The sequence below is a fragment of the Pseudonocardia oceanicola genome, from assembly GCF_047200735.1.
Classification (GTDB): Bacteria; Actinomycetota; Actinomycetes; order Mycobacteriales; family Pseudonocardiaceae; genus Pseudonocardia.
This window is the reverse complement of the sequence record NZ_JBJZON010000025.1, coordinates 1-56,405: the sequence shown is the minus strand read 5'-3', so window position 1 is coordinate 56,405 and position 56,405 is coordinate 1. Positions and strand designations below refer to the sequence as shown.

54 protein-coding genes and 3 pseudogenes are annotated in these 56,405 nt (G+C 73.2%); 32 read left to right on the top strand and 25 right to left on the bottom strand.

The genetic code is table 11. From position 1 onward, the window contains the following. Positions 1-86 precede the first annotated feature (86 nt). Positions 87-1,427, bottom strand: a complete 1,341-nt coding sequence (locus ACL02T_RS27695; RefSeq protein WP_412833721.1) for an amidohydrolase family protein — start codon at positions 1,425-1,427, stop codon at positions 87-89. Then, positions 1,424-2,596: a CoA transferase gene (locus ACL02T_RS27690; protein ID WP_412833720.1), complete on the bottom strand. Its 1,173-nt coding sequence runs from the start codon at positions 2,594-2,596 to the stop codon at positions 1,424-1,426. Before ACL02T_RS27690 ends, ACL02T_RS27695 begins: the two co-directional genes overlap by 4 nt. A 45-nt stretch (positions 2,597-2,641) precedes the next feature. On the opposite strand from ACL02T_RS27690, the gene ACL02T_RS27685 reads away from it, so the two are divergent. After that, positions 2,642-3,694, top strand: coding sequence for an enoyl-CoA hydratase/isomerase family protein (locus ACL02T_RS27685; RefSeq protein WP_412833719.1), 1,053 nt, complete (start codon positions 2,642-2,644; stop codon positions 3,692-3,694). A gap of 225 nt (positions 3,695-3,919) precedes the next feature. Here ACL02T_RS27685 and ACL02T_RS27680 read toward each other — a convergent pair whose 3' ends face one another. After that, complete coding sequence (locus ACL02T_RS27680) at positions 3,920-3,988, bottom strand: hypothetical protein (protein WP_412833778.1); 69 nt, start codon at positions 3,986-3,988, stop codon at positions 3,920-3,922. A 19-nt stretch (positions 3,989-4,007) separates the two neighbouring features. Here ACL02T_RS27680 and ACL02T_RS27675 point away from each other — a divergent pair, with 19 nt between their 5' ends. Continuing rightward, a complete protein-coding gene (locus ACL02T_RS27675; RefSeq protein WP_412833718.1) occupies positions 4,008-4,544 on the top strand; it encodes a hypothetical protein in 537 nt (178 codons plus the stop codon). A gap of 128 nt (positions 4,545-4,672) precedes the next feature. On the opposite strand, the gene ACL02T_RS27670 is transcribed toward ACL02T_RS27675, so the two are convergent. The 4 genes from ACL02T_RS27670 to ACL02T_RS27655 are packed head-to-tail and all read right to left on the bottom strand — an operon-like array spanning position 4,673 to position 6,974. Continuing rightward, complete coding sequence (locus tag ACL02T_RS27670) at positions 4,673-5,143, bottom strand: nuclear transport factor 2 family protein (protein ID WP_412833717.1); 471 nt, start codon at positions 5,141-5,143, stop codon at positions 4,673-4,675. A 52-nt stretch (positions 5,144-5,195) separates the two neighbouring features. After that, the gene (locus ACL02T_RS27665) at positions 5,196-5,648 is read right to left on the bottom strand and encodes a transposase (RefSeq protein WP_412833716.1); all 453 of its coding nucleotides are present in this window, start codon (positions 5,646-5,648) and stop codon (positions 5,196-5,198) included. Between the two features lie 7 nt (positions 5,649-5,655). Continuing rightward, on the bottom strand, positions 5,656-6,072 hold the full coding sequence (locus ACL02T_RS27660; RefSeq protein WP_412833715.1) for a hypothetical protein: 417 nt from the start codon (positions 6,070-6,072) through the stop codon (positions 5,656-5,658). Then, complete coding sequence (locus ACL02T_RS27655; protein WP_412833714.1) at positions 6,069-6,974, bottom strand: alpha/beta fold hydrolase; 906 nt, start codon at positions 6,972-6,974, stop codon at positions 6,069-6,071. The genes ACL02T_RS27660 and ACL02T_RS27655 overlap by 4 nt, the downstream gene beginning before the upstream one ends. Before the next feature lie 181 nt (positions 6,975-7,155). Between ACL02T_RS27655 and ACL02T_RS27650 the strand changes: the two genes are divergently transcribed. Further along, positions 7,156-7,806, top strand: a complete 651-nt coding sequence (locus ACL02T_RS27650) for an enoyl-CoA hydratase-related protein (RefSeq protein WP_412833713.1) — start codon at positions 7,156-7,158, stop codon at positions 7,804-7,806. Between the two features lie 208 nt (positions 7,807-8,014). Next, positions 8,015-8,992 (top strand): NAD(P)H-dependent flavin oxidoreductase, encoded by a 978-nt coding sequence (locus tag ACL02T_RS27645; protein ID WP_412833712.1) that lies wholly within the window; start codon positions 8,015-8,017, stop codon positions 8,990-8,992. A gap of 57 nt (positions 8,993-9,049) precedes the next feature. Here the strand turns inward: ACL02T_RS27645 and ACL02T_RS27640 are convergent. Then, positions 9,050-9,424: pseudogene (locus ACL02T_RS27640) on the bottom strand (acetyl-CoA C-acetyltransferase); the annotation flags it as partial. A 204-nt stretch (positions 9,425-9,628) separates the two neighbouring features. On the opposite strand from ACL02T_RS27640, the gene ACL02T_RS27635 reads away from it, so the two are divergent. The 3 genes from ACL02T_RS27635 to ACL02T_RS27625 are packed head-to-tail and all read left to right on the top strand — an operon-like array spanning position 9,629 to position 10,863. After that, positions 9,629-9,751: a hypothetical protein gene (locus ACL02T_RS27635; protein ID WP_412833711.1), complete on the top strand. Its 123-nt coding sequence runs from the start codon at positions 9,629-9,631 to the stop codon at positions 9,749-9,751. 31 nt (positions 9,752-9,782) lie between these two features. Then, positions 9,783-10,007 carry an esterase/lipase family protein gene (locus tag ACL02T_RS27630; protein ID WP_412833710.1) on the top strand — a complete coding sequence of 75 codons (225 nt, stop codon included), beginning with the start codon at positions 9,783-9,785 and terminating at the stop codon, positions 10,005-10,007. Then, positions 9,928-10,863: an alpha/beta fold hydrolase gene (locus ACL02T_RS27625; protein WP_412833709.1), complete on the top strand. Its 936-nt coding sequence runs from the start codon at positions 9,928-9,930 to the stop codon at positions 10,861-10,863. Before ACL02T_RS27630 ends, ACL02T_RS27625 begins: the two co-directional genes overlap by 80 nt. A 21-nt stretch (positions 10,864-10,884) precedes the next feature. Here the strand turns inward: ACL02T_RS27625 and ACL02T_RS27620 are convergent, their stop codons facing one another. From ACL02T_RS27620 to ACL02T_RS27610, 3 genes are read right to left on the bottom strand one after another with little or no spacing between them, the layout of a single operon-like run. Further along, complete coding sequence (locus ACL02T_RS27620) at positions 10,885-12,420, bottom strand: tyrosine-protein phosphatase (RefSeq protein ID WP_412833708.1); 1,536 nt, start codon at positions 12,418-12,420, stop codon at positions 10,885-10,887. Beyond that, positions 12,417-13,202 carry a phosphonate ABC transporter ATP-binding protein gene (gene phnC, locus ACL02T_RS27615; protein ID WP_412833707.1) on the bottom strand — a complete coding sequence of 262 codons (786 nt, stop codon included), beginning with the start codon at positions 13,200-13,202 and terminating at the stop codon, positions 12,417-12,419. Before phnC ends, ACL02T_RS27620 begins: the two co-directional genes overlap by 4 nt. Next, positions 13,199-13,996, bottom strand: a complete 798-nt coding sequence (locus tag ACL02T_RS27610) for a phosphate/phosphite/phosphonate ABC transporter substrate-binding protein (protein ID WP_412833777.1) — start codon at positions 13,994-13,996, stop codon at positions 13,199-13,201. The genes phnC and ACL02T_RS27610 overlap by 4 nt, the downstream gene beginning before the upstream one ends. Before the next feature lie 18 nt (positions 13,997-14,014). Here ACL02T_RS27610 and ACL02T_RS27605 point away from each other — a divergent pair, with 18 nt between their 5' ends. Then, positions 14,015-14,734 (top strand): GntR family transcriptional regulator, encoded by a 720-nt coding sequence (locus ACL02T_RS27605; protein ID WP_412833706.1) that lies wholly within the window; start codon positions 14,015-14,017, stop codon positions 14,732-14,734. A 153-nt stretch (positions 14,735-14,887) separates the two neighbouring features. On the opposite strand, the gene ACL02T_RS27600 is transcribed toward ACL02T_RS27605, so the two are convergent. After that, positions 14,888-15,910, bottom strand: coding sequence for a TIGR03617 family F420-dependent LLM class oxidoreductase (locus ACL02T_RS27600; RefSeq protein WP_412833705.1), 1,023 nt, complete (start codon positions 15,908-15,910; stop codon positions 14,888-14,890). A 208-nt stretch (positions 15,911-16,118) separates the two neighbouring features. Then, positions 16,119-16,262 carry a hypothetical protein gene (locus tag ACL02T_RS27595; protein ID WP_412833704.1) on the bottom strand — a complete coding sequence of 48 codons (144 nt, stop codon included), beginning with the start codon at positions 16,260-16,262 and terminating at the stop codon, positions 16,119-16,121. Positions 16,263-16,462: 200 nt separating this feature from the next. On the opposite strand from ACL02T_RS27595, the gene ACL02T_RS27590 reads away from it, so the two are divergent. The 9 genes from ACL02T_RS27590 to ACL02T_RS27550 all read left to right on the top strand — a co-directional run bounded on the left by ACL02T_RS27590 (position 16,463) and on the right by ACL02T_RS27550 (position 28,011). Next, complete coding sequence (locus tag ACL02T_RS27590) at positions 16,463-17,638, top strand: acyl-CoA dehydrogenase family protein (RefSeq protein ID WP_412833703.1); 1,176 nt, start codon at positions 16,463-16,465, stop codon at positions 17,636-17,638. Positions 17,639-17,710: 72 nt separating this feature from the next. Continuing rightward, on the top strand, positions 17,711-19,309 hold the full coding sequence (locus ACL02T_RS27585) for an AMP-binding protein (RefSeq protein WP_412833702.1): 1,599 nt from the start codon (positions 17,711-17,713) through the stop codon (positions 19,307-19,309). After that, entirely contained in the window at positions 19,306-20,904 is a 1,599-nt protein-coding gene (locus ACL02T_RS27580; protein WP_412833701.1) for an acyl-CoA carboxylase subunit beta, read from the top strand. The genes ACL02T_RS27585 and ACL02T_RS27580 overlap by 4 nt, the downstream gene beginning before the upstream one ends. Before the next feature lie 8 nt (positions 20,905-20,912). Beyond that, complete coding sequence (locus ACL02T_RS27575; protein ID WP_412833700.1) at positions 20,913-22,934, top strand: ATP-binding protein; 2,022 nt, start codon at positions 20,913-20,915, stop codon at positions 22,932-22,934. Then, positions 22,931-24,508, top strand: a complete 1,578-nt coding sequence (locus tag ACL02T_RS27570; RefSeq protein ID WP_412833699.1) for a class I adenylate-forming enzyme family protein — start codon at positions 22,931-22,933, stop codon at positions 24,506-24,508. The genes ACL02T_RS27575 and ACL02T_RS27570 overlap by 4 nt, the downstream gene beginning before the upstream one ends. Next, positions 24,505-25,308 (top strand): enoyl-CoA hydratase/isomerase family protein, encoded by an 804-nt coding sequence (locus tag ACL02T_RS27565; protein WP_412833698.1) that lies wholly within the window; start codon positions 24,505-24,507, stop codon positions 25,306-25,308. The genes ACL02T_RS27570 and ACL02T_RS27565 overlap by 4 nt, the downstream gene beginning before the upstream one ends. Beyond that, positions 25,305-25,460, top strand: coding sequence for a hypothetical protein (locus ACL02T_RS27560; protein WP_412833697.1), 156 nt, complete (start codon positions 25,305-25,307; stop codon positions 25,458-25,460). The genes ACL02T_RS27565 and ACL02T_RS27560 overlap by 4 nt, the downstream gene beginning before the upstream one ends. A gap of 2 nt (positions 25,461-25,462) precedes the next feature. Continuing rightward, the gene (locus ACL02T_RS27555; protein ID WP_412833696.1) at positions 25,463-26,260 is read left to right on the top strand and encodes a TIGR03084 family metal-binding protein; all 798 of its coding nucleotides are present in this window, start codon (positions 25,463-25,465) and stop codon (positions 26,258-26,260) included. Beyond that, positions 26,257-28,011 carry an acyclic terpene utilization AtuA family protein gene (locus ACL02T_RS27550; protein WP_412833695.1) on the top strand — a complete coding sequence of 585 codons (1,755 nt, stop codon included), beginning with the start codon at positions 26,257-26,259 and terminating at the stop codon, positions 28,009-28,011. Before ACL02T_RS27555 ends, ACL02T_RS27550 begins: the two co-directional genes overlap by 4 nt. A 1-nt stretch (position 28,012) precedes the next feature. Here the strand turns inward: ACL02T_RS27550 and ACL02T_RS27545 are convergent, their stop codons facing one another. The 3 genes from ACL02T_RS27545 to ACL02T_RS27535 form a co-directional block, all read right to left on the bottom strand. Then, positions 28,013-28,627: a TetR/AcrR family transcriptional regulator gene (locus tag ACL02T_RS27545; protein ID WP_412833694.1), complete on the bottom strand. Its 615-nt coding sequence runs from the start codon at positions 28,625-28,627 to the stop codon at positions 28,013-28,015. A gap of 250 nt (positions 28,628-28,877) precedes the next feature. Beyond that, positions 28,878-29,420, bottom strand: coding sequence for a hypothetical protein (locus ACL02T_RS27540; protein ID WP_412833693.1), 543 nt, complete (start codon positions 29,418-29,420; stop codon positions 28,878-28,880). 252 nt (positions 29,421-29,672) lie between these two features. Beyond that, positions 29,673-30,500 carry a LuxR C-terminal-related transcriptional regulator gene (locus ACL02T_RS27535; protein ID WP_412833692.1) on the bottom strand — a complete coding sequence of 276 codons (828 nt, stop codon included), beginning with the start codon at positions 30,498-30,500 and terminating at the stop codon, positions 29,673-29,675. A gap of 124 nt (positions 30,501-30,624) precedes the next feature. Here ACL02T_RS27535 and ACL02T_RS27530 point away from each other — a divergent pair, with 124 nt between their 5' ends. The 8 genes from ACL02T_RS27530 to ACL02T_RS27495 all read left to right on the top strand — a co-directional run bounded on the left by ACL02T_RS27530 (position 30,625) and on the right by ACL02T_RS27495 (position 41,305). After that, positions 30,625-32,322 carry an AMP-binding protein gene (locus ACL02T_RS27530; RefSeq protein ID WP_412833691.1) on the top strand — a complete coding sequence of 566 codons (1,698 nt, stop codon included), beginning with the start codon at positions 30,625-30,627 and terminating at the stop codon, positions 32,320-32,322. A 327-nt stretch (positions 32,323-32,649) separates the two neighbouring features. Further along, on the top strand, positions 32,650-32,913 hold the full coding sequence (locus tag ACL02T_RS27525; protein WP_412833776.1) for an OB-fold domain-containing protein: 264 nt from the start codon (positions 32,650-32,652) through the stop codon (positions 32,911-32,913). A gap of 240 nt (positions 32,914-33,153) precedes the next feature. Continuing rightward, positions 33,154-34,221 carry an LLM class flavin-dependent oxidoreductase gene (locus ACL02T_RS27520; RefSeq protein WP_412833690.1) on the top strand — a complete coding sequence of 356 codons (1,068 nt, stop codon included), beginning with the start codon at positions 33,154-33,156 and terminating at the stop codon, positions 34,219-34,221. A 33-nt stretch (positions 34,222-34,254) separates the two neighbouring features. Then, on the top strand, positions 34,255-35,148 hold the full coding sequence (locus ACL02T_RS27515) for an alpha/beta hydrolase (RefSeq protein WP_412833689.1): 894 nt from the start codon (positions 34,255-34,257) through the stop codon (positions 35,146-35,148). A 302-nt stretch (positions 35,149-35,450) separates the two neighbouring features. Continuing rightward, the gene (locus ACL02T_RS27510) at positions 35,451-36,596 is read left to right on the top strand and encodes a helix-turn-helix transcriptional regulator (RefSeq protein WP_412833688.1); all 1,146 of its coding nucleotides are present in this window, start codon (positions 35,451-35,453) and stop codon (positions 36,594-36,596) included. A gap of 101 nt (positions 36,597-36,697) precedes the next feature. Beyond that, positions 36,698-38,470 carry a PEP-utilizing enzyme gene (locus ACL02T_RS27505; RefSeq protein WP_412833687.1) on the top strand — a complete coding sequence of 591 codons (1,773 nt, stop codon included), beginning with the start codon at positions 36,698-36,700 and terminating at the stop codon, positions 38,468-38,470. A 69-nt stretch (positions 38,471-38,539) separates the two neighbouring features. Next, complete coding sequence (locus tag ACL02T_RS27500) at positions 38,540-39,751, top strand: cytochrome P450 (protein WP_412833686.1); 1,212 nt, start codon at positions 38,540-38,542, stop codon at positions 39,749-39,751. Between the two features lie 3 nt (positions 39,752-39,754). Next, a complete protein-coding gene (locus tag ACL02T_RS27495; protein ID WP_412833685.1) occupies positions 39,755-41,305 on the top strand; it encodes an AMP-binding protein in 1,551 nt (516 codons plus the stop codon). A gap of 6 nt (positions 41,306-41,311) precedes the next feature. Here the strand turns inward: ACL02T_RS27495 and ACL02T_RS27490 are convergent, their stop codons facing one another. Further along, complete coding sequence (locus tag ACL02T_RS27490; protein WP_412833684.1) at positions 41,312-42,952, bottom strand: AMP-binding protein; 1,641 nt, start codon at positions 42,950-42,952, stop codon at positions 41,312-41,314. A 106-nt stretch (positions 42,953-43,058) separates the two neighbouring features. Between ACL02T_RS27490 and ACL02T_RS27485 the strand changes: the two genes are divergently transcribed. Continuing rightward, on the top strand, positions 43,059-43,523 hold the full coding sequence (locus ACL02T_RS27485) for an AMP-binding protein (protein WP_412833683.1): 465 nt from the start codon (positions 43,059-43,061) through the stop codon (positions 43,521-43,523). A 341-nt stretch (positions 43,524-43,864) separates the two neighbouring features. Here the strand turns inward: ACL02T_RS27485 and ACL02T_RS27480 are convergent, their stop codons facing one another. From ACL02T_RS27480 to ACL02T_RS27450, 7 genes and pseudogenes are all read right to left on the bottom strand, one after another. Continuing rightward, on the bottom strand, positions 43,865-44,167 hold the full coding sequence (locus ACL02T_RS27480; RefSeq protein WP_412833682.1) for an FAS1-like dehydratase domain-containing protein: 303 nt from the start codon (positions 44,165-44,167) through the stop codon (positions 43,865-43,867). Positions 44,168-44,261: 94 nt separating this feature from the next. After that, positions 44,262-45,872 (bottom strand): PEP/pyruvate-binding domain-containing protein, encoded by a 1,611-nt coding sequence (locus ACL02T_RS27475; RefSeq protein ID WP_412833681.1) that lies wholly within the window; start codon positions 45,870-45,872, stop codon positions 44,262-44,264. 29 nt (positions 45,873-45,901) lie between these two features. Then, positions 45,902-47,572, bottom strand: a complete 1,671-nt coding sequence (locus tag ACL02T_RS27470; RefSeq protein WP_412833680.1) for an AMP-binding protein — start codon at positions 47,570-47,572, stop codon at positions 45,902-45,904. Between the two features lie 237 nt (positions 47,573-47,809). Then, positions 47,810-48,886, bottom strand: a complete 1,077-nt coding sequence (locus ACL02T_RS27465; RefSeq protein WP_412833679.1) for an alcohol dehydrogenase catalytic domain-containing protein — start codon at positions 48,884-48,886, stop codon at positions 47,810-47,812. Positions 48,887-48,915: 29 nt separating this feature from the next. Next, positions 48,916-49,239 (bottom strand): annotated as a pseudogene (locus ACL02T_RS27460) (aldehyde dehydrogenase family protein); the annotation flags it as partial. Then, positions 49,221-49,523, bottom strand: coding sequence for an aldehyde dehydrogenase family protein (locus ACL02T_RS27455; protein ID WP_412833775.1), 303 nt, complete (start codon positions 49,521-49,523; stop codon positions 49,221-49,223). The gene ACL02T_RS27455 and the pseudogene ACL02T_RS27460, both read right to left, overlap by 19 nt. Positions 49,524-49,581: 58 nt before the next feature. After that, positions 49,582-49,953: pseudogene (locus tag ACL02T_RS27450) on the bottom strand (aldehyde dehydrogenase family protein); the annotation flags it as partial. A gap of 105 nt (positions 49,954-50,058) precedes the next feature. Between ACL02T_RS27450 and ACL02T_RS27445 the strand changes: the two are divergent. From ACL02T_RS27445 to ACL02T_RS27425, 5 genes are all read left to right on the top strand, one after another. Then, on the top strand, positions 50,059-50,694 hold the full coding sequence (locus tag ACL02T_RS27445) for a hypothetical protein (RefSeq protein WP_412833678.1): 636 nt from the start codon (positions 50,059-50,061) through the stop codon (positions 50,692-50,694). Then, positions 50,691-50,879: a ferredoxin gene (locus ACL02T_RS27440; protein ID WP_412833677.1), complete on the top strand. Its 189-nt coding sequence runs from the start codon at positions 50,691-50,693 to the stop codon at positions 50,877-50,879. The genes ACL02T_RS27445 and ACL02T_RS27440 overlap by 4 nt, the downstream gene beginning before the upstream one ends. A gap of 10 nt (positions 50,880-50,889) precedes the next feature. Continuing rightward, a complete protein-coding gene (locus ACL02T_RS27435; RefSeq protein WP_412833676.1) occupies positions 50,890-51,495 on the top strand; it encodes a MarR family transcriptional regulator in 606 nt (201 codons plus the stop codon). Positions 51,496-51,632: 137 nt separating this feature from the next. Next, the gene (locus tag ACL02T_RS27430) at positions 51,633-52,820 is read left to right on the top strand and encodes an acyl-CoA dehydrogenase family protein (RefSeq protein WP_412833675.1); all 1,188 of its coding nucleotides are present in this window, start codon (positions 51,633-51,635) and stop codon (positions 52,818-52,820) included. Next, entirely contained in the window at positions 52,817-54,760 is a 1,944-nt protein-coding gene (locus ACL02T_RS27425; protein WP_412833674.1) for an AMP-binding protein, read from the top strand. The genes ACL02T_RS27430 and ACL02T_RS27425 overlap by 4 nt, the downstream gene beginning before the upstream one ends. Positions 54,761-54,771: 11 nt before the next feature. Here ACL02T_RS27425 and ACL02T_RS27420 read toward each other — a convergent pair whose 3' ends face one another. Beyond that, positions 54,772-55,530, bottom strand: coding sequence for a FadR/GntR family transcriptional regulator (locus ACL02T_RS27420; RefSeq protein WP_412833673.1), 759 nt, complete (start codon positions 55,528-55,530; stop codon positions 54,772-54,774). 94 nt (positions 55,531-55,624) lie between these two features. Here ACL02T_RS27420 and ACL02T_RS27415 point away from each other — a divergent pair. Then, positions 55,625-56,405, top strand: a 781-nt coding sequence (locus ACL02T_RS27415; protein WP_412833672.1) for an acyl-CoA dehydrogenase family protein, incomplete at its 3' end; no start/stop codon positions are given.

Genomic DNA, 56,405 nt, shown 5'->3' with positions numbered 1-56,405 from the left:
TCCGCCCTCGAGCACTGTTCGTGAACCACTGCGGTTGGTTCCCGCCGCTCTCCATCGAGGATCGGTGATCGTGTGTTCCGTGGGTGTCACTCGGCCCCGTGCACCCATTTTCCGCCGATCAGTGTCCCGCGCACGGCGGTGGCGGCCGGGGCGGTGAGGGCCCGGTCGAGCGGGCAGTGCAGCAACACGAGGTCGGCGGGGGCGCCGAGGACAACGCGCCGGGGTGGGCCGCCGGGGTCGTCGGGAGCGGCGAGGTAGGCCTCGAGGGCCTGACGCGCCCCGAGGGTCTCGTCGGGACCGAGGGGCGCGCCGTCGGGGGTACGCCGGGTCGTGGCGGCGGTGATCACCGTCCACGGGTCGACGGGGCCGTAGGGGGCGTCGGAGGACAGGGCCAGCGCCACACCGGCTGCGAGCAGGCTCCGACACCGGTAGAGGTCGACGTGCTCGTCGTGGGGTACCTCGCGGCGCAAGAGGTCGCCCCGGTGGGCGAGGAACCCCGGCTGGGTGACGACAGCCAGCCCCCGCAGCGCCGGGACCAGCTCCTTCGGAACGAGCGCGGCGTGCTCGACCCGGTCGGCCGGATGCCGCCCGGCTTCGTCGAGCGCGGCCACGAGCAGCACCGAGGCCTCGCGGGTCACGCTGTGCACGGCGACCCCGCGCCCGCCCCGGTGCGCCGCGCGGATCCGCGCCACCAGCTCGTCGAACGGTGGCAGGCCGGAGTCCGCGAGCACGATCTTCAGCGGCCCGACCGCCGCGCCCGGGGGTGCTGCCGCCCCGATCGGGATCCCCAGCAGCGTCACCCGTTGCGGGACCGCGGTGAGTGCCCGGGCCGCCGCCGGGGAGAGGTCGGGGGTCGCGTCGGTGACGGCCGTGATCCCGTAGCCCGCCAGCTCCCGGCCGAGCGCGGACAGGTCCGGGAGGCCCGAGCGGGGGAGCCGGGCCCGGAGCCAGTCGTCGGCGCGGAAGAGCCGGCCGGTCGGCGTGCCGTCGGCGGCCCTTTCGACGCCCGGGTGGTCGAGCCGGCCGAGTGTCCCGAGCGCCCGGGAGTTGAGGACCCACAGCGCCCCGCTCCGGTGCTGGATGCGGACCGGGCGGGCCGAGTGGAGCGCGTCGACCGCACGGGCGTCGAGGTCGTCGCCGGGGTATCCCGTGCCGCGGACCCAGCCGTGTTCGTCGCCGGGAGCGGCACCGAGCACGGCGGCGAGCCCGGCCCGATCCGAGCAGTCGACCGAGCGGCGGGCCGCCGCCAGGGCGTGCAGGTGGACGTGGTGGTCGACGAGCCCGGGGAGCACGGCGGCGCCGCCGCAGTCCACTGCGGGGCCGGGGATCGTCCCGGCCGGCGTCAGGGCCGCCACGACCCCGTCCCGCACCCGGACGTCGACCCGGGTCCCGTCCACCTCGGCGTCGCGCAGGACCAGATCGGTCACCGGATCCCCAGCTCGGCCAGCACGGCCGCGGTGTCGGCGCCGGGGTCGGGCGCGGGACCGGGCACCGGCCGGGTGCGGGGCGCGGCGACCGGGACCGGGCCGGACGACGTGTCGACGACCCAGCCGCTGGCCTCCCGTCGGGCGCACCCTCCCGGGTTGTCGTCGAGCGTCCTGGCGACGACCTCGGTCATCGCCACGTCGTGCAGCACACCCGGGGCGGTGAGGGCCAGCGCGGCGGCGGTGAGCCCGGTCAGCGGGTCGGCGATCGCGTCGCCGGTGAAGACCGGCAGGCCCGCGGCGTCGTGGGCGACGAGCCCGGCGGAGGCCGCGACGTCGTCGCCGAACCCGATCCGGTTCGACGTCCGGCCGGCCGCGGTGATCGAGATCCACGTGGCCCCCCGGGCGACGGTCGCCTCGGCGTCGAGCCCGAAGCCGCGCAGTGCCCGTGGGCGGGAGGCTTCGACGACGACGTCGGCGGCGTCGACCAGCGACGCGAGCGCTCGGCGCCCGCTCGGCTCGGCCGGGTCGAGCACGACCGACCGCTCGCCGGCGTGCAGCAGTGCGTGGAACCGTGGTTCCCCCCGCCGCGCGCCGTCGGGTCGGGTCGGCGTCTCCACGGCGACGACCCGCGCCCCGGCCCGGGCGAGCAGGTGGGCGCACAGCGGACCCGCCCACAGCGCCGCGAACGAGACGACGAGCAGTCCCGCCACGGAGCGCGGCACCCCGAGCCTCAGGGGGTCGTGGTCCACCATGCGCACGGGCGCCGCCGCCACTCCCAACAGCTCGGCCCGGTCGGCCAGGTCTTCGGTCGACATTCCGGCCAGCGCAGCGGCGAGCAGCGGCCACGGGTCGTCGTCGGGCAGGGGGTGCTCGACGAGCGCGCCGAGCAGTGCCGGATCGTCCGGGCGGGCGCAGGAGACGGCGGCCCAACCGTCGGCGATCGGCAGGAGCCGGCAGCTGCCGCCCGGCGACACCCGTCCGGCGCGCCGGTGTCCGGTGAGGGCGGCGCGCTCGGCGAGCAGGGCGGCGCCGTCGATTCCGAACAGGGAACCGAGCTCGGCGGCGACGGAAGCCGCGCGGCCCGGCGGGATGAGGGGAGGCCCGTCGGGATGGCCCGTGAGCGGGACGACGCCCGAACTCGCCCAGTCCGCCGCGGCGTCGCTCCCCATGGCAAGGAGCCTAACCGGCGATCACGGCGCTACCCTCGTCTCGTCATGACGCCCACGGTCCACCCCGCCGACCTCGCCGAGCAGGGCCCGGTCCTCGCCGCGGACGCCCAGGTCGAGAGCCCGTTCCTCGGCGTCGACCTCACCGGCCCGCCCGGCGACGTCGAGCGCCTCGCCCGGATCGCGGACGGGGCCGACCGCATCCTGGTCGGGTTGGGGGAGTTCGACCCCGACTGGACCCCGCTGGTCCGGGCCCTGTCCTGCACGCTGGTGCCGGCGGGGCGCGAGACCGGGCCGGAGGTCGTCGGCGTCGACGATCCGGCCGCCGCGCTGGCCGAGCTGCACGCCGCGGCCGGAACGAATCCGCAGGCCGCGACGGTCCTGGCCGGGCTGTTGCGGTGGAGCGGGGCGCTCCCGGTGCACGCTGCGCTCGACGCCGAGTCCTTGGCATACTCCACGCTGCTCGGCGGTCCGGAGTTCCGGGTCTGGCTCACCCGCCGCGGACCGCGCCCACTGCCGCCGACCGTCGACGAGCCGGTGCGGATCGCGCGGGCGGGCCGCGTCCTGCACCTCACGCTCAACCGTCCGGAGCGGCGCAACGCCTACGGCCGGCAGCTGCGCGACGCCCTCGTCGCCGGGCTCGACCTGGCCGTGCTGGACCCCGACGTCGAGCAGGTGGTGATCGACGGAGCCGGGCCCGCCTTCTGCGCCGGCGGGGACCTCGACGAGTTCGGCACCGCCCCCGACCTCGCCACCGCGCACTTCGTCCGGACGCGCGCCGGCGCGGCCCGCCCGCTGCACGCCGTGGGCGAGCGCGTCGAGGTCCGGCTGCACGGACCGTGTGTGGGGGCCGGGATCGAGGTGCCGGCCTTCGCCGGCCGTGTCGTCGCGGCACCGGACACCACGATCCGGCTGCCCGAGGTCGGGATGGGCTTGATCCCCGGAGCGGGCGGCACGGTGAGCCTGCCGCGGCGGATCGGCCGATGGCGCACGCTCTACCTCGCCCTGTCCGGCAACGCCTGCGACGCGGTGACGGCGCTCCGGTGGGGAGTCGTCGACGCCATCGCCGAGCGAGGCCGGGCCGACGCCCACGACCCGTGAGGACACCGCGCCGGACGTGGCGCACCGACCAGCTCGAACCCGGTCCTCGAGAGGCAGCTGCATCCGGAGCTGTCGGGTGAACTCTCGTGCTCCCCGTTCGTCGACGACTTCCGGGTCCCGGACGTCGCTCGGGCGGCGGAGAGGTGTTGGGGGAGGTGTGCGGCGGCGCGCGCTACCCGTGGCGCCGTCGCGCTGGGCAGCCGACAGACCGAGGACGGACCGCGCTCACGCCAAGCCGAGCACCGCAGCCTGGTAGACGATCTCGGCGCGCTTCCGTACACCGAACTTCCGCATCAACCCACTGACGTGGAACTTGACCGTGGTCTCGGAAGCCGCGGCCGGCGCTCAACGCGCTGATCGCGGAGACGATCACCGACGGATCGCAGTCGCGGCTGACGACCCCGTTCACACCGTCGGCGACGAGCTGCGGCAGCTCGCCCTGCCCTCGGGATCCGAGCAGGACCAGGAATCTGGTGCTGCGGTGATGTCGAAGGACCTCGTGAACGAGACCGGGCTCGATCGGGTCCTCGGTGTCGCGTGTGAGGTCCAGCAGCGCGACGTCAGGCCGTACGGATCCGAGCGCCCGCAGCCCCTCACGCGGCCCGGCGGCTTCCGCCGCGATTCGCATGTCCTCCCGGCCCCCGAGGACGTAGCGAAGGCCGCAGCGCAGGAGCGCGGACGCGCACACGACGAGGACCCGCGTCACGCGCAGCTCCGTGACGTCGTCGTGTCTGGGTTGGTTGTCGGCGGCGACCGGTATGTCCGGTCCGAGCGTCAAGGCGGACCTTCCGTCAGGGAGTCGTCGAGCGGCGTCGACGAGCCTCGGGCGGGTCGATCTGCCAGGGCATGAGGGAGCGAGCGCCGAGGCCGCCGTCGACGGGCAGGACGACGCGTACGACGCCGCGGGTGAGACCAGGTATCGGACGGCGTTCGCGACATCGGCGGGTTGTCCGTCGACGCGGAACGCGGAGTCAGCGCTCACTGCGGCCTGCTCCCTGCCGGAAGCGGCTCCTCGACCGTGCGCTGCAGGCGGGTCAGCCGCAGGGCACAGATCCGCCACCGGCCGTCCTCGCGCACGTAGCGCTCGTGGTAGTGGCCGTAGCCGCTCATCCGCGGGAACCCGCTGCCCACGGCGGGCTCGACGATGTCCTGCATCCCCCAGATCCCGGTGGCATGGTCCGCGTCGGCGAGCTCGATCTCCGGGCTGTGCACCTGGTGGACGGTCAGCGCACCCGTCAGGTGCCTGCTCACCGAGGCCACGAACGCCTCCCGACCCTGCGGCTTGCTCGTCGACTCCTCGATGTCGACCTCGAGGTCGGGAGTGAACAACTCGGTCAGAGCCGCCCAGTCGTGCTCGTCCACGAGCCGCACGTAGGTCGCCTTGAGCCTGGAGATCTCGTCGATCGCCTGCAGTCCTGGCACCGCGGCGACCAGCTCGTCGTCCGTCATCCGCTTCACCAACCCTTCTGCGCGCGACTGAAGAAGGGGACGGTGGCGATCGTCAGGCCCCGTCGACCGCGATGACCTGGCCGGTCACGTATCGGGCCTCGTCGTAGAGGACGCCTCGGGTCAGGCAGTGCCAGAGGATCTCCAGCCAGCGGTTCCCCAGGGCACGCAGCGCGTTGTGGTGACTCTTTCCCGAAGCGATCTTGGCGTCGGAGAACTCCCGCGCCCAGCCGCTTCGAGTCAGGCTGCAGAACGCCCATTGGTGCACGGCGTCACCGAGGTATCTGTTGTGCGCCAGTCGTCTCGCGACGACGAAATCGCCTTTTCCCGAGCGTCGGGTGACCGGTGGTCGACCGGCATAGCACTGCAGACCGTTCGCAGAGTCGAACTGCCCGATGTGCTCACCGATCTCACCGGCGACCCGAGCTGCGAGCCTGTCTCCCAGGCCGGGGAAGCTCAGGTAGATGTCCCCGCCCGGGAAGGGCTTCCCCGGGTCGGGGTCCTCCACGGTGTGATCACGCCTGGTTCGGCTCGCGAGCCTGCTCGACGCGGAGCGCAGCGGTGTCGACCAGGCCGCCCTCGAGGCGGCGTACGACGACTTCGACGAGGTCAACTCCGACCTCAAGGAGATCGTCACCGCCTGGCAGACGAAGGACGCCGACACCCCGAACGACCACGCCGACGCGGCGGACGACTCGGGAGTCATCGAGCGCCTGGTCGCTCTGCACGAGCGCTTCCAGCCGCTGCTCGGAGGGCACGCTGCCTGCCGGCGAACAGCCGATGACGCTGCACCGGACCGGCGGCTGGTGATGGGGCGCAAGGGCTTCACCCCCGGAGTCGTGGTCGAGGGCGACCGGGTCGCCGCGATGACCCCGGCTCTGGACGCCCGGTTCGACATGGACGGGGACGACTGGCCCAAAGGGGCCTGTCACCGGCGTAGATCACCTACGCCGGTTGTCACGCGGTCGGCGAGGAAACGCTCGAGCCCGACGCTGAACACGTCGTTGTCGTCCCCGGCGACCATGTGGCCCGCGCCTCGGACGTCGATCCGCTCGGCGTGCGGGATGAGGGTCTGGAGTTCGGCGGCGGACTCCTCGCTGACGACCCGGGACTGTACCCCGCGCACGAGCAGCGTGGGGACGGTGACCCGCCGGGCCGCGTTCCGGGCCCGTTCCGAGCGGTGGTCGTCGTCCGGGCGCTCCCGGCTGGGCTCGTCCCTCCCGTCGAGGAAGCGCGGGTCCCAGTGCCAGTACCAGCGGTCCTCCCGCAGCCGCAGGTTCTTGCGCAGTCCCTCGGTCGACGCCGGCCGCGGGCGGTGCGGGTTGTAGGCGGCGACGGCGTCCGCCGCCTCGTCCAGCGAGGCGAAGCCGCCCATGCCGCTGCGCATGAACGCCATGATCTCGGCCACGCCCTCCGGCTCGATCCGGGGGGTCACGTCGACCAGCACGATGCCCCGGCAGAAGCCCGGGTGCTCACCCTCGGCGAGCAGGGCGGTGCTGCCGCCGAGGGACGCGCCGACCAGGACCGGCCGCACGTCGAGCGCCGTGGCGACCGCGCGCAGGTCCGCCACCAGGGCGTCCATGGAGTAGTCCCCGTCCGGGGCCCAGCCGCTGTCGCCGTGCCCGCGCGCGTCGAGCGCCACCGCTGTCCAGCCCGCCCGGGCCAGCGCGCGCCCGGTCGTGCGCCAGGAGTGGCGAGTCTGCCCGCCGCCGTGCAGCAGCAGCACCGTGCCCGCGGAGCCCGTGCCCTCCGGCGGGCTCCACCGGTCCGCCGCGAGGAGCACACCGCCGGCGCCGACGAAGGTCACCGGGCTGGACGAGGAGGATGCGGCCATGGAGAAACTCTAGGTGACGACTATTCGTTCCCCGACCCCTCCGGGCTGTGCTCCTGCCCACCGCGCGCCTCGGTCGGCATGCTCCGAGGCTGGTGGAGGTCGTTCGGCGCTCGGCAGGAAAAGCACCCGAGCGGCGTGAGCGGGTGTCGCCTGCCGAAGGTCGTGCGTTAGAGTTTTCGCTGTGGCGGACGACGGCCCTGCGATCACGACCTCGTTCGACGAATCCGGGGTCCTCACGATCACCTTGGACCGCCCTCGGTCCCGCAACGCGTTGACGCCGGCCGGCGTCCGGGAGCTCTGCGCCGCACTGGACGAGGCGGACGATCGCGACGACGTGCGCGCGGTCGTCCTCACCGCAGCCGGGCGCGCCTTCCCGGTGGGTGCCGATCTCAGCGGCGGCAGCCGCACCTTCGGCTCGAAGGGAGGCAGCGGCGGCCGGGACTGGGGCGGGGTACTCGCGCTCCGGCTCTTCGAGTGCGCCAAACCGATCGTCGCGGCGGTGAACGGGGACGCGGTCGGCCCCGGGGCCACGATGCTGCTGCCCGCGGACGCCCGGATCGCGGTGGACACGGCCAGCTTCGGCTTCGTGTTCACCCGGCGCGGGATCGTGCCGGAGGCCTGTTCCAGCTGGTTCCTGCCGCGGGTCGTCGGCACCTGCACCGCTGCGCAGTGGACGGTGAGCGGCGGGCTGATCGGAGCCGAGGAGGCGCACCGCGCTGGTCTGCTGACGAGGTGTGCCCCGCCGAGGAGCTGCTCGCCCGGGCCCGCGAGACCGCCCGCAGCTTGGTCGCCGAGGGTGCGCCCGTGTCGGTCGCGGCGACCCGCCGCATGATGTGGACCGGACTGACCCTGTCCCATCCGATGGAGGCCCATCGGATGGAGACCGCCATCGTCCGTGCACGCGGCGCCGGACCGGACGCCCGAGAGGGGGTCACCGCGTTACTCGAACGTCGGCCCGCCGTGTTCCCCGGCCGACCGAGCCAGGACCTGACCGAGTTCGACCACCGGTGGGCATCCCCACCGTTCGACGGGAGTGACGCATGAGGACCAGGTTCACCGAGCTGTTCGGGGTGGAGCACCCCGTCGTACAGGGTGGGATGCAGTGGGTCGGGCGAGCGCCGCTGGTCGCCGCCGTCGTCGAGGCGGGTGGCCTCGGGTTCATCACCGCGCTGACCCAGCCGACGCCCGAGGACCTGCGCGCGGAGATCCGCCGGTGCCGTGAGCTGACGGACAGGCCGTTCGGGGTCAACCTGACCATCCTGCCCTCGATCACGCCGCCGCCCTATGCCGAGTACCGCCAGGTGATCATCGACGAGGGCGTCCCGTTCGTGGAGACGGCCGGAGCGAATCCGAAGGAGCACCTCGAGCACTTCCACGCGGCCGGGATCAAGGTCATCCACAAGTGCACGGCGGTCCGGCACGCGCTCAAGGCCCAGGCCCTGGGTGTGGACGCCGTGTCGATCGACGGGTTCGAGGCCGCCGGGCACCCGGGCGAGGACGACGTCCCCGGCCTGGTGCTGATCCCCGCCGCGGCGGACGCGTTGGAGATCCCGTTCCTGGCGGCGGGCGGCTTCGCCGACGGACGCGGCCTCGCCGCCGCCCTCGCGCTCGGCGCGCACGGCGTGACCATGGGGACCCGGTTCATGTGCACCGCCGAGTCCGGCATCCACGACAAGGTCAAGGAGCGCATCGTCGGGGCAGACGAGCGGTCCACGCAGCTGATCTTCCGGCAGCTGCGCAACACCGCGCGCGTCGCGGACAACGCGATCTCGCGTGAGGTCGTCGAGAAGCTGAGGGACGGCGCGCAGTTCGAGGACATCGCCGAGCTCGTCGCTGGGGCTCGCGGGGTCAAGGTCTACGAGACCGGTGACCTCGACGCGGGGATCTGGTGGGCCGGGACGTCCCAGGGGCTCATCCGCGACATCCCCACCTGCGGTGAGCTGGTCCCGAGGATCGTCCGCGAGGCCGAGGAGATCATCACGGGACGGCTGGCGGGGATGGTCGGCGCCACTGTGTAGACGGCCGACGGGCCGGGCCGGTGGGGGAGTGCCCCACCGGCCCGTCGTGCATCGGGTTCAGAGCAGCTCGAGGATGGTCGCGTTGGCCATGCCGCCGCCCTCGCACATCGTCTGCAGGCCGTAGCGCATCCCGTTGTCCCGCATGTGGTGCACCAGGCGCGTCGCCGACACCGCGCCGGACCCGCCGAGCGGGTGACCCACGGCGATGGCGCCGCCGAGCGGGTTGGTGTGCTTCGGGTCGGCCCCGGTCTCGGCCAGCCAGGCGAGCGGCACGGAGGCGAAGGCCTCGTTGACCTCGACGGCGCCGATCTCGTCGATGGTCAGTCCCGACCTGGCGAGGGCCTTGGCGGTCGCGGGGATCGGTCCCGTCAGCATCGTCACCGGGTCGCTGCCCACCACGACCGAGGTGTGCACCCGCACGAGCGGGGTCATGCGGGACGCGGTGATCGCCGCGCGCCGGACGGGCTTCGGCGACGAGACGACGTGCGCGGTGGCTCTCCATCCGGTCGGACTCGTGATCGTCGAGGTCACTCGGCGGCGTAGGGCGCCTCGGCCCGCTCAGGACGAGGTATGGGCTCGGGGTATTGCGCGGGCACTGGTCGAGCCACCGGCTCAGACATACGGAGGGTGAGCAGGATGACGACGTCGACGACGTCGAGCGCTGTGGTCGCGATCCAGCGCGGGTTCCGGTGGAACGACCGCCCGGCCGACCTGCAGGCTCTTCTCCACGGCCGCGGCACCTGGACCATCGCCGGCTGAGACGCCGGCAGGACGGAGGGAGAAACAGACGATGGCAGCTCCGGTGGTACTCGTACACGGCGCCTTCAGCGGCCCGTGGACCTGGGACGCGGTGGTGGCAGACTTGGCCGAGCGTGGCGTGGACGCAACGACAGTCGGCTTGACCAGCAGCACGGCGGAGGGGAGCTTCGACGCGGATGTCGAGGCCGTACGGGCGGCCGTCACCGCCGCCGGCGAACCGGTCGTCCTCGTCGGCCACAGCACTCCGGGGCCGTGATCACCCAGGCGGCGGCGGGCAGGGCGGGCATCTCCCACCTGGTCTACGTGTGCGCGGCACTCCCGGAGAAGGGCCAGTCCGTGATGGACGCCCTCGGTGCCGACCCCCAGCCCGGGGTACTGGGTGGCGCCATGCGGCCCGGGGAGGGGAGGGCGGCACCCCCACGTTGTCGGCCGACGGAGCCTATGAGGCGCTGTTCAACGACCTGTCCCGTGCGGACGCCGAGCCCTACCTCGCCCGGCTCGGCGCCCACACCCTCGCCCCCTTCGGGGCACCGGTCACCGAGCGTGGTATGGAGGACCACCCGTCGACCTACCTGGTCTGCCTGCAGGACAGGACGTTCTCACCCGCGCTGCAGCGCCGGTTCGCCGCGCACACCACGTCGGCAGTCGATGTCGACGCCGGGCACAGCCCCATGATCACCCGTCCTGCGGAGGTCGCCGCCGCGATCGCCGCGGCTGCCCGACGACGGCTGCGACCGACCGCGTCGGACTTCGCGGCCACCGCCGACTATGCGGCCCGCCTCGTCGGAGTGATGGGCACCAGGCCGGTGCCGCTCCTGCCGCAGGGTGCGGTTCTCAACGTGAACTACCCGAAGGGAACGGGCAGGGCGGCGGCGGTGGCGCCGACCATGGTGGCGAAGATCCCGCAGGTCGAGGTCGCCTACGTGGAGAGCGGTGCCGGACAGGTGGTCCCGAAGCCCGACCCGATCACGCCGACGGACGGCTCCGGCAACACGGACCTGGCGGCCCTCGCCCGCCACCAGGTCTCGATCAGCGCACTCGACGTCGGGTTCGCGGCCGAGACGGACGTCCTCGCCTCCGCGACCGCTGCTGCCGGAGCGGTCGGGCCGTAGGCCTTCGGGTCCGGGCGTGGGTCAGGAGTTCACGAGGCGTCGTCGCCACGCATCGACGACGTCGGCGGTCGTGCCGCTCTCCTCGAGCCACGCCCTCGCCCCGCCGTGACGCTCCACCCGGTCGAGGACCGAGTCGATGGCGTCCGCAGGGGCGACGGCGTCCGGGAACTCCGCCATCAGGGCGGTGACCTCGGCATCCGAGTCGGAGATCCGTCGCCGGACCTCGGCCATGGCGGGGGTGGTGCGGACGTAGTCGGCCACGACGGCATCCCGGCGTACTCCTGCTGCCCGCAGGAGCAAGGCGACGAGGACGCCGGTGCGGTCCTTGCCCGCGGCACAGTGCACCAGCACGGGGCCGTCTGCGCGGAGGGCGAGCTCGAGGACCGTGGTGGCGGCGGCACCGGCTCGGTCGGTGAGTTCGCGGTAGAGGTTGGCGAACGACAGCCCGCCCGCCGCGCGGAGCTCGTGGAGTGTGCGGGGACGTGCGGCCACGAGCAGCGGGAGATTGTGGACCGGGACGCCCTGAGCGCGCAGGGGGTGGGGGTCGATCGGTTCGTCCCCGGAGCGGAGGTCGACGACTGCGGCGGGTGGCCAGGCGACTGCCGCCGGGGCGCCGTCCCCGGGGTAGGGGGCGCCGCTGCGGTAGAGGACGCCGTCGCGGGTCAGGCGGCCGGCGTCGGTGGGCAGCCCTCCGAGGTCACGGACGTTCGCGAGCCGGCCGGGGACGCCGGTGGTCATGTGAGTCGCTTTCGGATCAGGGCGCCGAGGCGGTCGAGGGCGAGGACGACCACCAGAACGACGAGGACGATGGTGAGCACCTGTTGGTACTGGAACAGGCGCAGGCGGGTGGTGAGCTCGATGCCGATTGCCGCCGGCGCCGACGAGGCCGAGCAGGGAGGCGGCGCGGACGTTGGAGTCGAGGACGAGCAGGGTGTAGCTGGCCAGTGTGGGCAGGTTCTCGGGGAGGAGTACCCAGCTGATGCGTTGGGCGCGGCTGGCGCCGGTGGCGGCGGTGGCGTCCCAGGCGCGGCGGTCGGCGGACTCGAAGATGTCGGCGAACAGCCGCGCCATGCCGGCCGCGGTGGCGATGGTGATGGCGAGGGTGCCGGCGAGTGCACCGAGGCCGACGGCGGAGACGAACAGCAGCGCGAGCATCAGTTCGGGGACGGCGCGCACGACGTTGACGAGTGTGCGGACGGGGTAGTGCAGCCACCGCTCCGGGAAGACGGTGCGGCTGGCCAGCAGCGCGGTCGGGACGGCGAGCACGACGCCGATGATCGTACCGGTGACGGCCATGGCGAGGGTCTCGCCCATCAGAGCGATCGCGGTGCCCAGGACGGACAGGTCCGGCGGGACCATGCGGCCGACGAAGTCGGCGATGTTGGGTAGCCCGGCGACCACCGTGGCCAGGGAGAGTTGGCTGGCGTTGGCGCACACGGCGAGCAGGGCGACGGCTGCGACGGCGCCGAGCACGGTCGTCCAGCGGGGCCGGGAGATCGCGGCGAGCTCCCCGGCGCGTGTCTCGGGCGCCGCGCGGGGCGGGGCGGGGGCGGTCACGACTGCTGTCCGGCGTAGAGCTCGTCGAGCAGGGCGGCGTCGACGGCCTGGACGGGGCGGTCGAACACCAGGCGGCCGTCGCGCAGCCCGACGATCCGGTCGGCGATGCGGGTGGCGAGGGCGGTGTCGTGCAGGTTGAGCACGGTGGCCAGGTTCTCCTCCCGGGCGAGGGCGACGATCTGGTCGACGACCGCGGCGGCGGTGCGCGGGTCGAGGTTGGCGACCGGTTCGTCGGCGAGCAGGACGTCGGGCCGCTGGGCCAGGGCGCGGGCGATGGCGACCCGCTGGCGTTGCCCGCCGGAGAGGCTGTCGGCGCGTTTGCGCAGCTGCGGTTCGAGCCCGACGCGCAGCAGCGCACGCACGGCGATCTCCCGGTCCGAGCGTCGGACGAGGTGGAGCAGCGAGACCAGCGGTGGCTGGTGCACGAGGCGGCCGATGAGCACGTTGGACAGCACGGTGGCGGGGCCGACGAGTTCGAACTCCTGGAAGACGAGCCCACACCGAGCGAGGGCATGCCGCCGCGCGCGCCCGCGCAGCCGGGTGAGGTCGGCGTCGTCGTGGCGCACGGTGCCGGCAGTGGGGGTGTGGAGCCCGGCGAGGCAGCGCATCAGGGTGGACTTGCCCGCGCCGCTGGGCCCGAGCACCGCGACGATCTCGCCGGGCGACACGGTCAGCGCCACGTCGTGCAGGGCGTGGGTGCCGTCGGGGTAGCGGTAGGAGAGCGAGTCGGCGGTGAGGCGCGCGGTGGCCTCGGTGGTGGGCGACAGCGCGGTGGTGTTCACGAGCCGACGTGCTGCAGGTCGACCCCGAGCTCGCGGGCGGCCTCGCGGAACAGGTCGAAGTCGGACTCCTGGGCCGCGGCGAAGGAGGTCGCCGAGACCACCTCGAGGGCGGCGGGGTTCTGCTGGACGGTGAAGGCGTTGACGATGCCGTCGGTGATGGCCGGGTCGAGGCCGTCCCGGGCGATGATCACGATCGAGACGGGCAGGGGCTCGGACTCGGCCACGATCTTCTGCTCGTCGGCGTTGATGACTCCCTTGCCCGTCATCTGCTGGTAGACGAGTCCGGCGTCGGCGGCGCAGTCCACCGAGCCCTGCTTGACGGCGAGCTCGGCGCTGTCGTGCCCGCCGGCGTAGGTGCCCTGGATGTCGGTGTCGGGGTCGATGCCGGCGCGCTTGAGCAGCAGCTTGGGGATGTAGTTGCCGCTGGTCGAGCCGGGGTCGACGAAGGCGACCTTCTTGCCGCGGATGTCGTCGATCGTGGTGATACCGCGGTCGGTGCGGCACACGAAGACCGAGTTGTAGGGCGTGCCCTTGGCCACGACCAGGGGCTTGACGTCGGCCACCTGCTCGGCGAGCGGGGTGGGGAAGGGGCTGAACACGGCGACGTCGAGCAGCCCGGAGCGCATCGCCTCGACGATCGCGAGGTAGTCGCTGGTCTTGGTGACCTCGACCGGGCGTCCGGCGCCCTGGGCGACCAGATCCGACACCGGCTGGAACCGGTCGACGAGGTCCGGTGCGGCCTCGCCCGGCGGCAGCCCCATCTTCAGTGTGGCCGGGGCCGCCGCGCTGGGCAGCTTTCCCGCGCCTCCGGGGTGCCCCTGTACCGGCAGGTGTCCGACGCCCTCGCCGAGCGGATCTCGTGCGGAGGCCTGGTGCCGGGTGACCGGCTTCCCTCGGAGGCCGAGCTCGGTGCCGAGTTCGGCGTCAACCGACTCACCGTCCGGCAGGCCATCTCCGAACTGGTGCGGTCGGGGAAGCTCCGCGTCCGGCAGGGCGTCGGGACGTTCGTCGCCTCGGCCGTGCCGCCGATCGACATCGACGTGGCGACGCTGACCGTCGAGGCGGCGACGGCGCGGACGACCAGCGCCTTCAGTGCCCACGGATGGACGGTGCGCGAGCAGTTGCTCGGCCGGGACGAGCAGGACGACCCCGAGGCCCGGGCCCAGCTGGATGATCCGACCGGACCACTTCACCGGGTCCGGACCCTGACCGTCGCCAACGGCGAGCCATGGATCCTGTCCTCGTACTGGCTCCCGGCCGAACTGGCCGGTGCGGTCGCGGAGCCGTCGGACGGGGACGTCTTCGCGGCGGTGACGCACAGCAACGGTCTGCAGCTCCGCTACGCGTGGCGCTCGTTCTCCGCGGCGGCGGCCACGGCCGACGATGCACAGCGCCTGCACGTCCCGGTGGGAAGCCCGTTGCTGATCCGCGAGGGGCTCAACCGCGACCAGGACGGCCGTCCGGTCGTGTACGTCCACCGCCGAGCCCGCGCCGACCGGGCCCGCTTCGTCCTTCGACACGAACCCGACTGATCGGTCACGGTGGCGACTCTCGCGCCTCGTCGGATCAGGCCGGCAGGTCACCTCGTCCCCGAGTGACACGGCGAAGCCCCCGCCTGTCGTCCACAGCGCGACGAACGGTCATCATCGACGCCGCCCGGACCGGTGTGGGACCGAGGAGCCGACTCAGGCCGGCTGCGTGCGGGTCCTCTCCGCCACCACGCGGGAGGCCTCCGCGAGCAGCGCGGGATCGACCGGTTCCGCCGGGTAGAGCGCCACCCGGTCGACGAGGTCGCCGAACCGCTCGACCACTGCGGCGCCCACCTCCTTCGGGGTGCCGGACACGGCGACGGCCGCGAACACGTCGTCGTCGACCGCCGCGGCCATCTCCTCCCAGGCCTGAGCCCGGGACAGTCGGTTGAGCCGCTCGTGCAGCTCGCCCCATCCGTGGTGGTCGAGCACTCCGCGGTAGGCGGGCGTGGACGCGTAGAAGGCGATCTGGCGGCGCACCGCGGCCTCGGCACGCGCCAGACTCGGGGCGTCGACGCCCAGCGCGGTGAGCACGGGGAGGCTGACGGTGAACCCGGGGACCCCACCGCGGGCCCGGCGGACGGCGGGGAGGGTCACCTCGCGGAGGTAGTCCGAGGTGGTCAGCGAGTGACACAGCAGCCCGTCGGCGACCCGTCCCGCCACCTCGGTCATCCGCGGGCCGACCGCGGCGAGCAGGATCGGCGGGTTGCCGTGCGGGTTGGGGCCGGGATCGAAGAACTCGGTCATCAGCGTGTGCCGATAGAACTCGCCCGTGAAGGCCAGCCGCTCACCGCCCGCCCATGCCGCCCAGACTGCGCGCACCGCCGCGACGAACTCCTCCATGCGCGCGGCGGGGGCACTCCAGGGCATGGCGAACCGGCGCTCGATGTGCTGCCGGACTTGCGAGCCGAGGCCCAGCTGGAAACGACCCGCCGAGATCAGCTGCAGGTCGTTGGCCAGCGTCGCCACGGATACGGGGTTGCGGGCGAAGGCGACCGCGATGCCCGTCTGCACCGTCAGCCGGGTGGTCGCCCGTGCGGCGAGCGCGGCCGAGACGAACACGTCGTGCCGAATCTCGGGCAGCCCGATGCCGTCGTAACCGGCGGTCTCGGCGGCGACCGCCGCCGCCTCGAACGCCGCCGGATCGGCCCTCGGGTCGCCGATCGCGTCAACCTCCATGCCCGTTCCCTTCCCGGGCTGCGCGGCGTGCGGGGCGCGCAGCTCGTACTCCAGGGCCTTGTCGCGACCCGTCTCCGGCGGGGGACGCCGACACGGGAGGACGGGATGGCGGAACGGTGTCGGTGATCCCGCTCGTCATCACGGTGTTCCTTCGCCGCAACGGTGGCCGGAGTATGGCCGGCAGGCGGATCGCGGTCAAGGAGGTGAGTCAGTCCAGATTCACTACCGGTCGGTGCGGGGTGGCAGGCCGGCAGGCGTGGACCATCTCCGCGAGCGGGTCGGCGAGCCGCTCGGGCGGCAGGCCGCTGCGGAAGCCCAGGGTCGGCCGGATCGCGCCGATCGCTGTGTGCACCGCCCGTCGCAGCTCGCCGTCTGCGAGGTCAGGCCGCCGATCCCGGTCATCGCGAGGGTGGGGAAGCCGCGCAGGGCGGGCGCGGGCGCGGGTACGGGGTCGGGCGGTTCGGGCGACGCCATCTGGCCAGGGCGGCACGCCGTCCGCTATAGTCACTTCTAGTGAATTCAGAATCACCCTGATCGCGAGGTGGAGTCGGCGTGGACTTCGTGGAGAGCGACGAGCACCGCGACCTGCGGAGGGCCGTGGCCGGGATCGCGGCGCCCTTCGGCGGCGCCTACTACGCCGAGCACGCTCGCGCGAACGAACCCTGTACCGAGCTGTGGCACGCGCTCGGCGCCGCCGGGTTCGTCGGGGTCAACGTGCCGGAGGAGTACGGCGGCGGGGGCGGCGGCCTCGTGGAGCTGGCGCTGGTCTGCGAGGAGATCGCGGCGCAGGGCGCGCCGATCCTGTTGCTCCTGGTCTCCGCGGCCATCTCCGCCGAGGTGATCGCCGCGTACGGCGACGACGAACAGCGCAAGGAGTGGCTGCCGAGGCTGGCGAGCGGCCGCACCCGCGTGGTCTTCGCGATCACCGAGCCGGGGGCCGGGTCGAACACCCACCAGCTCGCCACGAACGCCCGCCGCGAGGGCGACGAGTGGGTGGTCAACGGCGAGAAGTACTACATCTCCGGGGTGGACGAGGCCGAGGCCATCCTGCTGGTCGCGCGCACGGGCCGGGACGAGCAGGGCCACAGCAGGCTCTCGCTGTTCCTGGTGCCCACCGACGCACCCGGTCTGCAGCGGACGCGGCTCCCCGTCGACGTCGCGCTCCCGGAGAAGCAGTACACGCTGTACTTCGACGACGTCCGGTTGCCGGCGTCGGCCCTGGTGGGTGACGAAGGACAGGGGTTCCGCCAGGTCTTCCACGGCCTGAACCCCGAGCGGATCACCGGCGCCGCGCTCTGTGTCGGCATCGCCCGCTACGCGCTCGCCCGCGCCGCCCGGTACGCCTCCGAGCGTGAGGTGTGGGGCCGGCCGATCGGCGCGCACCAGGGGGTGGCCCACCCCCTGGCGCAGGCCCGGATCGAGACGGAGCTCGCCGCGCTGATGACCCAGAAGGCGGCGTGGCTGCACGATCACGGGGACGGGGCCGACCGGCAGCACCGGACGGCTGCGGGCGAGGCGGCCAACATGGCGAAGTACGCCGCGGCCGAGGCCGCGCTGCACGCGATCGACGCGGCCATGCAGACCCACGGCGGCAACGGCGTGTCCTCCGAGTTCGGGCTGCTTCCGTACTGGGGGCTGGCCCGGCTGCTCAAGATCGCCCCGGTCAACCGCGAGATGGTGCTCAACTACGTGGCCCAGCACGGCCTCGGCCTGCCGCGGTCCTACTGAGCCGGTCCTACTGAGCCGGCCCTGCCGGGCCGGGGGACGTGCCCGTCCGACGAAGGGTTATCTGGAGGAGCGATGGAGCTCGGGCAGAACCTGATCCAGCGGATCAACCTGGCGGACACGCTGCGCCGCAGCGCCGCCGCCCGTCCCGGCCGGCCGGCGGTCGTCGACGGCGAACGGAGCTGGACCTACGCCGAGCTCGACGGCTGGGTGGACCGTCTGGCGCGCGGGCTCGCCGCCCGCGGCCACGGCCGCGGGGACGTGCTGGCCCTCGCCTCGGGCAACAGCGCAGAGTTCCTGGCGGTCTACTACGCGTGCGCGCGGCTCGGGATCGTGTGCGTCCCGGTCAACCTCGGCTGGCGTCCGGACGAGGTCGCCTACGTGCTCGGCCACTGCGGGGCGCGTGGGCTCGTGGTCGAGTCCCAGCTGGTGGAGACGGTGGGCGAGGCCCTCGACGCCTGCCCTGACGTGGCGGACGTCGTCGTCGCGCCCGGTACCGGCTCGGACTGGAGCCGGCGGGGTGCGGGCCGGTCCTGGTCGACCCTGGCGGAGATCGAGGTCGGCGGCGGAACGGCCGCGGAGCCGGTGGAGGTCCTCGTGGGCGACCGGGACCCGGTGAGCTACCTGTACACCTCCGGCACCACGTCCTTCCCGAAGGGAGTGGTCGGCACCCATCTCGGGGTGTACCTGGAGTCGATGTCGGCGGCCCTGGACAACGGCTGGAGCGCGGCAGACCGGTTCATCGCGATGATGCCGATGTTCCACACGGCACAGCTCAACGCCTTCTGCACGCCCGCGGTCCTCGTCGGCGCCACCCTGTACGTCCAGCGCGGGTTCGAGCCGGCGCGGTTCCTCGACACGATCGAGCGCGAGCGGATCACGCAGGTGTTCGGGCTGCCGATGATGTACCGGGCGGCCCTGGACCACCCCTCGTTCGGCGGGCGGGACCTGTCCTCGCTGCGCCGCGCCACCTACGCGATGGCGCCGATGCCCGAGGCCCAGATCAAGGCGTGCCTGGACGGTTTCCGGTGCGAGTTCTCGCTCCTGTTCGGGCAGACCGAGATGTCGCCGATCACCACGCTCTTCCGCCCCGAACACCAGCTGTCGCACGTCGGGGCCGTCGGCACCCCGCTGACCGGGGTTCAGGTCGGCATCATGGGCCCGGACGGCGAGCTGTTGCCGCGGGGCGAGACCGGCGAGATCGTGTACCGCGGGCCGTCGACCATGCAGGGCTACCTGCGCGATCCGGAGGCGACCGCGACCGCGTTCCGGCACGGCTGGTTCCACTCCGGGGACGTCGGGCGCTTCGGCCCCGACGGGGTGCTGTGGTTCACCGACCGGTCGAAGGACGTCATCAAGACCGGAGGGGAGAACGTGGCCTCGCTGGAGGTCGAACGGGCGGTCTACGACGTCGAGCCGAAGGTGGCCGAGGTCGTGGTCGTCGGCCTGCCGCACGAGCGGTGGAGCGAGGCGATCACCGCGGTCGTGGTGCCGAAGCCGGGCGAGACCGTCGACCCGGAGGCCGTGCGGGTCGCGCTGAAGGACCGGCTCGACGGCTACAAGGTGCCGAAGTCCGTGATCGTCGTCGACGAGCTGCCACGCACGTCCACCGGGAAGATCCAGAAGAACGTCGTCCGCGAACAGCACGCGGCGCACTACGGGAGTGAGCAGTGACGGTCCTGAGGTCCGTGCTCGACGTCTCCTCGGAGACCTACTCGAGCAACCGCAAGTACCAGCTGGAGCTGGTGGACGCGCTGAACGAACAGTTGGAGATCGCGATCGCGGGCGGCGGCGAGCGCTACACCCGGCGCCACCGCGACCGCGGCAAGCTGCCCGTCCGCGAGCGGCTGGAGCTGCTGCTCGATCCGGACAGCCCGTTCCTGGAGCTGTCCGCGCTGGCTGCCTGGGGTACCGAGTTCACGGTCGGGGCCAGCGAGATCACCGGCATCGGCGTGGTCTCCGGGGTGGAGTGCGTGATCATCGCCCATGACCCGACCGTGCGCGGCGGGGCGATGAACCCCTACTCGCTGAAGAAGACGCTGCGCGCGCTGGAGATCGCCAGGGTCAACCGGCTCCCGGTCATCAACCTGGTGGAGTCCGGCGGTGCGGACCTGCCCACCCAGGCCGACCTGTTCGTGCCGGCGGGCCGGATCTTCCACGAGCTCACCGAGCTGTCGTCGCTGGCCATCCCGACGATCGCGCTGGTCTTCGGCAACTCCACGGCGGGCGGGGCCTACGTGCCCGGCATGTGCGACTACGCCGTGCTGGTGGACAAGGGCGCGAAGGTGTTCCTGGGGGGCCCGCCGCTGGTGAAAATGGCCACCGGCGAGGAGTCCGACGACGAGTCCCTCGGCGGCGCGGACATGCACAGCCGGGTGTCGGGGCTGTCGGACTACTTCGCCGTCGACGAGCACGACGCCATCCGCATCGGACGGCGGATCATGGCTCGGATCAACTGGCACAAGCTGGGTCCGGCTCCGGTGCTCGACCCGGCGCCGCCCCGCTACGACCCCGAGGAGATCCTCGGGATCCTGCCGCCGGACACGAAGGTGCCGTTCGACCCGCGCGAGGTTCTGGCCCGCACCGTCGACGGCTCGGACTTCGACGAGTACAAGCCGCTCTACGGCACCTCGCTGGTCACCGGGTGGGCGAGCATCCACGGCTATCCGGTCGGCGTGCTGGCCAACCACCGCGGTGTGCTGTTCAGCGAGGAGGCCAAGAAGGCGTCCGAGTTCATCCTGCTGGCCAACCAGAGCGACACCCCGCTGGTCTTCCTGCAGAACACCACCGGCTACATGGTGGGCGCGGAGTACGAGCAGGGCGGGATCATCAAGGACGGCGCGAAGATGATCAACGCCGTCACCAACAGCACGGTGCCGCACCTGACGATCAACATGGCGTCGTCCTTCGGCGCGGGGAACTACGGCATGTCCGGGCGCGCCTACGATCCCCGGCTGATGTTCGCCTGGCCGGGTGCCAAGCTCGCGGTGATGGGCGCGGCGCAGCTGGCCGGCGTGATGTCCATCGTGGGCCGGGCGTCCGCGGCCTCGCAGGGCAGGCCCTTCGACGAGGAGGCGGACGCGAAGCGCACCCGTGCCATCGAGCAGCAGATCGACGCCGAGTCGCACAGCTTCTTCGTCACCGGCAAGCTCTACGACGACGGCATCGTCGACCCCCGCGACACCCGCACCGTCCTCGGGCTGTCCCTGTCCGCCGTCCACTCGAACCGCGTGCAGGGCCGCCGCGGCTTCGGCGTCTTCCGGATGTGAGCACGAACATGCCGACCACGAGCATCCAGAAACTGCTCATCGCCAACCGCGGCGAGATCGCCGCCCGGGTGATGCGCACGGCGCACGCCCTCGGCATCGCGACCGTCGCCGTGCATTCCGACCCCGACGCCGACGCGGAGTTCGTCCGGCTGGCCGACGAGGCGGTGCGGCTCCCCGGTGCCGCCCCGGCGGACACCTACCTGCGCGCCGACCTGATGATCGCCGCGGCCCGTGCCACCGGTGCGGACGCCGTCCACCCCGGGTACGGGTTCCTGTCGGAGAACGCCGGGTTCGCGCGGGACTGCCTCGCCGCGGGCCTGACCTTCGTCGGACCCTCGCCCGAGGCGATCGCCTCGATGGGCTCCAAGCTCGAGGCGAAGTCGCTGATGGAGGCCGCGGGCGTGCCCGTGCTACCCGGCGCGACGGTCACCGACAGCACCGACCTGGCCGCGGTCGCGGCCAGGATCGGCTTCCCGGTGCTGGTCAAGGCCGCGTTCGGCGGCGGCGGGCGGGGCATGCGCGTCGTCCGGACGCCCGCCGAGCTGACCGACGCCGTCGAGGGCGCCCGCCGCGAGGCCGCGTCGGCGTTCGGCGACGGCACCGTGTTCCTCGAGCGGTTCGTGGTGGACCCGCGCCATGTCGAGGTGCAGATCCTGGGGGACACCCACGGGACCGTGGTGCACCTGTTCGAGCGCGAGTGCTCGATCCAGCGGCGCTACCAGAAGATCGTCGAGGAGTCTCCGTCCCCGGCCGTGGACGACGCGCTGCGGGCCGAGCTGGGTGCGGCCGCCGTGGCCGCGGGCAAGGCGATCGGGTACTCGGGCGCCGGGACCGTCGAGTTCGTGCTGGACCAGGAGGGGAACTTCTTCTTCCTGGAGGTCAACACGCGGCTGCAGGTCGAGCACCCGGTCACCGAGCTGGTCACCGGGCTGGACCTGGTGGAGCTGCAGCTGCGGGTGGCGGAGGGCGAGCGGCTGCCCGAGGAGGTCCTCGACGCGCGGATCAGCGGGCACGCCATCGAGGTGCGGCTCTACGCGGAGTCGGTCACCGCGGGGGAGGACGGTGCGGCGACCTATCTGCCCGCCACCGGAACCCTGCACCGCTTCCGCGTCCCGGAACTGCCCGGCGTGCGGGTGGACTCCGGCGTGGTCGACGGCTCGGTCGTCGGGACGCACTACGACCCGATGCTGGCCAAGGTCATCGCGCACGGGCGCACCCGCACGGACGCCGCCCGCACTCTGGCGCGTGCCCTGCGGGCGGCGCAGGTCCACGGCGTCACCACGAACCGGGACCTGCTCGTCGGGATCCTGCGCGAACCGGAGTTCCTCGCCGGCGGGACGGACACCGGCTACCTGACCCGGCACGACCCGGTGGCGCTGGGGAGCACGGAGGGCGGCGGCGCGCGGCAGGTCGCGGCGGCGGCGCTGGCGGCCCAGGCCCGCAACCGGGCCGAGGCACCGGTGCTGCGCGGACTGCCGTCGGGCTGGCGGAACGTCGGCGGCGCTCCCCAGCAGCTGGGCTACACCCTGGGCGAGCGGACGCTCCAGGTGGAGTACGCGCTGCATCGCCGCACCGGCGGCACCGTCCTGCGGGTCGACGGCGAACCGCTCGGCGAACGGGTGGAGCTGGTGTCCGCGACGCCGGAGGCCGTGGTCCTGGAGGTGGACGGCGTGCGCCGCGGCTACCGAGTGCACCGGGTCGCCTCCGACGTGGACGCCTGGGTCTACGTCGACGGGCCGGACGGCTCGGCGGCCCTGCGCGAGGTGCCGCGCTTCGCCGACCCGAATGCGGCTGCGGCCGCCGGGTCGCTGCTGGCCCCGATGCCGGGCACGGTCGTCCGGGTGCTCGCGGAGCCGGGCGCCACCGTCGAGGCCGGGCGGCCGCTGGTGGTGCTCGAGGCGATGAAGATGGAGCACACCGTCGCCGCACCGGTGGACGGCGTGGTCGCCGAGATCACCGTGACCCAGGGTGAGCAGGTCGACACCGGCCAGGTGCTCGCGGTGGTCGAGGAGGACGGGGACGGGTCATGACCCTTCCCGAGGTCGAGGCCGCCACCGGCACCACTCTGGATGCCCTGTTCCGGCGCTCGGTCCGGATCTTCGCCGACCGGGTGGCCGTGACCTCGGACCAGCCGGGCGAGCCGAGCTGGACCTACGCCGAACTCGGCGATCGGGCGGACCGGGTGGCGGCGGGCCTGCACGCGGCGGGCCTGCGCCGTGGGGACCGGCTGGCCGTGCTGTCGGAGACCCGGCCGGAGTACGTCGCGCTGTACGTGGGGGCGGCGCGGCTCGGGGTCGCGCTGGTCACGCTCAACGTCCGGCTCCACCCGGACGAGCTGACCACGATCGTCGAGCGGACGGCCCCGGTCGCGGTGGTCACCTCGGGGGCGCTCGCGCCCGCCGCGCGTTACGTCCGTGAGCGCTGCGGCATCGTGCAGCACTGGTGGAGCCTGGACCCCGAGGAGGGTTTCGGCTCCTTCGCCGCGCTGTCCGAGACGGGCCTGCCCGTGCCGGAGCCCGCCGCCGAGCCCGGGGACCTGCACAACGTCCTCTACACCTCCGGTACCACCGGCGCGCCGAAGGGGGCGATGGTCACCCAGCAGGCCGCGGCGATCCGCGGGTTGCGGCTGGCGCAGTGGTTCGACCTGGCTCCCGAGGACGGGTTCATCGGGTGGCTGCCGCTGTTCCACTGCGCGGGCGACGAGTCGCTCTACGGCACCCTGCTCACCGGCGGCCGGTACGCCTGCCTGCGCAGGGCCGACGCCGGTCGGATCCTCGACCTCGTCGAACGGGACCGGCTGAGCTGGACACTGCTGCTGCCCGGGGTGATCACCGACGTGCTCGCGGAGCCGGTCGGGTCGCGGGACCTGTCGTCGTTCCGCTTCGCGATCGGCTACGCGAACATGATGCCGACGGTCGTGCGCGAGCTGACCGCCAAGTACGGGATCCGGTTCTGCGACGCGTTCGGCCAGACCGAGACCAGCTACGTCCTCGTCCACGGCTGGAGCGGGCCGGGCGAGGAGCCGCACCTGCGCAAGACGCCGACCCCGCTGGTGGACGTCCGGCTGGTCGACCCCGCGGCGGACGACCCGGACATGGCCGAGACCGCGGTCGGGGTGCCCGGGGAGTGCGTGGTGCGCGGGCCCGGCCTCATGTCGGGCTACCTCGACGACCCCGCCGCGACCGCGGAGACGTTCCGCGGCGGGTGGCTGCACACCGGCGACGTGCTCGTGCGGGCCGAGGACGGCACGTTGTCCTTCGTCGACCGCACCAAGTACCTGATCAAGACCGGCGGGGAGAACGTGTACCCGGCGGAGGTGGAGCAGGCGATCGCCGGGCTGCCCGGTGTGCAGGAGGTGTGCGCGTTCGGGGTGCCCGACCCGCGCTGGGGGGAGACCGTGAAGGTCGTGGTGGTGCCGGCTCCGGGGGAGCGGCCGACCGCGGAGGCGGTGGTGGCGCGGTGCCGGGAGCGGCTGGCCTCGTACAAGCGACCGCACTACGTCGAGTTCCTGAGCGCGGCGGAGCTGCCCCGCAGCACCACCGGCAAGCTGCAGCGCCACGTGCTCGCCGAGCGCGGGGCCCGGCCGACCGAGGAGGTCCGATGACCGCGGCCGAGGTGGGCGGGTCCGCCGAGATCGGGGTGTCCGACGAGGGCCGGGTCCGGGTGCTGAGCATCGAGCGGCGCGCCCGCCGCAACGCGATCGCCCCGTCGACCGTCGCGGCCCTGGAGGCCGCGCTCCGCGCGGCGGCCGACGACCCGCGTGTGGGTGCGGTGGTGTTGTGCGGCGCGGGCGGACACTTCTCCGCGGGCGGCGACGCCGACGCGGTGCTCACCGCGGTCGGGTCCGGGGAGGACACCGCCCTGCTCGCCCTGATGCGTGCCTACCACCGGCTCGTCGTCGAGATCTGGGAGTCGCCGCTGCCCGTCGTCGCCGCGGTGTCCGGCTCCGCCTACGGCGGTGGGCTGAACCTCGCGTTGGCCTGCGACCTGGTCGTGCTCTCGGCCGAGGCCCGGCTGTGTCAGGTGTTCGTCCGCCGCGGGGTGGTGCCGGACGTCGGAGGTGCCTATCTGTTGCCCCGCCTGGTCGGCATGCAGCGGGCCAAGGAACTGATGCTGCTGGCTCCGGTGATCGACGCGGACCGCGCGCTCGAGCTGGGTCTGGCCAACGCCGTCGAGCCGGACCCGGAGGCGGCGCTCGCCCGGGCCCGCGCGCTCGCGGGCGAGATGGCGGAGCTGCCCGCGTACACGGTCGCGCTGACCAAGAAACTGCTGAACCACGGCCTCGATGCCGACCTGCGCGGCGCACTCGAGCTGGAGGCGGTCAGCCAGGCCGCCACGCTGCGCTCGGCCGCCGCCACGGCGGGCTTCGAGGCGATCCGCGCAGGAAGGGGCGCACGGACGTGAGCGTCACCGACGAGGTGGTGGACGGCGTCGCCCGGACGACCATCGATCGGCCCGAGGCGCGCAACGCCCGGTCCAGGGACGTGCGCGAGGGTCCGTGGGAGGGCCCGGCCGCCATCCGGGACGAGCGCACGCCCGTGTGGGAGGGGGAGTAGCGATGCCCGTGTCGATGGCCGCGCTGGCCGAGGACCTCGCCGCGGAGACCGCCGTGCTCCGCGCCCTGCTCGTGGGACTCGACGAGCCGGGCTGGGGCCGGGACACCCCGGCTGCGGGGTGGACGATCGCCGACCAGGTCTCGCACCTGGCGCACTTCGACGACGTGGCGCTGCAGGCGGCCACGGACCCGGAGGCGTTCGTCGCCGCCAGGGCCGGGATCGAGGCGGAGGGCGGCATCGACCCGGACCGCATCGCGGAGTCCTACCGGCACCTGTCCGGGGCGGAGCTGCTCGACCGGTTCGACCGTTCCCGGGCCCGGCTCGTCGAGACCTTCGCCGCGTTCGACCCCGGCACGCGGGTGCCGTGGTTCGGCCCCCCGATGAGCGTGGCCTCGTCGCTGACCGCGCGGATCATGGAGACCTGGGCGCACGGCCAGGACGTCGCGGACACCGTGGGGGTGGAGCGCGCGCCGACCGCGCGACTGCGCCACGTGGCACACATCGGCGTCGGCGCCCGCGCCTACAGCTATGTGGTCAACGGGCTCGAGGCGCCCCGGACCCCCGTCCGGGTGGAGCTGCGGGCCCCCGACGGCTCGACGTGGACGTGGGGTCCCGACGACGCCGCGGGCCGGATCGCCGGCGACGCGCTGGACTTCTGCCTGGCCGTCACCCAGCGCCGCCACCTCGACGACGTGCACCTGACGGCCGACGGCCCGATCGCGCGCGAGTGGATGAGCATCGCGCAGGCCTACGCCGGAGCCGCCGGAACCGGGCGCGCCCCGAGGGGGGTGCGCTCGTGACGACGCGGGCGGTGCGCATCGGCAACTGCTCGGGCTTCTACGGCGACCGGCTGGCCGCCGCGAAGGACATGGTGGACGCCGGGGGCATCGACGTGCTCACCGGCGACTACCTCGCCGAGCTGACCATGCTCATCCTGGCGAAGGCGCAGGCCAAGGACCCGTCGGCGGGCTACGCCAAGACCTTCCTCGCCCAGGTCGAGCAGGTTCTGGCCACCTGCCTGGAGCGCGGCATCCGGATCGTGGCCAACGCGGGCGGGCTCAACCCGGGCGGGCTGGCGGAGGCGATCCGCGAGGTCGCCGCCCGGCAGGGGCTGACCGTCCGGGTGGCCCACGTGGAGGGCGACGACCTGCGGGAGAACCTGTCCGCGATCACGCCCGCGGTGAGCGGCAGGCCGGTCAGTGCCAACGCCTACCTCGGCGGCTGGGGTATCGCCGAGGCGCTCGCGGCGGGGGCGGACGTCGTGGTCACCGGCCGGGTCACCGACGCCTCGCTGGTCGTGGGCCCGGCGGCGTGGTGGCACGGCTGGGCGCGTGACGACTGGGACGCGCTCGCGGGCGCCGTGGTCGCTGGCCACGTGATCGAGTGCGGGCCTCAGGCCACCGGGGGCAACTACTCCTTCCCCGAGGAGATCACCGACCGTCGCTATCCCGGTTTCCCGGTCGCCGAGGTCTCGGCGGACGGCTCGTCGGTGATCACGAAGCCCGCGGACACCGGCGGGCTGGTCTCCGTCGGCACGGTCACCGCGCAGCTGCTCTACGAGATCGCCGCGCCCGCCTACCTCGGCCCGGACTGCACCACGCACTTCGACACCGTCCGGCTCGGCCAGGAGGGGCCCGACCGGGTGTCGATCTCCGGGGTCCGCGGCAGCGCGCCGCCGGAGACCCTCAAGGTGGCGCTCAACGACGTCGGGGGCTACCGCAACACCATGACGCTCGTGCTCACCGGCCTGGACATCGAGGGCAAGGCCGCCCGGGCCGAGGAACTGCTGTTCGACGTCCTCGGCGGGCGGGACCGCTTCGCCGAGGCCGACGTCCGGCTGCTGCGCTTCGACACCCCGGACGCCCCGACCAACGAGCAGGCCACCGCCCACCTGCGGGTCACGGTGAAGCACCAGGACTCCCGGGTGGTCGGCAGGGCCTTCTCCAACGCCACGATGGAGCTCGCGCTGGGCGGTTACGCGGGCTTCCACACCACGACCCCGCCGACCGACGCGTCCGCGTTCGGGATCTACCGGCCTGCCGCGGTACCGCGCACCGCCCTCACCCAGACGGTCGTGCTGCCCGACGGCACCCGCCGCACGATCGCGGACCCGCCCACCGCCGTGGCGGCCGAACCGGTGGCGCCGCCGTCGGCGCCGAGTGCGGTCGCCCCGCCGGAGTCGAGTCCCTCGGGGTCGGCTCCCTCGGGGCCGACGGTGCGGGCGCCGCTCGGGCGGGTCTGCGGGGCACGCAGCGGGGACAAGGGCGGCAACGCCAACATCGGGCTCTGGACCCGCACCGACGCCGGGTACGCCTGGCTGCGCGACCACCTCACCCCCGAGCGGGTCCGTGACCTGCTCGGCCCGGAGGTGGCCGAGCTGGCGGTCGAGGTGTACGAGCTGCCGAACCTGCGGGCGCTCAACGTCGTGGTGCACGGGATCCTCGGCGCCGGAGTCGCGTCCGCCACCCGACCGGACCCGCAGGCGAAGGGACTGGGGGAGTACCTGCGCAGCAAGGTCGTCGAGGTGCCCGAGGACCTGCTGGGGAGCTGACTCACCCGGACTCGAGCGCGACGTGGGCGATCTGTTTCCAGACGCCCAGGTTGCGCTCGAACTCCGGCACCCGGGGCTCGAACGCGTAGGTCAACGCGACACCCCGCATGCTGGTGAGCAGCATCTCGCGCAGCGCCGAGTAGCCGCGCCTCCCGGAGAAGGTGGGGCCGAACAGACCGTCGACGACGGTGCGGATCCGCGCGCCGAGTTCGCGCTCGGCAGGGCGCAGCACGGTGCGGAGGGCCCGGTCGTGCAGGCTCGCCACCCACAGCTCGACCGCGGCCCAGAAGTAGGGCTCCTGGAAGCGCCTCCACATGTGGTCGATGGCCTGGTCGATGCGCAGGGGGTCGTCCTCCGCGGCCGTGACCGCCCCGGCCGCGGACGTCGCCGTCTCGGTGACCCGGATCGACGCCAGGTGCTGCGCCGCGGCGACCAGCAGCGACTCCCGCGAGGGGAAGTGGTGGAGCAGCCCTCCGCGCGAGACCCCGGCGCGCTCCTGGATCTTCACCGTGGAGGCCTCGGCGAAGCCGTCGTCGACCAGGCACTCGAGCGCGGCGTCGAGGATCTGGAGCCGGACCGCTGCCGCCTGTTCACCGCGGGAGCGCGCTACCGGCACCGCGCCCACCCGCCTTCCCGGCCCGTCCCCGACAGTCGGGCCCGACCGTACAGCGGCCCGGGCGGAGGGGGCAGGCGGGGACGGTGCCCTCGCCTCGCGCGTTCGTCACCTCAGGTTCCGCGTTGCAGCGGACCGCTCGACACCGACCGACCTCGGGCCCTCCGCCCGAGAAGTCAGAGCTGACTGCTCCCAGAACGACACGGTGGGACCGGACCGGAGGTTCTCCGATCCCACCGTGTGGTGAGCGTGCTCAGTCGCGGCTGTTGTCGTTGAAGTATCCGGCGTAGACGACCTTGAACTTCGTCAACGGTGCCGTGACGCAGTCGCCTTCGAGCGGCACGAAGCCGTAGGTCCCGGAGAACTTCTCGCCCTGGAAGGCACCCAGCGTGGCGACGAAGTCGTTCCGCACGGTGACCACGCCGTCGGCCGTGGGGATGTGGTGCAGGGCGTAGCCCTTCATCGAGATGTCGGTGCAGGTGCTCGGCCGGTCGACGCCGTACTCGATGTGGTGCTCGATCCGGATCGGGCCGGTGGCCGTGTAGCCGAGCGCATCCCCGAGACAGGTCTCGGTGCCCAGGACCCCCGCGTTGTCCACGCGTCCGGTGCCCGGGGTCAGCGCGGAGAGCCCGGGGGAGACCTGCAGGACCTCCTCGCCGGTGCAGGCGGGGCCCGGCTCGGCGGGGTCGGCCGAGGCCATCGGGGCGACCAGCAGGGACGCGGTGGTGAGGGCTGCTGCGGCGGTCGCACCGACAGCCCACCGCAGACGCAGTCCGGCGTGGCGGAATCTCGACATTGAGAAACTCCTCGTGAACGGCCCTCGGGGAGCAGATCCGGGCGGGCCGGCGAACCCCGGATCGGCGGCCACACTAGGCCGAACGGGCTAATCGGTCAACCCTGACTGTCGGGTGCGGAACCCCCTCGGCAGGCGGAAGCGGGACCGCCGGCCACCCTCACGCGCCGGCACCGCCACGGCCGGACCGGCGGCCGTCGTGGCGCGAGTGTGGGTTCGCGCGGGAGCGGCGGCGCCGTCCCGCTCCGAGGTTCCTCAGAGGAGTCCGTTCCGGCGCGCCGCGTGCACCGCCGCGGTGCGGTTGTGGACGTCGAGTCGGCGCATCGCGCTACGCAGGTAGGCGCGGACGGTCTCGGTGCTCAGCCCGAGGACCTCCGCCGCCTCGCCGTTCGTCATCCCCACGGCCACGAGCTGCAGGACCTCGACCTCACGGGGTGCGAGTCCCGGCCGCTCCGCCGGTTCCGGCACACCCCGACCGGTCGCCGCCCGTAGTGCCTCCGTGAGGTGGGCGAGCCGGTCGCGGGCCGCGCGGTCCCCCACGGTCCGGGTGACGGCCGTCAGCTCGTCGAGGAGGGTGTCGATCCGCCCGCTCTCCCGAGGTCGCGGCGGCGCCGGGAGGAGCGCCTCGATCTCGCGCTCGAGCCGCTCGGCGAAGGCGGCCGCCTTCTCCACCACACCGTCCCCGACCCTGTGGGGGCCGCGGACGGCGCCGTAGAGGACGCCGCGCACGCTGCCGCCCACAGCGAGCGGGACGGCGACGATCGAGGTCAGCCGCTCCTGCTGCACGACGATGGCGTCGAAGTCGTGGGTGATCGTGGGGTTGGTGGCGTAGTCGGGGACGGCGCGCGGCCGACGGGACTGCAGGACCGAGCCGCCGAGGCCCCGGCCGGCGTCCACCCGCAGGCCGAGCAGCGACGTCCCGACGGTGCCCCGGACGTGCCCGATCCGCAGTCGCGGCCCGCCGGGGGCGGTCGACGTGGCACCGCCGAAGACCGTGTGCAGCCCCGTCAGCCGCTGGAGCTGGGGCAGCCGCAGACCGACCAGCCGGTCGACTGCCGCTGTCGAGGTCGTGTCCTCGGGCACCGCTCCTCCTCACCGTCGAGAGACGCACCCGGTCCGCTACCCCCGCGCGGGGGTAGAGCCCGCGGGCTCGACAACGTCATGATCCTCGACGACCACGGCGCCCCCAAGCAGTTCGGAGACGATGATGTCGAGCAGGACGGAGTCCTACCGCGCGGCCCGCGACCTTCTGCAGGACCTGTCGCAGGACTATACGAAGGCGGTCGACGAGTTCGCCTGGCCGGACTTCGGCGAGGAGTTCAACTGGGCGGTCGACTGGTTCGACGCCGTGGCCCGCGGCGTGGACCGCACCGCGCTGTGGATCGTGGAGGAGGACGGCTCGGAGGCCCGGTACTCCTTCGACGAGATGGCGCGCCGGTCCGACCAGGTCGCCGCGCACCTCGCCGCGCAAGGGGTGGCCCGGGGCGACCGTGTGCTGTTGATGCTGAACAACCAGGTCGAGCTGTGGGAGTCCATGCTCGCGGTGATGAAGCTCGGCGGGGTCATCCTGCCGACCACCACCGCGCTGGGGCCCTCGGACCTGGTGGACCGCATCGAGCGCGGCGGGGCGAAGCACGTCCTGGTCAACGCCGCGGACGCCGGCAAGTTCGACGAGGTTCCCGGCGAGTACGGCCGCGTCGCGATCGGGGACGCGCCCGCCGGCTGGACCGCGTACGCCGACGCCTACGACCTCACGGTGCCGCCCGCCGAGCACCCGGGCACCGCGCCGGGCGACCCGCAGCTGCTGTACTTCACCTCCGGCACCACCTCCCGGCCGAAGCTGGTGGAGCACACCCAGGTGTCGTATCCCGTCGGGCACCTGGCCACGTCGTTCTGGGTCGCCGCGAAGCCGGGGGACGTGCACCTGAACATCTCCAGTCCGGGTTGGGCCAAGCACGCGTGGTCGTGCTTCTTCGCCCCGTGGATCGCCGAGGCGACGATCTTCGTCTACAACTACACCCGGTTCGACGCCGGCGAGCTGCTCGAGCAGATCCGGCGGGTCGGGGTGAACACCTTCTGCGCGCCGCCGACGGTCTGGCGGATGCTGATCAAGGCGGATCTGTCCGGTGGGCCGGGCGCGCTGCGGCAGTTGCTGTCGGCGGGGGAGCCGCTGAACCCCGAGGTCATGGAGCAGGTCGAGAAGGCCTGGGGGCTGACCATCCGGGACGGCTACGGGCAGACCGAGCTGCCGCTCGCCGTCGGCAACGTGCCCGGTATGCCGGTCAAGCCGGGGTCGATGGGGCTGCCCCTGCCCGGGGTGCCGATCGTGCTGGTGGACCCGCTCACCGGCGAGCCCGCGGACGAGGGGGAGATCTGCGTGGACCTGTCCCGGCGGCCGATGTCGCTGATGACGGGCTACCAGGGCGACCCGGAGCGCAACGCCGAGGCGATGGCGGGGGGCTACTACCACACCGGGGACGTCGCCTCCCGCGACGAGGACGGGTACATCTTCTACATCGGACGGACCGACGACGTGTTCAAGGCGTCGGACTACAAGATCTCGCCGTTCGAGCTGGAGAGCGTGCTCATCGAGCACCCCGCCGTCGCCGAGGCCGCCGTGGTCCCGGCGCCGGACGAGGTGCGCCTCGCCGTGCCGAAGGCCTACATCGCGCTCGCCGCGGGGTACGAGCCCTCGCGGGAGACCGCGTTCGAGATCCTCAAGCACGCCCGCGAGAAGCTCGCGCCCTACCAGCGGGTCCGTCGCGTCGAGTTCTTCGAGCTGCCCAAGACGATCTCCGGCAAGATCCGACGGGTGGACCTGCGCGGCCGCGAGGAGCAGGCCGTCGCGGGGCAGGCGCAGGTCACCGAGTACCGCGACGACCAGTTCCCGGAGCTGAAGGGCTGAAGGGGACCGGGGAGACGGGAGACGACACGGCGCTGCGATCGAGAAACCGAGGGCCGCGGGGACACATCCCGACCGGCTCGCCCGAGCCCGTGCGCGGGGACGCAGCCGTGGCCCCGGACGTGTCGCGCCGTGCGACAACCCGGGCGCCACGGGCTTCCTACCGTCGGGCAGGACCGGAGAGCCCGCGGAGGTCTCGCCCGACCCTCGCGAACGGGAGCCGTGGCCACATGAGGTCAGCAGTGGTGTTCGACGCCGTGTCCCGGGCGCTGCGCGAGGCCGGGATCCGGAAGCAGGAGCTCGGCCTGTCGGTGACCGCCCCGGACCTGGCTGGAACTGCCACCCGAGGGCGCGATCGAGGCGTTCACGGCGGCCGGGCGCGGCTTCCGTGGCGGCCCCACCCCGCCCCACGCCATCGCGGGGATCCGGCTCGACGGCGCGTCCACACTGCTCATGCACTACGTCGGCGACCTGGACCTCGGCGACCCGAACACGGTCCGCGCGCAGATCGGGCCGGGTACGCGGGTACGGGCGGTGTGGGCGCCGGAGCGCACCGGCCAGATCCTCGACATCGCCCATTTCGAGAAGGCGTGACCGCACGACGACGGGGCCGGAATCCGAACGGTTCCGGCCGGCTCCTCGTCCTCGGGGCCCGCTCGACCCGATCGGGTGCCGGACTGTAGCGGAATGCGACAACGCTTCTCGCGGGCCCGCTGCCAACCTGTGAGACGCAGGACACATGGGCTGTCCTCGCCCCGCTCCGACGGCGGGCCTCCCGTGAAAGCCGCTCGCCGCTCCCGCTCCGAGAATCTCGTTCGTGCCCGAGGAGGCCACGTGAAGGTTCACATGACCAACCTGATCCAGAACTACGGCAACGCGAGTTCCGACTACGAGATCTACCAGGACCAGATCGCGCTGTCGCTGCGGGCCGACGAGGACGGGTACGAGAGCATCGGCTGCGTCGAGCACCATTTCGACCCGGGTTACTCGATGTGTCCCGACAACACCCAGTTCCTGTCCTACCTCGCCGGTCGGACCTCGAAGGCCAAGCTGCACACGACCGCGGTGATCCTGCCGTGGAACGACCCGATGCGGGTGGTCGAGAAGATCGCGCTGCTGGACAACCTGGCCGACGGCCGGGCGATGTTCGGCATGGGTCGCGGCCTCGCCCGCCGCGAGTTCGAGGGCTTCGGCATCGAGATGGGTGAGTCGCGGGAGCGGTTCGACGAGGCCGCGGCGATGATCATCCGCGGACTGGAGGACGGCTACGTCGAGAACGACGGGAAGTACTATCCGCAGGTCAAGGTCCCGGTGCACCCGGCGCCCCTGGCGACCTTCACGGGCCGCACCACCTGCGTGGCGATGAGCCCCGACTCCGCGGTCGCCGCGGGCAGGCTCGGCGTGGCGATGATGGCCTTCATCCAGGGCCCGATGGAGACCATGCACCTGCCGATGATCGAGCAGTACCGCGAGGCGTTCCGGGAGACGCACGGCGGCGAGGCCCCGCCGCCGCTGATGATCGACCTCACGTACTGCCACCGGGACTCCGAGGAGGCCCGCCGGGTCGCCTACGAGCACGTCGCGAACTACTACATGACCTGCGTCGAGCACTACGAGTTCGGCGGCAGGCACTTCGAGAGCACCACGGGGTACGCCTCGTACGCCGCGGCGAAGCAGGCGATCGACGAGTATGGCCTCGACGCGGTCGTCGACATCTACGTCAACGCCCAGATCTGGGGCACACCCGAGGAGATGATCGCCAAGCACGAGGAGCGCAAGGCCCTCGTCGGCGAGTACGAGCCGATCATGGTCTTCCAGTACGGCGGCCTGATGGGCGAGAAGGCGGCGGGGAGCTACGAGTTGTTCACCTCCGAGGTCCTGCCCACCCTGCAGAAGATGTGACCGGATCACCGACGATTCGTCAGGAGTGACGCCATGGCGAGCCCTGAACTGGCACGCGCCCGCGATCTGCTGTCCCACCTGGTCTCCGAGCCGGAGGCCGACATGAACGACTACCGCAGGCTCTACGACGAGGTGCTGGCCCACTTCGAGCTGCCGGCCGACGCCGACGTCGAGGAGGTCGACGCCGACGGGGTGCCCGCGATCTGGGTGAGTGCCCCGGGCACCTCCCGCGAACAGGCCGTGGTGCTGGTGCACGGCGGCGGCTGGTGCATGGGCAACGCCAAGGGCTACCAGGAGTTCGGCTACCGGATCTCCAAGGCGGCCGATGCCCGCGTGCTCGTCGTCGACTACCGCCTCGCACCCGAGAACCCGTTCCCGGCACCCCTCGACGACACCGTCACGGCGTTCCGTTTCGCGCGGGCCCAGCAGGGCGTGCGCAAGGTCGCCTTCGTGGGCGACTCCGCGGGCGGCGGGCTCGTGGTGTCGGCGCTGGTGAAGCTGCGCGACGACGGGGACGCCGCGCCGTCGTCGGCGGTGGTCTGCTCGCCGCTGGTCGACCTGGCCGGAGAGGGCGCCTCGCTGACCGAGCGCGCCCACCTCGACCCGCTCCCCGCCGCGGCCCTCGTCGGTGCCATGGGCGGTGCCTACCTCGCCGGCGCCGAGCCGAAGGCCACGCCCCTCGCTTCGCCGCTGTACGCCGACCTGTCGGGACTGCCTCCGCTGCGGGTCCTGGTCGGCACCGACGAGGGCCTGCACGACGACTCGACCCGCCTGGTCGAGAAGGTCACGGCGGCGGGCGGTGAGGCCGAGCTGGAGATCGGGCAGGACATGGTCCACATCTGGCCGATCTTCTCGTTCCTCCCCGAGGCGCAGGAGTCGACGAACCGGTTCGGCGTGTTCCTCCGCAAGCGGTTCGCGGAGAGCTGACGACGGAGTCGACGCGGCGGGCCCGGCAGGATCTCCTGCCGGGCCCGGTCGGCGTCGTCCCGCATCGCGACAACCGGATGGGAGGAGCAGGCCCGGCGTCGTCGGTCCGTCGCCGCCCTCCCGTAGGGGCACTACTCAGGAGGGCCTCCAGTGACCACGAACGTCCGACGCGGGGCGCGCGCGGTTGACCGCCGCGCTACCATTGGTCGAACGGTCGGACCGGTCGGATGCAGGGGTTCGGCGTCGGGACCGGCGGACGATCGTGGGCGCACAGGTGCGGGCCGGCCGGTCAGGAGGCAGTGGTGGACGACCTCGTCGACGACCACGAGCCGGGCGGCGGTGACGATCCGAACGTGCTGGTCGCCCGGACCGAGCACACCCTCGCGGCCATCGCGGACGTCGCGCGCCGCGACGAGGACGGGCCGGTCGTCGCCAAGGCGATCGACACGCTCGACGACGCCCTGGACTCCCTCGTGGTGGGGGAGCGCTACCTGCGTCGGCGGCTGAGGCTGCCCGAGGGGCCCGGCGCGCCGGCGGAGACCGCGGACCTGCTCCTCCTCGTGAAGGTCCAGGAGCTGCGCCTCTCGATCGGCGAGATCCGGGTGCGGCGGCGCGCGGCCGCAGCCGTCGAGTTGCACCGCTCGCTCACTCGGCTGCGCGCAGGGCTCGGGACCACCGAGCTGCAGCGCGAGATCCCGCGCGAGCTGGGCAGGCTCGGCTACAGCCGCTCTCTCATGTCCGGTCTGCGGGGCTCGACGTGGCGCGCCAGCTCGGCGTTCGCCCACGAGGACGAATCACTGGCCGGCACGCTGGTCGAGGTCGGCTCGGCGATGCCCGGCCTGATCGGTCGCGAGGAGCCCGAGACGGAGGCGGTCCGGCTGCGCACGGCCGTGCTCGTCCGGGATGCGCAGTCGCGGCCGCGGGTCCACCGCGAGCTGGTGACCGTGGGCGACACCCGGGACTACGCGGCCGCGCCGCTCGTGGTGCACGGCCGGGTCGTCGGGCTCGTGCACGTCGACCGCCACTCGCAGGCGGACGTCGTCGACGAGGGGGACCGGGAGTTGCTCGGCCTGTTCGCCGACGGTGTCGGTCTCGCGTTCGAGCGTGCGCGGTACGAGGAGCGGTTCAGCGCCATGCGGCGGCAGCTCGAACTGCAGATCACCGGAATCGACGAGCTCGCCTACGGCACACTCGACTGGGCGGACGCCGGCGAGCGCCCGGTGCCGCACCCGTACCTGTCGGACGGCCCACTGAACGAGCTCACCCGACGCGAGCTGGAGGTGCTGCGGTACCTGGCCGGCGGCGCGTCGAACCAGGAGATCGCCGATCGGCTCGGCCTGTCCGTCGGCACGGTGAAGACGCACGTCAAGGCCCTGCTGCGCAAGCTCGGCGCCGCGAACAGGACAGATGCCGCAGCGAGGTTCCACGACCTGACCAAGGGTGCCTGAGCGAGAGGGAGAAAAGCACCCCTGCGGAGAGAGGCGCGTCACGTCGCCCGGGCAGAGGATCTCCTGAACCGAGGACCCCCTGTCGACCAACGGAGGTTGCCATGGCCGCGACGGCCGAGGATGTCGCCTACGAACCCGTGGGTGTCGGGCTCAACGTCCACGAGACCCCCGCCGTCGAGGGCCGGGTGAAGTGGCTGGACTCGCCCGACGAGGTGCTGGACTTCGTCGAGGAGGAGGACGACGTCACGGACGTCGTCGTGATCGTCCGCGGTGGCACGACCACCTTCCTGACCCCGGCGCTCACCGCCGGGATCTGCGGGATCGTCACGCTGCAGGGTGCGCCGGAGAGCCACCTCGGCATCGTCAGCCGCGAGTACGGGATCCCGTGCGTCATGTCCGTCGCGTTCGAGAAGGGCGTCCGGACCTCGCGCGGCGAGGTGGTGCCCGCCGACGGCGCCCGGATCAAGGTCGACTCGACGACCCGCCCGAAGGCGACGGTCAGTGTCGAGGTCGGAGCCCCCGTCTCGGACGACCCGGTCGCCGACGCGGGCCCGGGGATGACCCCCGAGCAGCTCGCCCAGATCCAGCTGCTGCTGGAGAAGTTCGGCGGCGAGGTACCGCACGGCGCCGAGGGCGACGCGATCATGCAGGCGCAGCTGAACACCAAGATCCTCGAGCTCACCGACGAGAGCGCGGCTCGGCCGTTGACGGTGACCGAGGTCAACGACGTGCTGAAGTACCTCACCTGGAACGAGTGGGACGCGCTGGCCGCGCGGGCCACCGAGGGCGAGTCGGGCCTGATCCCGCGCCAGGAGTACGAGGCACTGGGCATCCTCAACGCCTGGTTCCGCCACCCCGGCTGGCTGGCCGCCATCGAGGAGAAGGTCGGGGCCGCGGGCGTCGTCGACATCGGGGCCGCCGCGCAGCGCGAGATCGGCACGAAGGTCAACCTGCTGCACGCCTGGGCGGCGCTGTGCGCGTCCTTCTTCGGTCGCGGCATCGCGATCGAGATGGGTCTGCACGACGAGCACCGCGGTGCCGCCGCCCTGCTCCCGAGCGCCACCACCGCCCGCCGGCTGTACAAGGGCATCTGGGGTGACGGCGGCATGTTCACCTCGATGCGCTACTACCACGCCCCGCTGCTGGACGACGGGTGGCTGGACCGCTTCGCCGCCGACCGCATCGCGCTGGCCGACGCGGACGCCCGTTCCGCGTTCCAGAAGTTCAACGCCTCCGCGGAGCTCCTGGGCTTTCTGCACCACTTCGACAACCGGCTCGGCCTGGGTGACAGCGGCCCCTACCCGCTGCCCGACGGCGGCTTCGTCGTGGTCCGGGACCTGTTCGTCAACGAGCCCGCGTTCGAGTGGTCCGAGCTCTCCGGCGACCTGCCGTACTCGATCACGATGGCGATGGCCTTCAAGCCCGACAGCGGGCTCGAGGTCAAGGTCACCGACCTGTCCACGATGTTCACCGAGCCCACGAACTACCTGCAGCACCTCTCCGGCGTCTCGGTGTACACCCGGCAGCACTGGGACACCCCGGCCGCGGACGTGCAGGCGCTGTCGGTCGCGGACATGGCCGAGCTCCGGCAGCGGGTGGAGGCCGCCTCGGCGGCGCTCTACCGGCACATCGCGGGCATGGAGCACCGGGAGAAGGTGCTCGCCGGGGCCAAGGTCTACACGGCGGGCTTCATCCTGCCGTTCGCCCGGGCCGCCGGGGTGTACGACGAGCTGGTCGCCGAGCACGGGCTCTTCGAGGTGCACCCGGAGGCCGCGGCCGTGTACGACCGGATCGTCAGCGGTGTCGCGACCGAGATGATCCCGCGGCTGTTCCTCACCGGCTCGTGGGGCGTGCCGGTGCCCGACCGGGGCTGACCCCGATCTCGGGCCGGTGCGCCTGCTCCCCGGGCGCACCGGCCCCTCGCCGAGAGAGCAGGAGTTGTGATGACGGTGGACCTCGGGTCGGCCGCGGAGATCGACCTCACCGACATGCGGCCCTTCGTGGCCGGGACGCAGCACGATCTGTTCCGCGCGCTGCGCGACGACGATCCGCTCCACTGGAACGAGGAGACCGACGGCGGCCGCGGCTTCTGGTCGCTCACCCGGTACGCCGACGTCCGGGAGGGGGCCACGGACCACGAGCGGCTCTCCAGCGCGGAGGGCACCCAGCTCGCGGAACGCCGCGTCGAGGGCAAGCTGCACAGCCTGCACAACATGGACGAGCCCGAGCACGGCAAGCTCCGCCGCATCGCGATCCCCCACCTGCGGGCGGTCAAGATCAAGCGCTGGCAGGAGTCGATCGCCGAGTCGGTGACCCGGCTCCTCGACGAGGCCGAGGCGGCCGGCGAGGTCGAGTTCGTGCACGCGGTGTCGGCGAACCTGCCGATCCGGGTGCTGGCCCGGGTGCTCGGCGTCCCGGCCGAGGACTGCGCGCACCTGGCCGAACTGAGCAACGTCGCGCATATCCAGGACCCCGAGTACGTCACGACCGACGCCGAGCGCGAGACCGCCCGCGAACAGCTCTTCGACTACTTCTCAGATCTCACCGCGAAGCGTCGCGCCGACCCGCAGGACGACCTCGTCTCGGTGCTGGTCCAGGGCAGGGTCGACGGCGAGCCGCTGAGCTGGGAGCAGCTGGCGGCCTACTACATCGTCCTCATGGCGGCCGGGAACGAGACCACCCGGCACCTCATCTCCGGGGCCGTGGACGCGTTCCACCGGTTCCCGGAGGAGTGGGAGCGGCTGCGCGCGGACCGGGGCCTCCTGGCCCCGGCCGTGGAGGAGATGTTCCGCTGGGTGTCGCCCGTGGCCTTCATGCGGCGCACCGCGCTCGCGCCGATCGAGTGGCACGGTCGCACGATCGAGCCGGGCCAGAAGGTCGTGCTGTGGTTCGGCAGTGCCAACCGGGACGAGCGGGTGTTCGCCGACCCCGACCGCTTCCGGATCGACCGCACCCCGAACGACCACCTGACCTTCGGCTGGGGCGTGCATTTCTGCATGGGCGCCCACCTCGCCCGGGCGGAGGTCAACGCCCTGTTCGGCCAGATGCTCGATCGCGGGCTCGACGTCCGGCAGACGACTCCACCGGAGCGCCTGGAGGCCTCGATGTTCGCCGGGATCAAGCGGATGCCCGTCCGGATCTCGCGGAGGGGCTGAGGCGTGTACCCCCCTGTCCACGCCGCCGAGGCACCCGACCGCCCCGCGATGGTCCTGGCGGCGAGCGGCGCCACGCAGACCTACGCGGAGCTGGCCGATCGCAGCGCCCGCCTCGCCACCTGGTTGCACCGCGCGGGTCTGGTCGAGGGCGACCGGGTCGTCCTCGCGCTGCCCAACGACCTGCGGTGGGGTGAGATCGCCTGGGCCTGCTGGCGGACCGGGCTGATCCTCTGTGCGGTCAACTGGCACCTCTCCGCCCGCGAGCTCACGCCGCTGATGAAGGACGCCGCGCCCCGCGTCGTCGTCACCTCCGCGGAGCTCGACCCGACGCTGCGCGAGGCCGCGGGCGCCGCGGGTGCCGGCCCCCGGTTCCTCGTGGTCGGCGGGGGCCGCCACGACGGCCCCGACCGGGACGACTACGACGAGACCGTCCAGGGCACCGAGGCGGACCCGGACCTGCCCGAGACGATGGGCGGCCGGCTACTCTTCAGCTCCGGCACCACCGGGCGGCCGAAGCCCTTCACCGTGCCCCCGCCCGGCACGCACCCCACCGAGGTGCCGGTGCGCTCGGGGGAGATGATGCGCAGCCTCGGTTTCGAGCCCGGCGCGAGCGTGTACCTGTCGACCGGCCCGGCCTACCACGCGGCGCCGTTGGGGTTCCTGCAGTCCGTGCACCAGCTGGGCGGGACCGTCGTGCTCATGGAGCGGTTCGACGCCGAGGGCGCGCTCGCCGCGATCGAGCGGCACGGGGTGACCCACAGCCAGTGGGTGCCCACGATGTTCGTCCGGCTGCTCCGGCTCCCCGCCGAGGTGCGCCAGCGCTACGACCTCTCCTCGCACCGGGTCGCGGTGCACGGTGCGGCGCCCTGCGCGCCGGAGGTCAAGAAGGCGATCATCGACTGGTGGGGGCCGATCGTCCACGAGTACTACGGCGCCTCGGAGGGGTACGGCCGCACCGCGATCACCGCGGAGGAGTGGCTGGTCCACCCCGGCTCGGTGGGCCGGCCGGTCGGGGGCGCACTGCACGTCACCGACGAGGACGGCCGCGACCTCCCCGTCGGCGAGGTCGGGACCGTGTGGTTCGTCAAGCCCGACGCGGACGAGCCCGTACGGGGCCCGGACGGCGCCGCCGACCTGGCCGGCACCCGCGGCTGGGGCGCGGTCGGCGACCTCGGCAGGCTCGACGAGGACGGGTACCTCTACCTCACCGGCCGCAAGGGCCAGACGATCATCAGCGGCGGCGTCAACATCTACCCCCGCGAGATCGAGGACCTCCTCGTCCTGCACCCCGCGGTGGCCGACGTGGCCGTGGTCGGGGTGCCCGAGGAGGAGTTCGGCGAGCAGGTGAAGGGCGTCGTGCAGGCCGCGGAGGGGTACGAGCCGACGCCGGAGCTGGCGGCCGAGCTGATCGCCTACTGCCGCGACCACCTCGCCCACTTCAAGTGCCCGCGGTCGATCGACTTCACCGAGCGGGTCCCGCGCAGCGACGCCGGGAAGATCCTGATGGCGGAGCTGCGCGGGAGGTACCGGGCGGTGGTGCCGGCGTCCCGCTGAGCGCGGTCAGCCCTCCCGGGCGAGGTCGCGGAGCAGGAACTTCTGGATCTTGCCGGTCGCGGTCATCGGAAGGGCGTCGACCAGCACGAGCTTCTCGGGCAGCTTCTGCAGGGAGATGTCCCGCCCGCGCAGGAAGTCGGTGATGTCGGTCAGGGTGGGTCGCTCGCCCGGCGCCGGGACGACGACGGCGCAGGCCTTCTCGCCCAGCCGGTCGTCCGGGTAGGGGACCACGGCCACCTGCGCGACGGCCGGGTGGGCGGCGACGTACCCCTCCACCTCGGCCGCGCTGATGTTGGTGCCGCCGCGGATGATGATGTCCTTGAGCCGCCCGCTGACCCGCAGGTAGCCCTGGTCGTCGAGCCGCCCGAGGTCACCGGTGTGGTGGCGGCCCCGGTCGTCGATCGTCGCCGCGGTGCGCTCCGGGTCCCGCCAGTAGCCCAGGACCGCGCCCGGGCCCCAGTAGCAGATCTCGCCCTCCGCTCCGGTCGGGACGTCCTCGCCGTCCGCACCGACCAGGGTGATCTCGATGCCGTCGAGGGCGGCGGACCCGTCCGACCCGGCGCGGCGCTCCAGCGGGTCGCCGGGGTGGCAGCACGTGCCGGCGAGGATCTCGGTGGCGCCGTAGAGCGGCATCAGGACGCCGCCGTCGAACGCCTCGTCGAACTCGATCGCGAGGGCCTCGGGGATCGGCGCACCCGCGCACAGCCAGAACCGCATCGACGAGAGGTCCCGCTTCGCCGTCCGCTGGGCGTCGAGCGCCATGCGGACGAACGGCGTGGCGGTGGCGCTGGCCGTACAGCGGTAGCGCTCGATGCGGCGCAGGCCCTCGTTCGGCTCCCAGACGTCGAGCAGGTGCGTCTCGGCGCCGACGGTGAGGGGGACGAGGATCCCGACGACCAGCCCCGTGGCGTGGGCGACCGGGGACGGCATGAACACGACGTCCTCGGGCCGGGTCCGGAACACGTCGTGGGCCAGGCCGCGGGCGGAGTAGTCGGCGGTGTTCCACGTGTGCACGCAGCCCTTCGCCGTCGACTCCGTGCCGGAGGTGTAGACGATCATGTGCGGCAGGTCGGGGTCGGGGTGCGGCCCGAGGTCGGTGGGCTCGGCGGCGCAGGCCTCGTCGAACGACAGCTCGCCCGCCTGTGCGGTCCCGCGGGCCACGACCAGCGTCGCGACGGCGGGGATCTCCTTCTGCAGGGTCCGGAACATCCCGGCGTGGTCGAACCCGCGGAACTCCCCGGTGGTGATCGCCGCGACGGCGCCGGAGTTGCGCAGCACGTGCGCGACCTCGGTCTGCCGGTAGACGGTCATGATCGGGACCAGGACGGCGCCGATCCGGGCGATCGCCAGGTAGCCGACCACGAACTCGGCCCAGTTCGGCAGCTGCAGCGCCACCCGGTCGCCGGGCCGCACCCCGGCCCGGAGCAGGGTGGCCCCGAGGCTGCTTGCGCGGTCGCGCACCTCGGCATAGGTCAGTTCGACCGTCCCGTCGGACACGAACCGCCGCCCCGGTGTGGTCTCCGCCCAGTGGTCGAGCAGGGCCGCGGCGGAGCCGTCCTGCCACCAGCCCCGCTCGCGGAACCGGCGGATCGACTCCTCGTCGTAGCGGTCGTGCACCGTGAGGGTGGCGATGTCGGGGGCGACCATCGAATTCTCCGCTTCGTCGCGAACGTCCAGGTGTGACCGGGGGCACGAGCCTAGCCGAGCACGGTCGGGCTTATCAATGGTCAGTCCAAAGAAGTGGGCTGTCCCCGTGTACCCGCGGATCCATGCGGCGTCGGCGCCGCACCGGCCTGCCTTCGTCGTGGCCGACACGGGGGAGCAGGTGACCTGGGCGGAGCTCGACCGCCGCAGCGCCGCGCTGGCGGGGTGGTTCCACGCACGCGGGCTGCGCCCCGGGGACGTCGTGCTCCTGGTGATGGGCAACGACGTGCGGTTCGCCGAGGTGGTGTGGGCGTGCTGGCGCAGCGGCCCGGTGGTCGCGCCGGTGAGCCCCCGGCTCGGGCCGGACGAGCTGCGGCCGATGGTCGAGGACGCCGCGCCCGCCGCCGTGGTGGCGGAGGCCGACGAGGTGGTCCGCCCGGTGGCCTTCCTCGGAGGGCTACGGCCGCACGTCGATCGGGCCGCAGTGGCTCGTGCACCCCGGCTCGGTCGGCCGGGCCAAGGGCGGGACCGTGCGGATCGCCGACGCCGAGGGCCGGGTGCTGCCCGCCGCTGAGCCGGAGGACGGCGCCGAGCCGGACCGGCGCGAGGAACCGTACGTCGAGCTCGCGCAGGTGCTCCACGCCGCACCAGTCCGTGAGCCAGCCGGCCAGCATTCCGGCCTGCATCTGCCCCATGGCGATGACGGTGTCGAGGCCCCGCCCTCGCGGCGAACGCCGGATCGTGGAGCAGTGGGTTGAAGCCCCCGCGCCGGCGACGCGGACGAGGTCGGTCTGGGTGACCGGGCCGAGCTCGCGTTCGGGCACGGCGTCGCCCACCGCGACCGCCCGCGGCGGCCGTGCGGTCCGTGCCGTCACCGGCCACGCTCGAACACGGTCTCCCACCACTCCACGGCGGTCAGCCCCTCGGCGTCGACGAACGCGGTCTCCAGCGTGAGCCGCCGCATCGGCGCCCGCCCGGAGCGGCCCCCGACCAGTTCGTCGCCGACCAACCTGCGCGCCCGCGCAGCCGGTCGCCGACGACCAGTGGGCGGTGGTAGCGCCAGCGCACCCCGCCGACCATCACCCGTTCCAGGGCCAGCCCGAGCCGCTCGACCATCGCGCGCTGGTCCCGGTGGTGCCCACTGACGACCACGTGGGTCGGCGTGGCCGGCAGGGCCTCGAACCCGGCGGCCGCGGCGGCCGCGACGTCGGTGTGCACGGGATCGACCGCGGTCGTGGCCGGGCGAACTCGTGCACCTTGCCCTCCTCGACGGTGAAGGCGACCTCGTCGACCACGTCCCCGACGGCCAGGCTCACCGGGCGCCCGACCAGGACTCCAGCACCGCCAGTTCGGGCAGGTGCTCGGCGAGGACGGCGGCCTCGTCCGGCTCGGCGCCCGCGGCCCCGTCCGGGTCGCCGCCCAGCCAGATCTCGCCGGTGGTGCCGTCCAGGGTCACCAGGTCGCCCGGGGCGATGGTGTGCCTGCCGTCCGCGGTACGGGCGCCGTCGGCGTCGATGACCAGTGCCTCGGCGCCGACGACGGCGGGCAGCCCCCACCCCCGCGCGACGACGGCGGCGTGGCTGACGAGCCCGCCGGTACCGGTCACGACCCCCACCGACACCGCCATGCCGGGAACGTCCTCGGGGCTGGTCTCGGGGCGGATGAGCACCAGGTCCTCGTCGTCGCCCGCGTCGGCGGCCTCGTCCGAGCTGAACACGGCCTTGCCGGTGACCCGCCCGGGGGAGGCCCCGAGACCGGTGGCGATCGCCTCCCCGCGCTGCCGGCTCGCCGCAGCGGCGAGCACCGCCTGGCGGGCTGCCGCCCGGACCTCGGCGCTGACCCGCGCCACCGCCTCCGCGCGGGTCAACGGCAGCCCCGGCTCCTCGGCCATCTGCACCGCCGCCCGGACCGCGGCGACCGCGCTGCGCTTGCCGACCCGGGTCTGCAGGACCCACAGCCTGCCCTGCTCGACGGTGAACTCGACGTCGCAGATGTCGGCGTAGTGCTGCTCGAGCCTGCCCAGCACGCCGTCGAGCTGCGCCCAGACCGCAGGCAGCTCGGCGCCGAGCGTGTCGATCGGCTGCGTCCGGGCGGTGCCCGAGACGACGTCCTCGCCCTGCGCGCGCGGCAGGTAGTCGCCGTAGCGACGCGCCTCCCCGGTCGCCGGGTCGCGGGTGAACACGACCCCCGTCCCCGACTCGCCGCCGCGGTTGCCGAACACCATGGCCTGCACGTTCACCGCGGTGGCGACCGTGCCGGCGATCTTCTCGCGCTGCTGGTAGGCCAGTGCGCGCTCGCTGCCGCACGACCGGAACACGGCCTCGATCGCCGCCCGCAGCTGCGCGCGCGGCTCCTGCGGGACCTCGACGAGGCCCCGGATCCGGGCGATCTCGGCCCGGACGGCGTCGACGTCCTCCGCCGCCGCCTCCGCGCCGAGGGTCTCGGCGGAAGCGCCGAGGACCGTCGTGGCGTACATCCGCACGAAGCGGCGGTAGCAGTCCCACGCGAACCGCTCGTCCCCGGAGGCCCGCGCGAGGCCCACGACCGTCTCGTCGTTCAGGCCCAGGTTCAGCACCGTGTCCAACATGCCCGGCATCGACCGCGGCGCGCCGCTGCGCACCGCCAGCAGCAGCGGGTCGTCCGCGTCCCCGAACCCGCGGCCGAGCGCGCGGCCGAGCGCCGCGGTGTGCTCCTCGACCAGCGCGTCGAGGTCCTCGGGCCATCCGTCCGCCAGGTAGCGGCGGCAGGTGTCCACGGTGATCGTGAAACCGGGCGGGACCGGGAGGCCGAGGGCCGTCGTCATCTCGGCGAGGCCCGCCCCCTTGCCGCCGAGCAGGTCGGCGAGGGTGCGGGCGGGCACGCCGTGGTCGTGGTCGAACGGGAAGACGGCGGCCGTCACGGGCGGGGCGGCGGAGGAAGGCATCGTCGCGGGTCCTCTGCGGTGAATCGGGGTCAGGCGGCGTCGGACGGGACCTGCGCCACCTTGCCGGCGATGTCCTGGCGGAGCAGGTGCTTCTGGATCTTGCCCGTCGCGGTCGTCGGCAGCTCGCTGACCAGCTCCAGGCGTTCGGGGGTCTTCTGGATCGCGAGGCCGCGGTCGTGCAGGTAGGCCTTGATCGTCTCGAGGGAGGGCGGGCTCGTTGGATCGGCCGCCACGACGTAGCAGCAGACCCGCTCGCCGAGCCGCTCGTCCGGCATCCCGACGACCGCCGCGGCCCGGACGCCGCGGTGCTCGGCCAGCAGGTCCTCGATCTCCCGGACGCTGATGTTCATGCCGCCGCGGATCACGATGTCCTTCGTCCGACCGGTGACCCGGACGAACCCGTCGGCGTCGCTGCGGCCGAGGTCGCCCGAGCGCGAGAAGCCGGCCGGGGTGTAGAGCGCGGCGGTCTCCTCGGGGCGGCCGAGGTAGCCGAGCATGTGGCTCGGCCCCTTGTAGGCGATGTCGCCCTCCTCGCCCACCGGGACCTCGGCCCCGGTCTCGTCGACGGCCTGGACGGCGTGGTGCGGCAGCGCCGCCCCGTCCGACGTCAGCGACTTCTCGGGCGGATCGTCGACCGTGCAGGTCGTCGTGCAGAGGTTCTCGCTGCGCCCGTACAGGCTCAGGATCGACGCGCCCGGGAGCAGGATGCGCGCCCGCTCGACGACCGAGCGCGGGATCGGGGCGCCCGCGGACACCCAGACCCGCATGCTCGACGCGTCGTGCTCGGCCGGGTCGAAGACGTCGAGCACCATCTGGATGAAGGTGGTGGCGGTGACGCTCATGGTGTAGCCGTACTCGGCGATCTCGGCCAGGCCGCGCCGCGGCTCCCACTCGGCCATCACGTGCGTGGACCCGCCCGCCAGCAGCGGGATCAGGACACCGGTGACCAGGCCGGTCGTGTGGGTGATCGGGGAGGGGCTGAACCCGACGTCCTCGGCGGTGAAGGCGAACGCCGTGGCGAGCGCCCGGGCGCCCGAGGCGTAGGTGTTGAAGGTGTGGACGCAGCCCTTCGGCCGCGCCGTGGTGCCCGAGGTGTAGACGATGACGAAGGGATCGTCCGCGGTGACGGGCGTCCCCAGCGACGCCGCGGCCTCGGCCGGGTCCACCTCAGGGGTCACCGCCGCCAGGGTGGTCATCGTGCCCGAGGGGACCGCCTCGCCGCGGACGACGACGATCGTGTCCACCGACGGCCGGGACCCCGCCAGGTCCCGGTACATGCCGAGGTAGTCGAAGCCCTTGAAGGTCGACGGGGTGACCACGGCCGACACCTGGGCGTCGTCGAGCACGTGCCCGACCTCGTCCCGCCGGTAGATGGGCATGATCGGCACCATGACGGCCCCGAGCCGGGCGACGGCCGCGGCGACGACGGCGAACTCGGCCCAGTTGGGCAGTTGCACGGCGACCCGGTCCCCGGCGCCGACGCCGCGGTCCCGCAGCCCCACCGCGAGCCGGGCCGAGAGGTCGCACAGGTCGGCGTAGGTGAAGGCGGCGGTGCCGTCCGTGATGAAGGTCTTGTCGGGCCCGTCCTCGGCCTGACGGGTGATCAGGTCGCCGAACGTCTCCGTGCTCCAGCAGCCGGAGTCGTAGTACTCCTGCACCTCGGCCGCCGAATAGCGGTCGCTCACGGTGGGAATCTCCATCGATTTCCGTCCTGGGTCGTCGGTCCGGCCCGGAACTCGACGAAACGAGCCCGGAAGCGGTCCGAAGTTACAATGGTCTGGCCGAAACTTCAACGTCGGAGCAGACTGCCCGGCATGCGTGCGGGACAGCGGGACAACGAGGGGGAGCGCGGTGTCGGCCCGGCTCGGTGACCGCCTTCCTCGCCGCCCGGTGCGGGGTCACCCCCGCCCACGTCGACGCGCTCCGGGCCGGGTTGCTCACTCCATCGTGAGCACGGTCCGCACCACGGACCCGTCCCGCTGGGCCGCGACGACCTCGTTGATCTCCTTGAGATCCGCGGTGCCACTGATCAGCCGCTCGATCGGCAGCCTGCCGGTGCGCCAGAGGTCGACGAGCATGCCGATGTCCCGGCGCATGCTGATGCCGCCGTGGAAGCTCCCGGTGAGCTTCTTGTCGTCGTGGAAGATCTCGTAGGCGGACAGCGGGACGGTGTCCCCGGGGCGCCCGGCCCCCACCACGGTGACGGTGCCGCCGCGGCGGACGGCCTTCCAGGCGTCGAGGATCGTCGGCGGTTGTCCGACGGCGTCGATCACGACGTCCAGGTCGCGGGCCTCGGCGAACTCCGCCGGGGACATCGCCTCGGTGGCGCCGAGGTCGAGGGCGGCCTGCCGGCGCCGCTCGGCCGGGTCCACCGCGACCAGCCGGGACGCGCCGGCCACCACGGACCCGAGCACGGCGTTGAGCCCCACCGCGCCCGCCCCGACGACGGCGACGGTGTCGCCGGGGGAGACCCGGGCGCTGCGCAGCGCCGCACCGACCCCGGTGGGTACCGCGCAGCCGAGCATCGCGGCGACGGGGAAGGGGACGTCGTCCGGGATGGGCAGGATCGCCCGCTCCGGCAGGACCGTCCGCTCCGCGAAGGTCGCCGTGTTCATCCCCTGGTGGACGGGCTGCCCGTCGATCGACAGCCGGTGGGTGGCGGTGTGGGCGCGGCCCTCCCGGGCGTCCCGGGTCGAGGACCGCCGCGCGCAGAGGTACTGGTCGCCGCGCAGGCAGGGGGCGCACTCCCCGCAGGAGGGCACCCACAGCACCAGCACGTGCTGCCCGACCTCCAAACCGGTCACGCTCTCGCCGAGCTCGTCCACCACCCCCACGCCCTCGTGGCCGAGGACCACGGGGGTGGGCTGCCCGAAGACCGTGGTGAGGGACAGGTCCGAGGCGCACACGCCCGCGGCCCGGAGCCGCGCGCCGACCTCGCCCGGACCGGCCGGGGTGATCGCGACGTCGGTGATCTCGAAGGGGCCGCCGGAGGCCCACTGCACTGCTGCTCGCACGTGTCGTACTCCTGTCTGGACGGTAAGGGTCAGCTGCGCGGCAGCCGGTGGACGGACGTGAGCGCGAGGTACTCCTCGATCCCCTCGGCGCCCATCTCGACGCCGAGCCCGCTGGCCTTGTGGCCCGCGACCGGGGTGGCGGCGCTCGAGCCGTAGTGGTTGATGCCGATGGCCCCGGCCTCGATCCGGTCGGCGACCGCGGCCGCGCGGTCCTCGTCGGCGGAGAAGACGGTGCCCGCCAGGCCGTAGGGCGTGTCGTTGGCCAGTGCCACGCCCTCGTCGAGGTCGTCGTAGCCCAGCACGGACAGCACCGGGCCGAAGATCTCCTCGCGGGCTATCCGCATGTCGGCGGTGACGTCGTCGAAACGCGACCCACGGCCGTCGACCCCGTGAAGGAGACCTTCGCGACGAGCGGGTGGTCCACCAGCGCCCGGCCGGTCTCGGCGCCCCCGGTCACCAGGTTGACCACGCCCGCGGGGGCCCCGGCCGCCGCGACCGCGTCCATCAGCATCCGGGCCGCCAGCGGAGTCTCGGCCGCCGGCTTGATCACGAGGGGACAGCCCGCGACCAGAGCGGGGGCGAGTTTCAGGGTGATCAGGCTGAGCGGGTAGTTCCACGGCGTGATCAGCCCCGCCACGCCGAGCGGGCGGGCGCTGCACCACGGTGTCGCCCGGGGCCGTCGGGTCCGGCCGGACGTCCGGGGCGAACAGCGCGGGACCGATCTCGGCGTTGTGCCGCAGCATCGCCGCCGCGGCGGCGGGGGCCTGCGCCGCCTCCGCGATCGGCGTGCCGTTCTCGTGGGTGATGGTCTCGCCCAGCGCGACGGCGCGACGGTCGATCTCGTCCGCCAGCCTGCGGACGACCGCGCAGCGCTCGTCGACCGGCACGGCGGCCCAGGAGTGCCGCACGGCGTGGGCCGCGCGGACCGCGGCGTCGACGTCCGCGGCGCCGGCGCTGACCACGGAGGCGATCACCTCCTCGGTCGCGGGATCGACGACCGGGGTGCGCTCGGCGGACCGTGCGGCCGCCCAGGCGCCGGCGACGTAGAGGTCGTCGATCTCGTCCATGGGCATCGGGGCGTCCTTGACACGAATGAGTGGGGCCACAACCATAGCCGTGTTCGGCCAGACCATTGGTACGGTCGACCGCAGCCAGGCCTCTCGGAGGAGCAGTTGTCAACGGAGACGCTCATCGGCACCGGCATCAACGTCTTCACCTCGGACGTGCCCACCGTCGGGAAGATCCGCTTCCTGGACTCCCCCGAAGAGGTGCTGGACTTCATCGACGGCCCCGACGTGGCCGAGACGATCGTGTTCTCCCGCGGAGGCACGACCACCTTCATGTCCCCCGCGCGCATGGCGGGCGTCGCGGGCCTGATCACCCTCCAGGGAGCCCCCGAGAGCCACCTGGGGGTCCATGCGGACCTGATCACGGCGATCGAGGCCCCCGGGACCGTCGTCGACGGGCAGGGGGCGCAGATCCCCAGCCGTCGGGTCGAGGGGAACACGCCCACGGTGCACGACACCGAGCCGCCGCGGCACACCGCGCTGCGGAAGGTCGCCACACCGCACCTGCGGGGACGACCCGGAGTTCATGCGCAGCCCCGACGAGAAGGAGCGGGCGCGCGAGGAGCTGTTCGACGACTTCCGGGGGCTGACCGAGGCCCGCAGGGCCGAGCCGCAGGGCGACGTCGTCTCCACGCGTGCTGGACCGGCCTGCGCATCACCCCGCTCGCCGAGCCGGACCGCCTGCACACCAACCAGTTCCACGCCTTCAAGCGGCTCCGCGTACGGGTGGAGCAGGCGTGAGGGTCAGTGTGGACCGGGACGTGTGCGTGGCAGACGGCCAGTGCGAGTACAACGACCCGGACCACTTCCAGATCAACGACGACGGCGAGCTCGAGCTGGACGAGAGCCCCCCGGACGACTCGAGGGAGAGCGTGCTGCGCGCGGTCGCCGCGTGCCCCGTGCGGGCGCTCTCGGCCGAGACGTGAGGAGACGACGATGAGTGACCGCTTCCTGGCCGTACACGCCCTGCGGATCAAGGGGCTCGCCTCGGCGGAGGACCTGACCGCCATCAGCGGGACCGACCTCGGCCCGGTGCTGGACCAGCTCGTCGCCGAGGACCTGGTGAAGCTGCGGACGGGCCGGATCGGCGGCTACACCCTCACCAAGGAGGGTCGTGCCGCGCACCCGGGCCTCCTCGCCGAGACGGTGACGGACGTTGAGCGGGCGGGGGTGGACGAGACCTACACCGCCTTCCTCCCCGTGAACGCGCGGTTCAAGGAGATCTGCACCCGCTGGCAGTGCAAGGACGGCGGGCAGGAGTCCAACGACCACTCCGACGCCGACTACGACGCCAAGGTGATCGATGACCTCGCCTCGACCCACGACGCGGTCGTGGCCGCGCTCGGTCCCGCCGCGGCGGTGGCACCCCGGTTCGGTCGCTACGCCGACCGCTTCGCCTCGGCTCTCGAGCGCGTCCGAGGTGGTGAGCAGGCCGCCTTCGCCCGGCCGATGAGCCACTCGTACCACGACGTGTGGATGGAGCTGCACGAGGACCTGCTGCTGACCCTGGGTCGGGAGCGGGACGCCGCCGACGGCCACTGAGCCGATCCGAGGCCGCACCCCGGCGCGCTCGGGCCCGCGATCACCCGATCGCGGGCCCGAGTCGTCTGTGACCTGCCCATCCCTGGATTCTGGTCTGACCGATAGCATATTATCGGGGACGACACGAAGGAGCGTCGATGGATCTCGCAGACTCCCCGGAGGAGGCGGAGTTCCGCACCCGGGTGCGGGCCTGGCTCGCCGAGGCCCTGCCCGACCTTCCCTGGCCCGAGCCGGTGGAGCTGGCCGAGAAGCTGCCGTTCTGGCGGCAGTGGCAGCGGCTGTTGTTCGAGGGCGGGTACGCCGGGATGTCGTGGCCGCGGGAGTACGGCGGCCAGGGGGCGGACGCGAAGATCCGCGCGGTGTTCACCGACGAGGCGGACCGGGCCGGAGCGCCCGAGCGGCTGAACACCGTCGGCGAGGACTTCGCCGGTCCCACGATCATCGCGTTCGGCACCGACGAGCAGAAGCAGCGCTTCCTGCGCCCCATCCTCACCGGGGACGAGCTGTGGTGTCAGCTGTTCTCGGAGCCGGACTCCGGGTCGGACCTGGCCTCGCTGCGCACCAGGGCGGTCAAGGTCGACGGCGGGTGGCGGATCTCCGGCCAGAAGATCTGGACCAGCCGCGCGCACCTGGCGACCAACGCCATCCTGCTCGCCCGCACCGGCGGCGCGGACCTGCCGCGGCACAAGGGCATCACCTATTTCCTGCTGCCCCTGGCGAGCGAGGGCGTGACGATCCGCCCGCTGGCGCACATGCTGGGCGAGGCCGAGTTCAACGAGGTGTTCCTCGACGAGGTGTTCGTCCCGGACGAGCTGGTCCTGGGCGAGGTCAACGGCGGCTGGCGGGTCGCCATGGCCACGCTCGGGTTCGAGCGGGTCGGTATCGCGACCGGCCGGGTCAACACCAAGCGGGCGGTCGACGACATCGTCGACCAGATCCGCGGGATGGCGGACGCGTCGGGGGCGCCGCTGGGCGCGGATGCGACCGTGCGGCGGAAGGTCGCCGACCTGTACGGGCGCGCCCTGGTGCACCAGGCCATCGGCCAGCGGGTGCTCACCATCGCCGCGGACGGCGGGCCGCCCGGGCCGGTGACCTCGATCGGCAAGCTGTACTTCTGCCCGTTGGTCGAGGACCTCGCGGACTTCCGGCAGTCGCTGTCCCCTCTGGGCGGCCAGCTCGCCCCCGAGGAGCAGTCCCCGGCGGAGAGCCGGTGGCAGCGGCTGGCCTACCAGGCCCGCGGCACCGCGATCGCGGGTGGCTCGACCTTCATCCAGCGCAACATCGTGGCCGAGCGGATGCTCGGCCTGCCCAGGAGTGCGTCGTGAGCTCGGGTGGATACGTCTGGACGCCCGGCCCGGAGTACCTGGAGCACTCCCGGGTGGCGCGGTTCGCCCGCGCTCACGGCGTCGACGGGATCGACGCCCTGCGAGCGCGGTCGGTGGCCGACGTCGCCTGGTACTGGGAGGCCGCGGTGGCCGATCTCGGGCTGCGGTTCTTCCCGCCGTACCGACGGGTGCTCGACCTGTCGCGGGGGATCACCGACCCGGACTGGTTCGTCGGCGGCGAGCTCAACGTGGCCGACGCCTGTCTGAGCCGGTGGGCGGAGGATCGCGGGGCCCGCGACCGGACCGCCGTGGTCCACGAGGCCGAGGACGGCTCCGTCGACTCGCTGTCGTTCGCCGAGCTCGAGGACCGGGTGCGGCGCGTCGCGGCGGGCCTGCGCGGACTGGGGATCGGCCGTGGGGATGCGGTGGCGCTGTACCTGCCGATGGTGTCCGAGGCGGTCGTGGCGTTCTATGCCGCGGCCCGGATCGGTGCGGTGCTGGTTCCGCTGTTCTCCGGGTTCGCCCCCGCCGCGATCGCCTCCCGGCTGGCCGACGCCGAGGTCCGTGCGGTCGTCGTGGCGGAGTCCACGGTGCGTCGGGGTCGCACCGTCGCGATGCTGCCGCCGATCCGCGAGGCGGTGGCGCAGTGTCGGGCCGAGGAGCAGGGCCCGACCGTCGAGCACGTGATCGTCGTCGGCTCCCCCGGCGAGGGGGAGACGGCGTGGTCGGACCTGCTGGCCCACGAGCCGGTGACCGGGCCGGCCGAGCCGATGGCGGCCATGGACACCCTGCTGCTGGCCTACACGTCCGGGACCACCGGGAAGCCCAAGGGAGCGGTGCACACCCACGCCGGGTTCCTGGTGAAGACGGCGAGCGAGGTGGCGTACTCGTTCGACGTCGGGCCCGGCGGGGTGTTCTGCTGGATCACCGACATGGGCTGGATCATGGGTCCGCTGTCGATCGTGGGCACCCACGCCAACGGTGCGACGCTGGTGCTCTACGAGGGCTCGCCGGACGTGCCGGACCTGAGCCGGCTCTGGCGGCTGGCCGAGCGCCACCGGGTCACCATGCTCGGGGTGTCGCCCACCCTGGTCCGGACCATCCGATCGGCGGAGCTCGGGTCGTACGACCTGTCCTCGGTGCACGCCCTGGGATCGACCGGGGAGCCGTGGGACCCGGAGTCCTACGAGTGGCTCGCCCGGGAGGTCTTCGGCGGTCGGGTCCCGGTCATCAACTTCTCCGGCGGCACCGAGGTGGGGGGATCGTTCCTGGCGCCCTATCCCGTCGAGCCGATTGCGAGCTGCTCGCTGGGCGGCCCGTCGCTGGGCATGGACGTCGACGTCGTCGACGCCTCCGGCCGGCCGGTCCGCGGTGAGGTCGGCGAGCTCGTCTGCCGCCAGCCCTGGCCCGCGATGACCCGCGGGGTCTGGCGGGACCGGGAGCGCTACCTGGAGGCCTACTGGTCCACGTTCCCCGGGCTCTGGCGCCACGGCGACCACGCGATCGTCGATGCCGAGGGGCAGTGGTTCCTGCGCGGCCGCTCGGACGACGTGATGAACGTGGCGGGCAAGCGGCTCGCCCCGGCGGAGGTCGAGTCGGTGCTGATCACGCATCCGGCGGTGGCCGAGGCCGCGGTCGTCGGGGTGCCGGACCAGACGAAGGGCGAAGCCGTGTGGGCCTTCTGGGTGCCGTGCGCCGGGGTCGCCGAGACCCCGGACATCGTCGAGGAGCTGCGTCGGCGGGTGGGGGAGGAGCTGGGCAAGCCCTTCGCCCCCAGCCTGCTCTGCCGGGTCGCCGAGCTGCCCAAGACGCGGTCGGCGAAGATCATGCGGCGGGCGGTGCGGGCCGCGGCGCTGGGCGAGGACCCCGGCGACCTCTCGGGCGCCGAGAATCCCGGTGCGCTCGACGTGGTCCGCGAGGCCCTGGCTGGTCCGCGGTGACGGGGGGCGGCCTACTCGGTCTCGGGTACCGACACCGTCGTGCGGTCGTCGACCTCGAGGGCGGCCGCGGCGTAGGAGTGCACGTGGCGGGTCATCCGTCGCACGGCCGCGTCGGCGTCGCGTTCGCGGATGGCCCGGGTGACCGAGCGGTGCGCCCGGACGGCGATGTCGCGAACCTCGTCGTTGACGAAGCCCTCGTTGTTCGTCGCGGTGTAGATGGCGCGGGACAGCGCGAGCATGATGCCGGTGAGGATCTCGTTGTGACCGGCGGTCGCCACGGCGACGTGCCAGTCGACGTTGGCGCGCAGGAAGTCGTCGAGGTCGGCGCTCGCCGCGATGGCCTCGTTGGTGGCCTCGAGGCGGGCCAGGTCGCCGGTCGTGCGGTGCAGGGCGGCGAGGTGGGCGCAGGAGGGCTCGACCGCCTCGCGGGTCTCGTGCACCGAGGCCAGCCGCAGCTGCCGGCCGCGGATCAACAGGTCCAGCGAGCTGGCCACGGACTCCTCGCCGGGCTTCTGGACGAAGGCACCGCCGGCTCGGCCCGCCTTGATCCGGATCAGGCCCTGGACCTCGAGGATGCGCAGCGCCTCGCGCACGGTGGTGCGGCTCATCCTGGTCTGCACCACGAGCTCGCGCTCGGGCGGCAGGGGGGTGCCCTCCGGGTACTCGCCGGACAGGATGCGTTCGCGCAGCTCGTTCGCGAGGACGTCGGACGCCTTGGGGACCTCCATGGGGGAGAGTCGGATCGCCGATCTGGCATCTGCGCTGGACATGGGGTCCTCCTTTCCTGGTCTAAAGGTCTGACCCAATCTAGCATCGCGGATGCGGTGGCGGTGCCGCGTCCGCGCGCCGAGTAGGAGAACGGGAATGCGCTGGGAACTCTCCGACGAGCAGGCCGACTTCCGCGCCGTCTTCGCGGACTGGCTGAGCGAGACGTGCCCTCCGGCCACACTCCGCGGTTGGCTGGACGCGGGCGATCACACGCCTTTCGAGGAGCGCTTCGTCGGCGACGGCTGGTTCGGGGTCGGGTCCGGCGAGGATCTCGGGGGCGAGGGCGGTGGGCTCGTCGAGCTGGCCCTGGCCGCCGAGGAGCTCGGCCGGCGAGCGGCGCCCGCGTCGGCGTGGCTGGGCTCGATGCTCGCCCTGCCCGCCCTGGCCGCGACGCCCGAGGCCGCGAAGGCGCTGCTGGCCGACGGGGTGACCACGGTCCTCGCCGTCCCGGCGGGCGCCGTCCCGGGAGGCGCGTCCGGCGTCGTCGAGCGTGACCGGCGGCTGGTCGGCACCGTCCCGGCCGTGCTCGCCGCGTCCCGCGCCCGGCGGCTGGTGGTGCCGGTCGACGGCGGCGTCCTGCAGCTGGTGGAGGTGGAGCAGCCGGGGGTGCGCCTGCGGGACCGCGCCCTGACCGACCGGAGCCGCTCGGTGGCCGACGTCGAGCTGGACGGCGCCGGGGGCTCCGTGATCCCGGTCGAGGACGTCGCGACGGTGCTGGAGGCCGCCGCCCTCCGGGCCGCGGTGCTGGTGGCGGCCGACGCGCTGGGCGCGATGGAGCGGATGCTCGACGCGACGGTGGAGTACGTGCTGCAGCGCAGGCAGTTCGGTGTGCCGATCGGCTCGTTCCAGGCGGTCAAGCATGCGGCCGCGGAGATGT

What these genes read in the sequence shown, in the direction of transcription:
- ACL02T_RS27690 (WP_412833720.1), bottom strand. Translation starts at nt 2,596, where the DNA reads ATGGGGAGCGACGCCGCGGCGGACTGGGCGAGTTCGGGCGTCGTCCCG.
- ACL02T_RS27685 (WP_412833719.1), top strand. Translation starts at nt 2,642, where the DNA reads ATGACGCCCACGGTCCACCCCGCCGACCTCGCCGAGCAGGGCCCGGTC.
- ACL02T_RS27670 (WP_412833717.1), bottom strand. Translation starts at nt 5,143, where the DNA reads ATGACGGACGACGAGCTGGTCGCCGCGGTGCCAGGACTGCAGGCGATC.
- ACL02T_RS27655 (WP_412833714.1), bottom strand. Translation starts at nt 6,974, where the DNA reads ATGGCCGCATCCTCCTCGTCCAGCCCGGTGACCTTCGTCGGCGCCGGC.
- ACL02T_RS27645 (WP_412833712.1), top strand. Translation starts at nt 8,015, where the DNA reads ATGAGGACCAGGTTCACCGAGCTGTTCGGGGTGGAGCACCCCGTCGTA.
- ACL02T_RS27635 (WP_412833711.1), top strand. Translation starts at nt 9,629, where the DNA reads ATGACGACGTCGACGACGTCGAGCGCTGTGGTCGCGATCCAGCGCGGG.
- ACL02T_RS27630 (WP_412833710.1), top strand. Translation starts at nt 9,783, where the DNA reads ATGGCAGCTCCGGTGGTACTCGTACACGGCGCCTTCAGCGGCCCGTGG.
- ACL02T_RS27625 (WP_412833709.1), top strand. Translation starts at nt 9,928, where the DNA reads ATGTCGAGGCCGTACGGGCGGCCGTCACCGCCGCCGGCGAACCGGTCG.
- ACL02T_RS27600 (WP_412833705.1), bottom strand. Translation starts at nt 15,910, where the DNA reads ATGGAGGTTGACGCGATCGGCGACCCGAGGGCCGATCCGGCGGCGTTC.
- ACL02T_RS27585 (WP_412833702.1), top strand. Translation starts at nt 17,711, where the DNA reads ATGGAGCTCGGGCAGAACCTGATCCAGCGGATCAACCTGGCGGACACG.
- ACL02T_RS27575 (WP_412833700.1), top strand. Translation starts at nt 20,913, where the DNA reads ATGCCGACCACGAGCATCCAGAAACTGCTCATCGCCAACCGCGGCGAG.
- ACL02T_RS27570 (WP_412833699.1), top strand. Translation starts at nt 22,931, where the DNA reads ATGACCCTTCCCGAGGTCGAGGCCGCCACCGGCACCACTCTGGATGCC.
- ACL02T_RS27565 (WP_412833698.1), top strand. Translation starts at nt 24,505, where the DNA reads ATGACCGCGGCCGAGGTGGGCGGGTCCGCCGAGATCGGGGTGTCCGAC.
- ACL02T_RS27555 (WP_412833696.1), top strand. Translation starts at nt 25,463, where the DNA reads ATGCCCGTGTCGATGGCCGCGCTGGCCGAGGACCTCGCCGCGGAGACC.
- ACL02T_RS27540 (WP_412833693.1), bottom strand. Translation starts at nt 29,420, where the DNA reads ATGTCGAGATTCCGCCACGCCGGACTGCGTCTGCGGTGGGCTGTCGGT.
- ACL02T_RS27530 (WP_412833691.1), top strand. Translation starts at nt 30,625, where the DNA reads ATGTCGAGCAGGACGGAGTCCTACCGCGCGGCCCGCGACCTTCTGCAG.
- ACL02T_RS27515 (WP_412833689.1), top strand. Translation starts at nt 34,255, where the DNA reads ATGGCGAGCCCTGAACTGGCACGCGCCCGCGATCTGCTGTCCCACCTG.
- ACL02T_RS27505 (WP_412833687.1), top strand. Translation starts at nt 36,698, where the DNA reads ATGGCCGCGACGGCCGAGGATGTCGCCTACGAACCCGTGGGTGTCGGG.
- ACL02T_RS27500 (WP_412833686.1), top strand. Translation starts at nt 38,540, where the DNA reads ATGACGGTGGACCTCGGGTCGGCCGCGGAGATCGACCTCACCGACATG.
- ACL02T_RS27490 (WP_412833684.1), bottom strand. Translation starts at nt 42,952, where the DNA reads ATGGTCGCCCCCGACATCGCCACCCTCACGGTGCACGACCGCTACGAC.
- ACL02T_RS27475 (WP_412833681.1), bottom strand. Translation starts at nt 45,872, where the DNA reads ATGCCTTCCTCCGCCGCCCCGCCCGTGACGGCCGCCGTCTTCCCGTTC.
- ACL02T_RS27470 (WP_412833680.1), bottom strand. Translation starts at nt 47,572, where the DNA reads ATGGAGATTCCCACCGTGAGCGACCGCTATTCGGCGGCCGAGGTGCAG.
- ACL02T_RS27435 (WP_412833676.1), top strand. Translation starts at nt 50,890, where the DNA reads ATGAGTGACCGCTTCCTGGCCGTACACGCCCTGCGGATCAAGGGGCTC.
- ACL02T_RS27430 (WP_412833675.1), top strand. Translation starts at nt 51,633, where the DNA reads ATGGATCTCGCAGACTCCCCGGAGGAGGCGGAGTTCCGCACCCGGGTG.
- ACL02T_RS27420 (WP_412833673.1), bottom strand. Translation starts at nt 55,530, where the DNA reads ATGTCCAGCGCAGATGCCAGATCGGCGATCCGACTCTCCCCCATGGAG.